Here is a 54,909-nt window from a genome sequence, read left to right as displayed (position 1 = left end):
GCTACGGCGGACTGATCGCGCCGCCGTCGATCCACATCCTGCTGATGTTCGCCTGCACCCCGGCCGACGACTGGATGCGCACGCCCGGCACCGTCAATGCCGGGCAGTCCTGGAGCTACAACATCCCGGCGCGGCCGGGTGATACCATCACGCTGCAGGCCCGCGCGCTCGACAAATTCATCCGCCGCGAGCGGCTGTTCGTGGTGCACGACAACGTGTTCTTCAACCAGCACGGCGAGGTGATCTGTTCCGGCCGCGGCCACACCATCCGGCCGAAATAGGAGTGCGCCGATGACCACCAGCTTCGACATGCTTGCCGCCGGCGACGAAATCGACGGCCCGGAATTCGCGGTCAGCCGGGAATCGATCCGGCTGTTTTGCGACGGCTCGCTCGACTACAACCCGCTGCATCTCGACGACGACTACATGAAGGGCAATTTCGGCAAGACCAATTTCGGCGGCATCATCATGCACGGCATGAACAATTTCGGGCTGATCAGCCGCATGCTGACGGATTGGGCGGATCCCGCCGGCGCGGTGCATCGGCGGCTGGAAACCCGCTGGCTGAAGCCGGTGCGGCCCGGCGATACCATTCGCCCGCAGGGCATCATCACGTCAAAACAGACGACGGAACGCTCGCGCTGGGTTATCATCGAGGTGCTGGTCCGCAATCAGCACGGCGAAAATATCGCCAGCGGCGAGGCGATGGTGGAATTCCCGCACGAGGCGCAGCCTCGCTAAGCGGGCGCGTTCGGAGGGTGGGAATGAAGAAGCTGGTGTGGCTGCTGTTGGCGTTGGTGTTGGCGGGGTTCGGCGGATCGACCGCCGGCGCCGCGGAGCCGTTTGCCGTAAAGTCGATCAAGATCGTGGTGCCGTTCCCGGCCGGCGGCGCCACCGACATCCTCGCCCGCTTCGTCGCCAAATATCTCGGCGACGAACTCGGCGTCACCACGGTGGTGGAGAATCGCGCCGGCGCCTCCGGCACCATCGGCTCGGACGCGGTGGCGAAGTCGGAGCCGGACGGCAGCGTGCTGTTGTTGACCGCGACCCACCACGTCATCAATCCCAGCCTGTACCGCAAGCTGCCTTACGACACCCAGAAGGACTTTTCGCCGATCGCGATGGTGGCCTCGGTCCCGAACGCGCTGATCGTCACCAAGGATTTTCCGGCGCAGAACGTCCAGGAGCTGATCGCGATGGCGAAGAAGGAGCCGGGCAAGTACTCGTTCGGCTCCACCGGGATCGGCGGCGCCAACCATCTCTCCGGCGAAATGTTCAAGCAGATGGCCGGCGTCGACATCGTGCACATCCCCTACAAGGGCGCGGCGCCGGCGATGAACGATCTGATCGGTGGTCACATCCCGATCATGTTCGACGCGCTGACCACGGTGATCCCGGCGTCGCAGGGCGGCGTGATCCGGGTGCTGGCGGTGACCACGCTGACGCGCGCGCCGGCGTTGCCCGAGGTGCCGACGCTGGACGAGTCCGGGCTGAAGGGCTTCGAGTCGATCGGCTGGTTCGGGCTGTACATGCCGCAGGCGCACGACAATCCGGCCTATCAGCGGCTGGTGGCGGCGATGACCAAGATCCTGGCGGCGTCCGACACAAGGCAGAAATTCGCGACGTTGTCGGCCGAGCCGGGCACGCTGACCGGCGCTGCGTTTGCAAGCTTCGTCGACAGCGAAATCAAGAAGTGGAACGGCGTGGTCCGAGCCGCCAACGTGCCGCCGGAGTGAGATAAGTGAGATGCGTTTCGCCGGAGTGAGTTTCGCCTTGCTGGCGTGAGGCTGGGTTTGCTGGAGCGCAGGGGCCGATCTCGCCGCGCGACGCCGCCTTCGCTTGGCGTGGTCAGCGCCTGATTTCAGGAACCCGGCCGCAAGCGGGTGTCGGTGATGAGGCGCTTCGCCCACCACGTCGTGGCCGGGGTTGTCCCGGCCATCCACGCCCACAAGCGACGCCTTGCCCGTTTCCGTGGATGGCCGGGACAAGCCCGGCCATGACGCGGAGAGGTCGTCGATCTCGAAACCACGCTTGCGCAGCCGCAGGGGAAAACGTCGGTTGCGGCGCGTAATTGTGCCGTTCGGATTGACAGTCCGGCGTCGGATGGCTTAGAAACCGGCTGTCTCGGGCGGCACCCCGCCATCGGGATTAAGCCCGTTTTCGCTGCTTTCGGCCTGTCGCACACGGCCTTTCAAACGCTCAGGATTGTCTCATGAAGGTCCGTAACTCGCTGAAGTCGCTGCGCTCCCGCCATCGTGACAACCGCCTGGTGCGCCGCAAGGGCCGCATCTATGTGATCAACAAGGTGCAGCGCCGCTTCAAGGCCCGCCAGGGTTGATCGCCGACGCTTCGCGTCAGCCTCGATTGCTCTTATCCCGACCGATTCGACCGATCACGGCGGTTTGACGCCGCGCGCGCTTGCTTGCCTGGCGCACGCCGCTAGACTTTGCCGATGGCATCGAGACATTCGGCCGCATTCCTGATCCGCCCCGTCCTGCTGGTTGCGGCATTGCTCGCCGCGACGTGGGCGTTGTCGCCTGATCGCGCCCAGGCGCAGCGTCATCCGTCCTCGCCAGAGCTGAAGAAACTGCCCGAGCCGCCGGCCAAGCTGCCCAAGGTCGGCGCCGACCGCGGCCGCGGGCTGGATTTCCTGTTCGGCGCGCTGAAGGCCGCCCCGGACGACGCCAGCGCCAAGCACGTCGAGGCGCGAATCTGGGCGCTGTGGGCGCAGACCTCCAGCGACACCACCGCGCTGCTGATGACCCGCTCCAAGGCCGCGCTCGACGCCGGCAACACCGCGGTGGCGCTGAAGCTGCTCGATTCGGTGGTGAAGCTGCGCCCGGACTATCTCGAGGGCTGGAACCGGCGCGCCACGGTGTATTACCTGCAGAACGATTACGACCGCTCGCTGCACGACATCGAGCAGGTGTTGGTGCGCGAGCCGCGGCATTTCGGGGCGCTGGCCGGGCTCGGCATGATCATGCAGGAGCTCGGCGACGACAAGCGCGCGCTCGACGCCTACCGCAAGGCGCTGGCGGTCAATCCGCACCTCGACAAGGTGCCGGATCTGGTCAAGACCCTGACCGAAAAGGTCGAGGGCCGGGATATCTAGCGCGTCCGCGATTGCTCATTTGCGAACTTGCAAGAGAACGCACGCGAACGAGGTCGCGTGTCCCGGACGCTACGCAGCGCCCTTGCGCTGCGCAGCGAGCCGGGACCGTTCCAAGCGCCGCGTTCCGTAACGGCCCCGGCTCTGCAGCGCACCACGCCGCAAACGCGGCGCAGTGCGCTGCGTCCGGGGCACGTTTTCATGATTTATTCTCCCACCCGGTCCACCAAAGCCGTGACGAACCGCAATCCGGAATGACGAGCCGTTTTGTGTCGAACGCAACAGATCGAAACCTTTGCTGCGCTGCGACGTATTCTCTGGGTGCTGCAATCCTCCCGGACATTGCCGATGATCATCATGCTGACGCTGGCGACGCTGGCGGTTCTCGCGCTGGCCACCCTGGTCGGCACCGCGTGGCTGGAGCGGCGCTATGCGCCGGACGGCGAGATCATCGCGGTCGACGGCGGCGCGCTGCATGTCGTCGACCTCGGGCCGCGCGACGCCGCGGGGCCGGCGATCGTGCTGATCCACGGCGCCAGCGCCAATCTGCGTTCGATGCGGCCGCTCGGCGATCAATTGGCGGCGACCCATCGGGTGATTCTGATCGACCGCCCCGGCCATGGCTTCAGCCCGCGCGTCGAGGACGGCACTTCCTCGCCGACCGCCCAGGCGGCGATGATCGACCAGGCGCTGGGAAAGCTCGGCGTCGACCGCGCCATCATCGTGGTGCATTCGCTGGCCGGCGCGCTCGGCGCGCTGATGCCGCTGAACCATCCCAAGCGGGTCGCCGGGCTGGTGATGCTGGCGCCGGTGACGCATCCATGGGTCGGCGGGGTTGGCAGCTACAACAAGATCATCGCCACGCCGCTGATCGGCCCGCTATTGGCGCATACCATCACGCTGCCGATCGGGCTCGCTCTGGTGACGCCCGGCGCCCGCACCGCGTTCGCGCCGCAGCCGATGCCGGAAAATTTCGTCGAGGCCAGCGCCACGCCGCTGTTGCTGCGGCCGCAGGAGTTCCGCGCCAATGCCATCGATCTGGTCGGCTTGAAGGAGGCGGTGCGCGCGCAGGTGTCGCGCTATCCGCAGATCGCGGTGCCGACCGTGGCGCTGCATGGCGACGCCGACACCATCGCGTCGCTGGAGATCCATTCCCGGCCGTTCGTCGCGGCGGTGCCGCACGCAAAACTCATCGTGCTGCCAAATGTCGGGCATATGGTGCAGTATGCCGCGCCCGGCCTGGTGGTCCGCGAGATCGACGCGATGATCGCCGCGGCGCGGCCGAAAGCGGCGGTTCTGCAATAGTCCCCGGCGCCGAACGCGGCGCCGCATCAACTACCAACTCACTCATCAGGAGAGCGACATGAGCACCACCTACGGATCGGCGAAATGGCAGGGCGGCATCAAGGACGGCAAGGGCGCGATCTCGACCAAGAGCGGCGCGCTGAGTGATTACCCGTACGGCTTCGCCAGCCGCTTCGAAGGCAAGCCCGGCTCCAATCCGGAAGAACTGATCGGCGCCGCGCACGCCGCCTGCTTCACCATGGCGCTGTCGCTGATTCTCGGCGAAGCCAAGCTGACCGCCGAGCAGATGGAGACCAAGGCCGACGTCACGCTGGAGAAGGACGGCGACGGCTTTTCGATCACCGCGGTGCATCTGACGCTGATCGCGAAAATCCCCGGCGCCGACGACGCCACCTTCCAGGATCTCGCCGGCAAGGCCAAGGCCGGCTGCCCGGTGTCGAAGCTGCTCAACACCAAGATCACGCTGGACGCCAAGCTGGGCTGACTCCGCTAACTGATTCCGCGACCAGGGCGGACTTCGAGCATTTTCGGTTGGGATCGAAGCATCCAACCCACATGCAGTCGTCATTCCGGATTGCGAGTTCGAAGAACGAGCAAGTCCGGAATCCATAACCGCTGCGGTGGTTATGGATTCCGGGCTCACTCGCAGCGAAGCTGCTCGTGCCCCGGAATGACGGCCTTGGGATCTTGACGCGCATCAATCCAACTCGAGAAGTCGTTTAGTCCGCCTTGGTTTCGACGGGCAACCGTTCGATCAACGACTCGACCAGTTTGCGGTCGGCCGGCGTTGCCGGATTGTAGACGATCAGGCTGAGGTCGGGCCGACCATCGACCGCGAAGCCGGAAAACTCCAGGCGGATCGGCCCGACGTCCGGATGCAGCAATTGCTTCACGCCGCCGGCGTGGCTCTGCACGTCGCTCTCGCGCCACATCGCGGCGAATTCCGGGCTCGCCTGGCTGAGTTCCTCGACCAAGGCGGCGACCTCGGTGTCGGCGCCGGCGCGCGCCGCGTCGATCCGGAAGCTCGCGACCACGAAGCGCGCCACGGTGTCCCAGTCCAATTGCCGGTCGCGGACGCCGGGATCGCAGAAGATCATTCGCAAGATGTTGCGCCGGTCGGGCGGCAGCTTGCCGTAGTCGGTGAGCACCGCCGCGGCGGCGCGATTCCAGGCCACGACGTCCCAGGTCGGCGTTCTGACGATCGCCGGGCTGAACGTGAGTGTGTCGAGCAGCCGCTGCAGTCGCGGCGTGATCGCGTCAACGCCGCGATAACGCACCTCGGGCGGGCGGCCCAAGCCGATCAGAAACAGGTGCTCGCGCTCCACCGCGGTCAAGGTCAGCGCACGGGCGATGCGGTCGAGCACATCGGCGGAGGGATTGCCGCCGCGGCCTTGCTCCAGCCAAGTGTACCAGGTGGCGCTGATATTGGCGCGCTGCGCCACTTCCTCGCGGCGCAACCCTTGAGTCCGCCGCCGGCCGCCGGCAAAGCCCAGCGCCGCCGGATCGAGCTTGGTGCGGCGGTTCTTCAGATAGCTCCCCAGCGGATTGGCTTCGGGCATCGCCGTGTATCCTGTTAGTCATTATACCGGGATAACGTCACTACTTTAATACGATATCGCAGCTGCTACAAATTCTCACCAAACAAAAGTGGGAGATCAACATGCGCGTATTCGTAACAGGGGCGACCGGATGGGTCGGCTCGGCGGTCGTCGACGAATTGATCGGTCACGGCCATCAGGTGACCGGCCTCAGCCGCTCCAAGGACAAGGCGGCGGCGCTTGCCGCCACCGGCGCCGAGGTGCTGCACGGCACGCTCGACGATCTCGACGTGCTGCGCGACGCCGCCTCCGCTGCCGACGCGGTGATCCACACCGCGTTCAACCACGACTTCAGCAAGTTCGCCGAGAACGCCGCGCAGGATGCCCGCGCCATCGAGGCGCTGGGCGGGGCGCTGTCGGGATCGAGCCGGCCGCTGATCGTGACCTCCGGCGTCGCATTGCTGGCACCGGGCCGGCTCGCGACCGAGGCGGACGTGCCGGAGCGCGGGCCGAACTACCCGCGCCAGTCCGAAGCGACCGCCCGCGCACTGGCCGAGCGCGGGGTGCGGGCGGCCACCGTCCGGCTGGCGCCGTCGGTGCATGGCGAGGGCGACCACGGCTTCATTCCGATCCTGATCGGCATCGCACGCGACAAGGGCGTGTCGGCTTACGTCGGCGAGGGGCTCAACCGCTGGCCCGGCGTGCACCGGCTCGACGCCGCGCGGCTGTATCGGCTGGCGCTGGAGCAGGGCGCCACCGAGGCGGCCTATCACGCGATCGCCGATGAAGGCATCGCGTTCAAGGAGATCGCCGCGGTGATCGGGCGAAGGCTCGGCGTGCCGGTGGAATCCCGCGGGCCGGAGCATTTCGGCTGGTTCGCAGACTTCGCGGCCGCCGACATGCCGGCGTCGAGCGCGCACACCAAGGCGGTGCTGGGCTGGACGCCGAGTGGGCCGGACCTGCTCGCCGACATCGATCAGCCCGGCTACTACGCGGCGCGCTGAGCCTTAGCGCTACGCATCCCCGGGCCCGACATAGGCGATCCGCACCATGTTGGTGGCGCCGGGGGTGCCGAGCGGCACGCCGGCCACGATGATGACGCGCTGGCCGGCTTTGGCGAAGCCGTCGCGGAACGAGATCGAGCCGGCGCGGTCGACCATGTCGTCCTGGTCGTGGGCGTCCTCCGCCACCACGCAATGCACGCCCCACACCACCGACAGCTTGCGGCCGGTGCCGATGTTCGGCGTGATCGCCACCACCGGCGGCTTCGGCCGCTCGCGCGCCACCCGCAGCGCGGTCGAGCCCGAACTGGTCCAGCAGATGATCGCCGACAGATCCAGCGTCTCGGCGATCTGCCGCGCCGCACCCGCGATGGCGTCGCCGGCGGTTTCTTCCGGATCCGGACGCTGCGCGGTGACCACGCCGCGATAGATCGGGTCGCGCTCCACCTCTTCGCCGATCCGGTTCATGGTCGAGACCGCTTCCACCGGAAATTTGCCGGCGGCGGATTCCGCCGACAGCATGATGGCGTCGGCGCCTTCATAGACCGCGGTGGCGACGTCGGAGACTTCGGCGCGGGTCGGCACTGGGCTGGTGATCATCGATTCCAGCATCTGCGTGGCGACCACCACCGGCTTGCCGGCGCGCCGCGCCATCCGGGTCATTTGTTTCTGCAGGCTCGGCACCCGCTCCAGCGGCAGTTCGACGCCGAGATCGCCGCGCGCCACCATCAGCGCGTCGGCGACTTCGAGAATCTCCGGCAGCCGGTCGATCGCCTGCGGCTTTTCGATCTTCGCCATCACGGCGGCGCGGCCGCGGATCATCCGCTTGGCTTCGCTGACGTCCTCGGCGCGCTGCACGAACGACAGCGCGACCCAGTCGATGCCGGTTTCCAGCGCGGCTTCGAGATCGGCGCGGTCCTTCGGCGTCATCGCCGACACCGGCAGGTCGGTGTCGGGCAGGCTGACGCCCTTGCGGTCGCTCATCTTGCCGCCGATCACCACGCGGGTCACCGCGCGCTCAGGCGAGGCTTCCTCGCAGATCAGCCGCACCTTGCCGTCGTCGAGCAGCAGCGCGTCGCCGACCTTCAGCGCCGAAAGAATCTCCGGATGCGGCAGCTGCACCCGGGTGGCGTCGCCGGGCTCCTTGCTTGAGTCGAGCACGAAGGTGGCGCCATTGTTGAGCTGGATGGCGCCGCCGCCGAACATGCCGACCCGCAATTTCGGCCCCTGCAGATCGACCAGGATGCCGATCGGCCGGCCGTAGCTACTCTCGACGCTGCGGATCGCCTTCACCAATTCGCGCATCTTGTCGTGCGAGGTGTGGCTCATGTTGATGCGGAACACGTCGGCGCCGGCTTCGAACAATTTGCGGATCATCGCAACGTCGGAGGACGCCGGACCCAGCGTGGCGAGAATCTTGATTCGTCGAAGGCGTCTCATGGCTTGCTTCCCGGGACAGCATCTGGAGACAGACCAGACGCGCCCGGAGGCGTTCCACCCTGTGAGTTCGGCATTCCCGGGAGCGTCCCTGGACCGGGAGCGCCGGGCATGCCCGGCAGCCGTTGTGTATTCTGTTCGCTGCTTTCGGTGAGCTGCACCGTCCAGGCGCGCTGTTCGCCGGTGTCGACTTCGAAGAAGCCGGTGCGGTCGAAGCCGCGCGCCAGGCAGTTGTCGGTGCCCTTGATGGTGAATTCCTTGTCGCGCGAGCACATGAAAGCCTGTCCCGACCATTCGCCGCCGCGGTCGTAGTCGAGCGCGTAGATGTAATAGAACCGCGCCACCAGCGTGCCGCGCAACAGCGTCTCGCAACTGCGCGACGCCACGTTCCACCAGCCTTCGGTGGTCCAGCCGTCGGCGTCCTTATAGCCCAGCGCGATGCCGACGCGGCTCGAGGTGTTGTTGCAGAGGCGGAAATCCGCCGCCGCGGAGTTGATGGAGAGACCCAACATGGCGAGCGCCAGCGCCGGCATCAGGGCGATGCCGAGGCGGGACTGCGAAAACGAGTGGCGGTGAGAATCTTCTGCGGTCATACGGTCAAGCTATATCAAACCCTCAAGGATTTCGCTTGGCCCGTCGGCTGCTGTCAAGGTCACGGCATCCGGTCGGGCCGCGTCGAAATCGGCCGCGGCAGCTTTAACCCCGCGATATGGCAAAATCTGTGACAACGCCGGCAATGACGTCAATGCCCGGCGGCGGCGTCGGAGCAAACCATGCCGGCGGCGGCCGCGCAACCCGGCCGGAACCCGTGGGCTGCGGCGCGGTGATTCTGCAATCGCGCGGCGCCGCCGGCCGGCAAGCGCTGTGGATCGCTGTGGATGCGTGCGATCACTGTTGACCACCGCGGCCGCACTTTTGAGTGTCGCTTCGCCGCGAGGCGCGATACAAGCGACCCGCAATCCAACAGTCACATCAGGAGTACGAGATGGCCACGTCTGCCGCCGTCAAGGAAGAGCCCGCGACGCAATTCGCGAAGGATCAGCTCAAGGCCATCATCGAGCGCATCGAACGGCTGGAAGAAGAGAAGAAGACGATCTCCGACGACATCCGCGACGTCTACGCCGAGGCCAAGGGCAACGGCTACGACGTCAAGGCGCTGCGCACCATCGTGCGGATGCGCAAGCAGGACGCCAACGAGCGCGCCGAGCAGGAGACCATTTTGGAAACCTACATGCAGGCGCTCGGCATGCTGTGAGGGATCGCGCAGCGATTCCGATCGATTGCAATAAACCGACGCCCGGCGTCATTGTTGTTGCCCGCAGCGCCTCAAGCGCTGCGGGCAAACCTTTGAGTGTCTCACTCCTTACGCGCCACTCTCGTCACGCGCCAATCTTGTCACGCGCAATGTTCGGCTTGCATGAGGTCGGCCGCTCAGCCCTTCACGAACGCCAGCAGGTCGGCATTCAGGACGTCCGGATGGGTCGTCAGCATGCCGTGCGGAAAACCCGGATAGGTCTTCAGCGTGCCGTTCTTCAACAGCTTGACCGACAGCCTCGCTGAATCGTCGATCGGCACGATCTGGTCGTCCTCGCCGTGCAGCACCAGCGTCGGCACGCTGATCGCCTTGAGGTCGTCGGTCTGGTCGGTTTCGGAAAACGCCTTGATGCCGTCGTAATGCGCGTTGGCGGCGCCCATCATGCCCTGCCGCCACCAGTTGTTGACGACGCCCGGCGAGGCTGCTGCGCCCGGCCGGTTGAAGCCGTAGAACGGCCCGCCGGCGACGTCGAGATAGAACTGCGCGCGATTGTCGGCGAGCGCCTTGCGGAAACCGTCGAACACTTCGATCGGCAGCCCGCCGGGATTGGCCGCGGTCTTCAGCATCAAGGGCGGCACCGCGCTGACCAGCACCGCCTTGGCGACGCGGCCCTGCGGTTCGCCGAACTTGGCGACGTAGCGCGCGACTTCGCCGCCGCCGGTCGAATGCCCGATATTGACCGTGTTCTTGAGGTCGAGCGCTTCGGCGACCGCGGAGGCGTCGGCGGCGTAGTGATCCATGTCGTGGCCGCTGTCGACCTGCGCCGAGCGGCCGTGGCCGCGGCGGTCATGCGCGACGACGCGGTAGCCCTGCGCCAGAAAGAACAGCATCTGCGCGTCCCAGTCGTCGGACGACAACGGCCAGCCGTGATGGAATACGATCGGCTGCGCCTGTTTCGGACCCCAATCTTTGTAGTAGATCTCGACGCCGTCATTGGTCTTGATGAATCCGCTGCTCATTCGCTCTTCCCTTCTGGCTTTTCCGTTGGGTCAACTCGTCGTCGCAGCTGGATCATGCCAAATGGCGCGTCGTTCTCCAGGCCAAACTTCACGCACGGCATGGTCCAGCGCTGTGCACCGCACGCCGCATCTTGACGCAATCAGGTCCAACCCATGTGACAGCGCGCTGCACGAGCCGTGCTCCCCACGACCCATTTCTGAGTTGTCGTCCTGAGAGTCCGACTCAAAAAGCGATCAATGGAGTCAGGCATTAAATGCTTCATTGCGGGGAGCTCTTGCGACGAAGCAATCCAGGGCTCCGCGTGAGGCCCCTGGATTGCTTCGCTGTTCGGCCGGCGCTGCGCGCCGCCCTCGGCTCGCAATGACAAACCCCTGGTTTTGCGCGCTACTTTTTCGGTCAGGCTCTGAGGCGCCCGAGCAAAGCGAGGGCCTCGAAGGATGCGGCTGCGAGACGCGCGGCGGGCTCCGCGCCCGCGGCCATCCTTCGAGACACCCGGCTTCGCCCTGCGGGCTTCGCCGGGTTTCTCAGGATGACGGCGGTGGGTGGGGATGGGAGGAGGGGAGTCAGGCGCAGGTGCATCCAGGCGCAGGTGCAGTCAGGCGCAGGTGCATCCAGGCGCGGGGGGAGTTAGGCGGGCGACCGGAACGCCGCCCGCGATAGCTAGCTCAGCGCAGCGCCGCGGTGCGCATGAACGGCGTGGTCGACAGCGGCGCCACCGCGGCGCCGGTGAAGCGCTCGCACTGCATCCCGGACTGCGGATCGTCGGCGAACGCCATCGCCACCGCTGCCTGCGGCTTGCTGAAATGCGCGCGCAGGATGGTGAGGTCGGTGTCGCCGAACACCGTCGAGGTCATGGTCGAGGCGCTCGGCGCGAGGATCATCGCGCGCATCCAGACGTCGTTGTCCTTGACCGCGGCGGCGGCGAGCCGCGACGAGGTGGCGACCACGACTCCGACGCCGCGCTGGCCCTTGGCGACCACCGTGGTGCCGGCGTTGACGCCCATCGCGTGGCGCGCCGGCGCGGCCGGGCGGACGCTGCGCGGCAGCGGCGCGCTGGCGGCGACCACCGAGGCGCGCTCGGCCGGCGGCGGCGCATAGGCCATCGCCTGCATCGCGCCCTCGGAAATCGTCGCGGTGGATTGCGGATCGGCGGCGGCGAGCGCCTGGCGGGCGCTGATCGCGGCGACCTGGGCCGGGGTGGCCTGCTTGGTCGCCGGCATGTCGTCCCAGAAGCCGCGGGCGTTGATGATGTCGGCGGGCGATTGCGGCTTGCTCGGGTCCTGCTTGGCCGCCTCGGCCTTGGCGGCGGCGGGCTTGGCGACCGGCGCCGGCGGCAGGTCGGCGGATGCCATTTGCACCGGGGCCAGCGCGGGCTTGGCGCGCGGCAGCGGCACCGAATCGATGATCTTGACCACGGCGTTCTTGATGTTGCCGGGGGCGGCGGCCATCAGGCCGACCGGGGAGGCGTTGTCGGCGCTGGCCACCACGGTCGGGGCGGCGCCGCCTTCGTCATCCTCGTCGTTGCTGGACTTGCCCTTGCCGAACAGCGAGGCCAGGAAGTTGCTCTTGCCGCTGCCGGCGGCGTCGGACGGGTTGCCGCGCTTCTCGACGTCGGCGAGCGCCAGCTGATAGCCGCGAAGCGGATTGCCGTCGGACGGCACGTGCACGGTGCGGCCGTCGGGGAACACCCGCGCCAGCTGATCGTGGCTCATGCGCGGCCAGTGCCGGATGCTGCCGGTGTCGAGATGCACGAAGGGCGAGCCGGAGGTCGGATAGAAGCCGACGCCGCCGCGCTGCAGCCGCAGCCCCGCAAACCGGATCTGCTCCAGCGGCACGCCGGGAATGTAGAAATCCATGGCGTGGCCGAGCATGTGCTGGCTGGCGCGGGCAACGCCCGAGGAGCGGCGGCGCAGCATGGCGTTGGTGGCGGGCGAGCGGTAGGCGGAGATGATCTGGATCGGCTGCTTGCCGTCGACGTCGCGGTAGACTTCCCAGAGGATGTCGAACAGCCGGCGATCCATCGTGGTCTGGTCCTGGCTGCGCCAGTCGCGGAGGAAGTGGTTGATCTGCTGCAGCGCGGCCTCGTCGTAACGGCCGTTGCGCTTGAAGGTGACGGTGAGGTTCTCGTCGGAATGGGTGTGGTGGAAGGTGAGGGTGCGGCTATCGCCCAGCGCGGTGGCGTCGTGGACGGAGCCCGCGCCGGCGAGAAGCAGCAGCGACGCCATGCCGGCCTGAACAGCGGCGCGGGATGTTGTGAGCGTCAGGAAACGGCGTGCGAATCGAGCCAGCACCTATGAACCCACCCCAAAATGACCAGCGACAAACCTGAACCCCGAAACCCCGTAGCGTGGAGAACAGGATGAATGCGGTCTTAAAGCAGGAGGGTTAATTGAAAACTACGCCCCACCCTCCGTTAGGCTTAACCTAGCCTGTCGAGTGTGGCGAAAAATAGCCCGGTGCCGAAGCGAGGATGGAGGATGGTTAATGCTGGCCGCGGGGCCGCCGGTGTAATCATTGGATTCGCTCGGGTATTCGGATTAACGCGGCGCCGATCGGCGAGCGGCCCGGGCCTCGGCCTCGGGATCGTCCCAGGGCCCTCGTCGCCCGCGATGCGCCTAATGCGCGTGTTTTATTGACGACAATCGTCATGCGGGCGTAGCTTTGCGGAGGGTGGAGAACCGCAAGGAGACGACCAATGGCACACGACGAGCCGGAGATCGCGGCGACGGTGAGCTTCCGTCCCGCGAATCCAAAACTGGACGACAAGGTGATCGGTGATCACAAATCCGGACACCTCGAGCACGAGATCACCGAAAAGCGCGGAGAGGCGCCGGCTTTGTTGCCGCCGGCCCCACGCGGTCCCGCCCCGAAAACCTCGCTGACCTCGCGGCTGCGCGAGAAGCTGGAAAAGGGAGGCTGACCATGTGGCTGCGTTTCGCCAATCACCACGGCAGTCGCGTCTGGGTGGCTGTCGGATATTACAGCCCGAACTGCCGCGACGGCGGTGACTGGGCCAAGAAGGGCTGGTGGAAGATCGAGCCGGGACAGGCTGCCACCGTGCTATGGACCACAAACAAATACTCGACCTTCTATGCCGAGGCCGACAACGGCAGCCACTGGTCCGGCTCTTATCACACGCCGGTGCCGTTGCAGGCATTCGACTGGTGCTGGAACACGTCGTCGACCCAGGCCGACGACGTCGGGATGCGTTTGATCACCGTGACCAACGCCGGCTGGCCCTGGACCGGCACCATCAATCTGAACTGACCGCGACGTGCCGAGGTTTCGGCGAGTGCATCGCCGAAACCTCGAAGGCCTTGGTTACCGGGTAAACACGTTGCGCTGCGGACGGCGGTTGGCCGGCGGCGGTGCGCTCGGCGCGCCGAACAGCCGCTCGAAGAACGATGGTTCGGCATTGCCGGCGCCGTCGTTGAACGCCACGCCCTGCGGAATGTCGGCGCGCGGCCGCGCGTAGCTCGGCTGGGCGTGGGCGACCACGTTCTCCAAATCCTTGCCCTTCGGGTTGCGCAGGATCGCCAGCATCGCGGCGTCGCGGCCGTAGATGTCCTTGCGGACCTGCAGCTTGCCGGCGTCGTCGACGAACGCGGTCTGGTAGGTGAGGTTGACCGGGATCGGGGTGGCGAATTTCAGGTCGATCTCGCTCTTGCCGTACATGCCGCGGATCTTCTCCGGCGTGTAGCGCTCGTTCGGCATCGCGATGCTGAGCAGCGTCGCGGCGTACTGATCCGGGTTCTGCACCCGCATGCAGCCATGGCTGAACGCCCGGGCGTCGCGCGAGAACAGGTTCTTGTCCGGGGTGTCGTGCTGATACACCAGGAATTTGTTCGGGAAGTTGAAGCGGATGCGGCCGAGCGCGTTGCGCTCGCCGGGCGGCTGCGAAATGTGGATCGAGCCGTCGCGGTTGCGCACCAGCTTCAGGCCCATGCGGTCCAACACGCCCGGATCCTGCTGCAGGGCGGGCAGATATTCGTTGTAGATGATCGACGGCGGCACGTTCCAGGTCGGGTTGACGGTGATGTACTTCATCGTCTCGGTCAAAAGCGGCGTGGCGTGATTGCCGGGCTTGCCGACCACCACGCGGGTGGTCCAGACCTGGGCGCCGTGTTGCATCACCTTCAACGTGTAGTCGGGAATGTTGAGGATCACATAGGCGTCGCCGAGCGCCGGCGCGCCGAGCTCGCGCGGCAGCCAGCGCCAGCGCTCCATGTTGACGATCACGGTGTCGATCTGGCGGTCGCTCTTCGGGCTGTTCAGCGCCTTGACGGTGCGCTCGTCGAGCACGCCGGTCTCCTTGAGGTCGGCGCCGTCCTGGAATTTGCGCACCGCTTCGGCGACCTTGGCGTCGTAGCGGGTGCTGTCGGGATTTTCGCTGATGCCGAGCTTGGCGCGCAGTTGCGGCACCCGCGGATCGTCGACCTCGACAGCGGCCTGCTTCTTGCGCGCCGCGGTGTATTTCAGCGTCGGGCCGTCGGCGATCTGGATCGCGCCGGGGCCATCGCCCTGGCCGCGCAGCTCGGCGAGCTTGGCCTTCAATTGCCGATACATCTTGTGCGGCGGGTTATAGCTCGCCAGCGCCGCGGACGGATCCTTGGCGGTGGTGACGTTGGCCAGCACCTCGGCGGGATCGATCGGGTGTTCGGGATACTGGATGTCGCCGGAGACCTGCGACCAATGCATCCGGCCGCTTTGCGCCTGCCGGGCATAGTCCAGCACGCTGGCGGTGAACTTCAGCTCGGCCTCGGCCAAAGCCTCGGGCGAGGTCGCGGCGGCGAAATCCGGCTGCGGATAGTCGGCGGGGTTGAGGCCGTCGGCGGCGGCATCCTTCAGCCGCGCGGCGACGCTGCCGACCACCGGCGTGGCGGCACCGGCTTGGGTCCACAGCGGCGCGAAATCCCGCGCGGTGTAGAACTTCTCGACCGCGGCGCGCTCGCCCTTGCGGTCGAAATAGCGGCTCGACTTGGCGCCGAGCAGCTCGCGCAGCTTGTCGGCGACCGGCTGGTCGGCCGGCGCCACGGCGCTGGCGGTCTTGGCGGGCTCGGCCGACGGCTCGGCGGCCTGCTGCTTGGCGGGCTCGCCGGACAGGCTGTCCTTCGCGATCTCCTTGGCGATCGCATCCTTGGCCGGCTCGACGGCGGGCGCGGTGGCGCTGGCGGCCGGAGCGGCGGGTTCCGGCGCCGCGGCGGGAGCGCTGGTCGCGGCGGCGTCCAGTTTCGGCGCCTCGACGGCGGTGGCCGGCGTGACCGAGGCGGTGGTGTCGGGGGTGTCGATCTTGAAGTCGCCGATCGACGGCGGTGGCAGGTTGGCGGGCTCGGGCATCGGCACGGCGGCATCGATGGCGAGATCCGAAGGGCTGCGCTCCGGGGCGGACTGCGCCAGAGCGGAGCCGGCGGACAGCGTGACGAAGGTCGCCGCGACAGCGATCAGGACGCGGTCGAATCCGCGGCGGCCATTGGAATCATCTCGCATTCATCGCACCCCTTGGGTGAGCTGCCCGTGATGGACAGTTCCTCGCTATTGAACGTTGCTGACAGCCGCGGCGGGCCGCTGTGATTCATCAAGGATTACCACACCCCGCCGAAGCGGCCAGCGCGGCGCAGAGATCCTCACGACAAACTGACAAGAAACTTCGAGACAAGCGTCCCGAGGTTTTTGCCACGCGGCTGTGGCTTTGTCTGTCACCGGCCGGCAACGGTTCAAATGTTCCATGCCGCAGCCTCGCTCGGGCGAAAATCTGCAGCGTTGTCCTCAGCTTGAGGCTTCGGCCGCGGGCACCTCGCGCTCGGTTTTGGCGGCGTCGTCGAGCTTGCGGTACAGCGTGGAGCGGCCGATCTTCAACCTGCGCGCGACCTCGGACATCTGGCCGCGGTAATGCGAAATCGCAAAGCGGATGATCTCGCTCTCCAGCTCGTCGAGCGGGCGGACCTCGCCGTCGGGCGACAGCATCGCCAAGCTGCCGGCGGCGGGCCCCGGCGCGATCGGGATGTCGTGGCCGGCCACGATCTGCGGCGCGGTGGAATGAAACGGCTGTTCGATCAGCAGCGGCTCGCCGGCGAATTCGGCGACGCTCGGCAGCGCGGCGGTCAGCGGGAAGTCGGCGAGCTCGAGATGGCTGCCGTCGCTCATCACCACGGCGCGATACACCGCGTTCTCGAGCTGGCGGACGTTGCCCGGCCAGTCGAGCTGGGCGAGCCGCGCCATGGCTTCGCCGCTGACGCCGGTGATGGTGCGGTTTTCCTCGGCGCAGAACCGCGCCAGAAAGTGCCGCAACAGATGCGGGATGTCCTCGCGGCGGTTGCGCAACGGCGGGATGGTCAGCGGCAAGACGTGCAGCCGGTAGAACAGGTCCTCGCGAAACTGCCCGGCTTTGACCCGGTCGAGCAATTTGCGGTTGGTCGCCGAGATGATGCGGACGTCGACCTTCAGCGGGCGGCGCCCGCCGACCGCCTCGACCGCGCCTTCCTGCAGAGCGCGCAGCAGTTTGACCTGCGCCGCCAGCGGCAATTCCGAGACCTCGTCGAGAAACAGCGTGCCGCCGGAAGCTTCGACGAATTTGCCGGTGTGGCGTTCGGTGGCGCCGGTGAAGGCGCCCTTCTCGTGACCGAACAGGATGGATTCCACCAGATTGTCGGGGATCGCGCCGCAATTCACCGCGACGAACGGCTTGGCGCTGCGCTCGCTGGAGCCGTGGATGGCGCGGGCGATCAGTTCCTTGCCGACGCCGGATTCGCCTTCGATCAACACCGGGATCGCCGAGGTCGCGGCGCGCTTGGCCATCCGCAGCACGTGGCCCATCGCCTCGCTGCGGGTGACCAGATCGGCGAAGGTCAATTTGCCGTCGCGGCTGTGCTTCAGCCGCTGCAATTCGCCCTTCAGCGCGCTGGCGTTGAGCGCGTTGCGCAACGAGATCTGCAACCGCTCGATGCCGACCGGCTTGACGACGAAATCGGCAGCGCCGGCGCGCATCGCCGACACCACATTGTCGATGCCGCCATGCGCGGTCTGCACGATCACCGGGATCGAGAGGCCGGCGTCGCGCATCCGCTCCAGCACGCCCATGCCGTCGAGCCCGGGCATCACCAGGTCGAGCACCACCGCGTCAATCGCCGGCGCGTCATCAGCAGTCAGCGTGGCGATCGCGGCGTCGCCGCTGTCGACCACCAGGGTGTGGTAGCCGCACTTTTGCACCATGTTCTCGACCAGCCTGCGCTGCACAGCATCATCGTCGGCGATCAGAATCGTGGCAGCCATTCTCACTCACACCCCAAGGCGAATTGTCCCGAATTGGGCCACCATGGTCGCGCAAGCGTTAACGCTTGGTAAATTGAATCGCTCAGAACAGCGCGAGCAACCGCGTCACCGCGTCGGGCCAGATTTCCAGCACGCCGCGGTAACACATGTCGAGCGCCACATAGAGAATGATGACGAAGCCCACATAGGCGATCCAGCGATGCTTCTGCAGAAGTTTGGCGATGAAGGAAGCGGCGAGGCCCATCAGGGCGATCGACAGCGCCAGCCCGAACACCAGGATGATCGGGTGCTCGCGCGCGGCACCGGCGACCGCCAGCACGTTGTCGAGCGACATCGAGATGTCGGCGAGCGTGATCTGCCACACCGCCTGGCGAAGCGTTTTGCGCGGCGCGCCGGGGGCGGTGTCGCCATTGATGGCGTCGAGCGCGTCGGCGTCGTGATGCGACTGGCTGCGCAGCTCGCGCCACATCTTCCAGCACACCCACAACAGCAGCACGCCGCCGGCCAGCAGCAGGCCGATGATCTGCAGCAATTGCACGGTGACGCTGGCAAACAGGATGCGCAGCACGGTGGCGGCGACGATGCCGATCAGGATCGCCTTGCCGCGCTGCTCTTTCGGCAGGCCGGCGGCGGCCAGGCCGATCACCACGGCGTTGTCGCCGGCGAGCACCAGGTCGATCATGATGACCTGGGCGAGCGCCGACAGGCCCTCGGGCGTGAAAATCGTCAGGAATTCTTCCATCGGGCCTCTCTGTGAACGTCCTGTCCGACATCACAGTTCGCTTGAACTGCCAGAGGGGCCCGGTCCTAGACGCGCTTGCTCAATCGCGCAGTGCAGCGCGAGTTCCATGTGCCAAGCAAATATCCGCTTGCCGCGGCGGATTCAACGTGAAATCCGCCGGCCGCGTTGCCTTGTCGCAGGGTGTCACTCCGCCGCAACGCTGCCGGCATCACAATGCTGCCGGCGCAGCGCCTTCAAACAGGCGCTTGCCCTGCTATCGTCCCAGCTAGTAGCGTTTGCCTGATTGGACGCGCAATTTTTTGAAAGAGCCCATGGCCAAAGCAGCGACCTCCCGAGCCACCAAGTCCTCCCGCAAACCGGCCGCCGGCACGACTGCGAAGACCCAAAGCCGCAAGCCGCAAGCCAACGCCGCGCCGACCAAGTCGAAGCCGACCAAGTCCAAGCCGACCAAGTCGAAGCCCGGCAAGGCTGCGCCGGGCAAGCCGACGCGGGCCAAGGCCGCTGCGGTCAAGACCGCGTCGCTGCCGGAATGGAATTTGGCCGACCTCTATACGAGCATCGATGCGCCGGAGGTGGCGCGCGATCTCGACAAGATCGACGCCGACTGCATCGCCTTCGAGCACGACTACAAGGGCAAGCTCGCCGAGGAGACCGCCAAGGACAGCGGCGGGGTCTGGCTCGCCGAAGCGGTGCAGCGCTATGAGGCGATCGACGACCTCGCCGGCCGGCTGGCCTCGTATGCGGGCCTCATTCACGCCGGCGACAGCGTCGATCCGAAATTGTCGAAGTTCTACGGCGACGTCTCCGAGCGGCTGACCGCGGCCTCGGTGCATCTGTTGTTCTTCGCGCTCGAACTCAACCGGGTCGACGACGCGGTGATCGAGCGCGCGATGCAGGCTCCCGAACTCGGGCATTACCGGCCGTGGATCGAGGACAGCCGCAAGGACAAGCCGTATCAGCTCGAGGACCGCATCGAGCAGCTGTTCCACGAAAAATCCCAGACCGGCTACGGCGCCTTCAACCGCTTGTTCGACCAGACCATCTCGGCGCTGCGCTTCAAGCTCGGCGGCAAGGAGCTGGCGATCGAGCCGACGCTGACGCTGCTGCAGGACCGCGATCCCAAAAAGCGCAAGGCCGCGGGTCAGGCGCTGGCCAAGACCTTCAAGGCCAACGAGCGCACCTTCGCGCTGATCACCAATACGCTCGCCAAGGACAAGGAAATCTCCGACCGCTGGCGCGGCTTCGAGGACGTCGCCGACGCCCGGCATCTCGCCAACCGCGTCGAGCGCGAGGTGGTCGACGCGCTGGTGGCCTCGGTGCGCGCCGCCTATCCGAAGCTGTCGCATCGCTACTACGCGCTGAAGGCGCGCTGGTTCGGCAAGAAGCAATTGGCGCATTGGGACCGCAACGCGCCGCTGCCGTTCGCCGCCACCGGCACGATCGGCTGGCCCGACGCCAAGGATATGGTGCTGACCGCCTACACGGCGTTCTCGCCGGAGATGGCGAAGATCGCCGAACGGTTCTTCACCGACCGCTGGATCGACGCGCCGGTGCGGCCCGGCAAGGCGCCGGGCGCGTTCTCGCATCCGACCACGCCCTCGGCGCATCCCTATGTGCTGATGAACTACCAGGGCAAGCCGCGCGACGTGATGACGCTCGCCCACGAGCTCGGCCACGGCGTGCACCAGGTGCTCGCCGCCAAGAACGGCGCCTTGATGGCGCCGACGCCGCTGACGCTGGCGGAGACCGCGAGCGTGTTCGGCGAAATGCTGACCTTCAAGCGGCTGTTGGCGCAGACCAGGAGCGCCAAGCAGCGCCAGGCGCTCTTGGCCGGCAAGGTCGAGGACATGATCAATACCGTGGTGCGGCAGATCGCGTTCTACTCGTTCGAGCGCGCGATCCACACCGAACGCCGCAACGGCGAGCTCACCGCCGAGCGGATCGGCGAGCTCTGGCTCAGCGTGCAGAGCGAGAGCTTGGGGCCGGCGATCGACATCAAGCCGGGCTACGAGAATTTTTGGATGTACATCCCGCACTTCATCCATTCGCCGTTCTACGTCTACGCTTACGCCTTTGGGGATTGCCTGGTGAACTCGCTCTACGCGGTTTACGAGCACGCCCAGGACGGCTTCGCCGAGCGCTATCTGGCGATGCTCAGCGCCGGTGGCACCAAGCATTACTCAGAGCTGCTGAAGCCGTTCGGGCTCGACGCCCGCGATCCGACCTTCTGGGACGGCGGGCTGTCGGTGATCGCCGGTATGATCGATGAGTTGGAGGCAATGGGGTAAAGGCTTAGCAAGCGCGACGCCTCGCATCGCGGCTTGAGGTCAACTAACAGTTGAGTCTACCATGGCGCCTGCAGGGGAGGCGGTCATGGATGATCAGGTTGAGCCCAATGCAGACGCCGGCGAACAGCCGTGGCGTGAAAAATTCCACGGCGTGTTCGCCAAGGAAGTCGACGCCATCAACACCCGGCGCGACCCCTCGCGGAAGCTCGCGACGCCGGCCCCCGGCAAGCCCCTCGACGCCGTCGGCCTGGCGTTGTCCGGCGGCGGCATCCGCTCGGCGTCGGTTTGTCTCGGCGTGGTGCAGGCGCTGAACAATCAGGGCCTGTTGTCGCGGATCGACTATCTGTCGACGGTGTCCGGCGGCGGCTATCTCGGCAGTTCGCTGTCGGCGACGCTGACCCGCACCAAATCCTTCGTGTTCGGCGGCGGCCCGACGCCGATCGCGGGCTCGGCCCCCGCGACCGACATCAGCGATACGCCGGCGGTCGGGCATCTGCGCAACTATTCGAACTATCTGATTCCGCGCGGCTTCCGCGACGTGTTGAGCGCGTCGGCGATCATCCTGCGCGGGCTGGTGGCGAATTCGTCCTTCGTGGTGCCGGTGCTGCTCTTTCTGGCCGCGTTCACCGCGTGGACCAACCCGAAGCGCTCCTTGCTCGACAAATCGGATTTCTTCGGCATCGACCTCAGTCGCTATCTGACGCAGAGCTTCGGCCTGACGCTGGTGGTCGGGCTGACGCTGCTCGGATTGTTCCTGCTGTGGGCAATCCTGCGCTCGCTGCCGTGGCTGGCGTCGCGGTTGGGCTGGCTGGACCGCGCCGGCTGGATCTTCCTGGTGCTGTTCGTGGCGATCGCGTTCATGGAATTCCAGCCCTTCGTGATCGAAGGCATGTTCGAAATCGCCGATCACGGCAATGCCAGCGCCAGCGGGCTGGTGTTGGGGCTGTTCACAGGCTGGGTGAAGACGCTGGCCGCCGCCGCGGCGCCGGTCACCGCGCTGGTGGTGGCGTTCCAGCGCCAGATCGGCGCGTTTCTCAACAGCGCCACCGCGGGGTCGAGCCTTGTCGCGCAGGCCGGCGCCAAGGGCATCAAGCTCGCGGTGTGGGTCGCCGGATTGGCGCTGCCGCTGATCATCTGGGTGGCGTATCTCTATCTGAGCTATTGGGCGATCGCCAATGACGGCAAGCGGGTGGCGGAAGAGGTGCGCTGTCCGCAGACCGCGATCTCTGCCACCGTGAAACTCCAGCAGCCCGATGGCGCGTCCACCGCGACGCTGCAGGGCAGCCTGCAACCCGACGACGCCAGCCGCTGCGCCGCGGCGGCGAAGCCCCTCGCGGATCCGTCGTCGCCGCAGGCTTGGGCGCATACGCCGATCTGGCTGATCTGGCTCTCGAAGTTCATTCCCAGCTTGGTGCCGGAGGGCCACCTGATGCCGGCGTTATATGCGGCGGTCGCGGCGCTGGTATTTCTGCTCTCCTGGCCGCTGGCGCCGAACGCCAATTCGCTGCACCGGCTGTACCGCGACCGGCTCGGCCGCGCCTTCCTGTTCGATCCAAGCCAGCGCCCGGGCGCCAAGCCGCGGGCCAACGAGGTGAGCCGCGATCAGGGCCGCGACTTCGCCGAAGTCGACAAGATGCGGCTCAGTGCGCTGTCGGCCGCCGACGCGCCGTATCACCTGATCAACGCCGCGCTCAACATCCAGGGCTCCGACTTCGCCAACCGCCGCGGCCGCAATGCCGATTTCTTCGTGTTCTCGAAACACTGGATCGGCAGCCAGGCCACGCATTACGCGCCGACCGAGCAGCTCGAGGCAGCTTCGCCCGAACTCGATCTCGCCACCGCGATGGCGATCTCCGGTGCCGCGGCGTCGGCGAATATGGGCTCCAAGACCATCCGGCCGCTGACGCCGACGCTGGCGCTGCTTAACATCCGGCTCGGCTATTGGCTGAAGAACCCGAGGTTCTTTGCGCCCGCCGGATCGGGCGCCGCGGCGGCGCAGCCCGGCGGCTGGACGCCGTCGCACCGCACCACGCGCTATCTGTGGTCGGAAATTTCCGGCCGGCTCTACGAGAACAGCGACGAGGTGTACCTGACCGACGGCGGCCACATCGAAAATCTCGGCATCTACGAATTGCTGCGCCGGCAATGCCGGCTGATCATCGCGGTCGACGCCGAGGCCGACAGCGCGATGCATTTTCCCTCGCTGGTGAAGTTGCAGCGCTACGCGCGGATCGATCTCGGGATTCGCATTTATCTGCCGTGGACGCCGATCCAGGCCGCGACGCTGGCATGGATGGCGGTCAACGCCGGCAAGCCGCCGACCCCGCCGCCCGTCGAGCATCCGGGGCCGCATGTCGCGATCGGCATCATCGACTATGGCGGCGGCGAAAGGGGATATCTGCTCTACCTCAAATCATCGCTGAGCGGCGACGAGAACGATTACGTCCGCGATTACGCGAGGCGCTACGCGCAGTTTCCGCACGAGGCGACCAGCGACCAGTTCTTCAGCGAGGAGCAGTTCGAAGTCTATCGCGCGCTCGGCTTCCACATCGCCAACGGCTTGCTGAGCGGCGGCGACGACGTCAGCGTGGCGAGCGACGTCGGCCCGCCGGTGGTGACGAAATTCGGCGATGCCGGAAACAAGACCGTGGCCGAGGTCCGCGCCGCGCTCGGGCTCGGCGTCGCGCCAGCGGCCGGCGCAGGAGCGGGGGCGGGAGCGGGGGCGGGGGCGGCGTCAAAGGCCATGTAAAACATTTGTTGAACGGAGCCTTTAACGGCGTTATACATCTGTATAACGGAGGTGTTGGCCATGAACGAAGCTGCCCGCGATCTCAAAATCGAAAGCACCGCGCTGCAGATCCGCAAGATCGGCAATTCGGTCGGCGTGATTCTGCCGAAAGAGCTGCTCGCACGGCTCAATTTGAAAGAAGGCGACAAGTTCTACCCGGTCGAGCAGCCCGATGGCAGTTTGCGGCTGTCGCCGTTCAATCCGAAACATGCGCGAACGATGGAAATCGCTCGCCAAGTTATGCACGACTATCGCGATACCTTGGCGGCCCTGGCCAAATGAGCGCGCCCGTTGAGCCGCTGTGGCTCGATGTCGACGAAGTCATCGACATGCACGCCGAGCAATTGGCGGTGTTTGGCGGTCCCGAAGGGATTCGTGACCGCGGCCTGCTGGAATCGGCGGTGTTGCGGCCGGTCAATCAATGGCATTACGGCGAAACCGATATGGCGGCGCTGGCGGCGGCCTATGCCTATGGTCTTGCCCGTAACCACGCCTTCGTCGATGGCAACAAGCGCATCGCCTTCCAGGCGATGATGGTATTTCTGCGCGTCAACGATATCGGTTTTGCGCCCGATCCAGGTCAGGCGACCGAGATCATTCTCTCGCTCGCCGCCGGCGAGGTCTCCGAGCAGAGCCTGACGCGCTGGATCCGCGACAATTGGCCGTCCTGAGTCTTTCGCGCCGTGGTTGCTAACGCCTGGCAAAAACCCTGCGCCTCGAAGCCGCCCCACTGACCGGCCGCAGAAATCGCGCGATCCTTTCGTATCGCGAAAACCCTTTGGCGGCTGGGATGTTATCCACGAAATCACTGCCGCGCGCGGCGAATGCGCGCTAGACTTTCGAATGAACCAAAATGGGTTAGGGGATCTGCCGCGGGCGCCGTTGCTCTCGCAATAAGATTGCGCTAATTGCACACACGCTTCTCGAACATTGTCCGGAGAGATCGATGGCTGAGCACCACGACGTCGCCTACACCGCTGCCGACGGCAACGACTATGTCGCCCACGAGCAGACCTATGAAGGCTTCATCAAGCTGGTGAAATACGGCTCCGCAGCCGTCGTCACCGTCGTCGCTCTGATGGCAATCTTCCTGACTTAATTTCGATCGGACTGCGCCGCCAAGCGGCGCGCCCATTGGCTCACTCACGCGCGTGCTCCGCGCGGCGGAGGCTCTATGAAAATTGCTGTTGCGAAAGAACTGGATCCTGCTGAACCGAGGGTCGCGGCGACGCCCGACACGGTGAAGAAGTTCAAGGCGTTGGGGATCGATATCGCGATCGAGCCCGGCGCCGGGATCAAATCCGGACTGCCGGATCAGGAATTCACCGCGGTCGGCGCCACCGTCAGCGCCGACGCGCTGAAGGACGCCGATATCATCATCAAGGTGAAGCGCCCCGAGGCCTCTGAACTGGCGAACTACAAGCGCGGCGCGCTGGTGATCGCCATCATGGACCCCTACGGCAACGAAGCCGCGCTGAAGACCATCGCCGACGCCGGCGTCTCGGCCTTCGCGATGGAGCTGATGCCGCGCATCACCCGCGCGCAGGTGATGGACGTGCTGTCGAGCCAGGCCAACCTCGCGGGCTACCGCGCCGTGATCGAGGCCGCCGAAGCCTTCGGCCGGGCGTTTCCGATGATGATGACCGCGGCCGGCACGATTCCCGCCGCCAAGGTGTTCGTGATGGGCGTCGGCGTCGCCGGCCTGCAGGCGATCGCCACCGCGCGCCGGCTCGGCGCCGTGGTCACCGCGACCGACGTGCGTCCCGCCACCAAGGAGCAGGTCGAAAGTCTCGGCGCCAAATTCCTCGCGGTGGAAGACGAGGAATTCAAGAACGCCCAGACTGCCGGCGGCTACGCCAAGGAAATGTCCAAAGAGTATCAGGCCAAGCAGGCCGCGCTCACCGCCGAGCACATCAAGAAGCAGGACATCATCATCACCACCGCGTTGATCCCCGGCCGTCCCGCGCCGCGTCTGGTCACCGCCGAGATGGTGGCGTCGATGAAGCCCGGTTCGGTGCTGGTTGATCTGGCGATCGAGCGCGGCGGCAACGTCGAAGGCGCGGTGGCCGGTCAGGTCACCGACGTCGGCGGCATCAAGATCGTCGGCTACACCAACGTCGCCGGCCGGGTCGCGGCTTCGGCCTCGAGCCTGTACGCGCGCAACCTGTTCTCCTTCATCGAAACGCTGTTCGACAAGGCGTCGAAGTCGCTCGCGGTGAAGTGGGACGACGAGTTGGTGAAGGCCACCGCGCTGACCAAGGACGGCGCCGTCATTCACCCGAACTTCCAGCCGAAAGCTTAAGGAGAGCCGCCATGGAACATATTGTGCAGGCCGTCGATCCGTTCGTGTTTCGGCTGTCGATTTTCGTTCTCGCCGTGTTCGTCGGCTATTTCGTGGTGTGGTCGGTGACGCCCGCGCTGCATACCCCGCTGATGAGCGTGACCAACGCGATCTCTTCGGTGATCGTGGTCGGCGCCTTGCTCGCGGTCGGCGTGGCGATGGTCGGCGAGGGCGGTGTGTGGGCGCGCGGCTTCGGCTTCGTCGCGCTGATCTTTGCCTCGGTGAATATTTTCGGCGGCTTCCTTGTCACCCAGCGGATGCTGGCGATGTACAAGAAAAAGCAGAAGTGAGTAGGAAAATTCGATGAACGCCAACCTTTCCGCGCTTCTGTATCTGATCGCTGGCGCGCTGTTCATTCTGTCGCTGCGCGGGCTGTCGTCGCCCGCCTCCAGCCGCCAGGGCAACTTCCTCGGCATGACCGGCATGGCGATCGCGGTCGCCACCACGCTGGCCGGCCATCCTCCCGCCGACCTGCTCGGCTGGGGCCTCGTCATCCTCGGCATCGCGATCGGCGGCAGCATTGGCGCGGTGATCGCCAAGAAGGTGCCGATGACCTCGATGCCCGAACTGGTCGCCGCCTTCCACTCGCTGGTCGGCATGGCCGCGGTGCTGGTCGCCGCCGGCGCGTTCTACGCGCCCGCCGCGTTCGACATCGGCACCCCGGGCAACATCCATGGCGCCAGCCTGGTCGAAATGTCGCTCGGCGTCGCGATCGGCGCCCTGACCTTCACCGGCTCGGTGATCGCGTTCCTGAAGCTCTCCGGCAAGATGAGCGGCGCGCCGATCATTCTGCCCGCCCGCCACATGGTCAACATCGTGCTCGGCGTGGTGATGTTCGCCGCGATCGTCTATCTGGTGATCACCGGCAGCGAGACCGCGTTCTGGGTCATCACCGGCATAGCGCTCTTGCTCGGCGCCCTGCTGATCATCCCGATCGGCGGCGCCGACATGCCGGTCGTGATCTCGATGCTGAACTCTTACTCGGGTTGGGCTGCGGCCGGCATCGGCTTCACGCTGGGCAATTCGGCCTTGATCATCACCGGCGCGCTGGTCGGCTCGTCGGGTGCGATCCTGTCCTACATCATGTGCCACGCGATGAACCGCTCCTTCATCTCGGTGATCCTCGGCGGCTTCGGCGGCGAGACCGCCGCGGCCGGCGGCGGCGCCGGCGGCGAAGTGCGCCCGGTCAAGCTCGGCTCGGCCGACGACGCGGCCTTCATCATGAAGAACGCCCAGAAGGTCATCATCGTGCCGGGCTACGGCATGGCGGTGGCGCAGGCCCAGCACGCGCTGCGCGAAATGGCCGACACGCTGAAGAAGGAAGGCGTCGAGGTGAAGTACGCGATTCACCCGGTCGCCGGCCGTATGCCGGGCCACATGAACGTGCTGCTCGCCGAAGCCAACGTGCCCTACGACGAGGTGTTCGAGCTCGAGGACATCAACTCGGAATTCGCGCAGGCCGACGTGGCCTTCGTGATCGGCGCCAACGACGTCACCAACCCGGCCGCCGAGGACGACAAGACCTCGCCGATCTACGGCATGCCGGTGTTGCAGGTCTGGAAGGCCGGCACCGTGATGTTCATCAAGCGGTCGCTCGCGTCCGGCTACGCCGGCATCGACAACCCGTTGTTCTATCGGGACAACACCATGATGCTGCTCGGTGACGCCAAGAAGATGACCGAGAACATCGTCAAGGGCATGTGAGGCGAGGCGACGTTAGGCTTTGCTTAACCAGCCGCGCTTGATGTCATGAACAAGGAATGGCACCGCTTGCATCCCATGCCGCCGAAGGCGACACGGGAGCAGCGGGTGGAGTGGCACGCAGCCCATGCGATCGCGTGCGCCTGCCGGGATGTGCCTGAGAGCCTGAAACGTGACGTCGAAAAGCGAAGTGAGCGCGACCGCGCGTAGCGGACACCCGACCGCCACGCCGGCGCACCACGCCCGCGCCGGAATGCCGGCGTCGGCCTGGGTGTTTCCGTTGTTGGCGGCGGCGCTGTTCGCCGCCACCTCGATCTTTCATTTGGACTTTGCTCCGACGTTGTTCGGCTTCGGCTTTGCCGCGGTGCTGCTGGTGGTGCTGTTCGGCACCGTGTTCGCCGCGGTTTACCACGCCGAAGCGCTGGCGCACCGCCTCGGCGAGCCCTACGGCACGCTGCTCTTGACGCTGGCGGTGACGCTGATCGAGGTATCGCTGATCACCACCATGATGCTCGGCGACAAGGTGGTGCCGACGCTGGCCCGCGACACCGTGTTCGCGGTGGTGATGATCGTCTGCAACGGCCTGGTGGGTCTGTGCATCCTGATCGGGGGCTTGCGCTTCAAGGAGCAGGAATTCCACATCTCCGGCGTCAGCCTCTACCTCAGCGTGCTGATCGTGCTGTCGACCATCATCCTGATCCTGCCGAATTACACCTTCGCCGATCCCGGCCCGTTCTATTCGGCGGCGCAGCTCGCCTTCGTCAGCCTCACCACCGTGGTGCTGTACGTGCTGTTCCTCTACACCCAGACCTTCCGGCACCGCGATTATTTCGTCGACGAGCACGTCGCGGCGGCGCCGGCCGCAGCCGGCGCGGCGGCAGGCAGCCTGGCGCTCAGCCTGGTGCTGCTGGCGGTGGCCTTGCTCGGCGTGGTGCTGCTGGCTGAAAAATTCTCCCATGTGGTCGAGACCGCGACCGAATGGATGGGGGCGCCGGTGGCGTTCGCCGGCCTCGTGGTCGCCGGGCTGATCCTGCTGCCGGAGAGCCTCGCGGCGATCGGGGCGACGCGGCGCAACGACCTGCAGAAGGGCATCAACCTGTCGCTCGGCTCGTCGCTGGCGACCATCGGCCTGACCATTCCGGCGGTCTCCACGGTGGCGCTCGTGCTCGACAAGCGGCTGGTGCTCGGTCTGGAATCCCAGGAGGCGGTGCTGCTGGTGCTGACCTTCTTCGTCAGCATGCTGACCTTCGGCACCGGCCGCACCAACATCCTGTTCGGGCTGGTCCACCTCGTGGTGTTCGCGGTGTTCGTCTTCCTGGTGTTCATTCCGTAGATCATTCATACCGCGATGATGGTTCTTCGCAGCGTCATCCGGCGCTAGTGTCGGTCATGCATGATGCTGTCCGAATCCCGTGTCGGGCGCGTGCCGCAGAGGACGGACCGATGACGATCAGCGCAGAATCCCAGGTTCAGATCGACAATGCCGAAGTCCGCGTCACGCAGTGGCGGCTGCCGCGGGGCGGCGCCACCGGGCATCATCGCCACGAGATGGATTACGTCATCGTGCCGGTGATCGCCGGCGAGATGACCATCGTGGCGCCGGACGGCAGCCGATCGAAGGCGCAATTGCAGGCCGGCCAATCCTATTTTCGCAAGGCCGGGGTCGAACATGACGTTCTTAACGAAACGTATATCGACATCGTGTTTCTTGAGGTCGAACTGAAGCCTTGACCGTGCGGCGTCGCATCGCGGCCGACCACTCTCAAGGCTGAGATCGACGAACTCCATCGCATGGCAGCGTCGCGTCACATTGCCATTGATCGGTCGCAGTTGATCCCTCAATCAGCCTCAAAGTTCCCGCATCAAAACCTCGCTGGGAGAGGGCGGTAATGCTCAAATACATAGGTAATATCTTTCACACCATTCTGCCGTCGGTACTCGCCACGGTGCTCGGTGCCTACATCGTCAATCACTACATCAACAAACCCGATGCACCGCCTGCTGCCGCGGTGTCGGCGATCGATTCGAAGAAGGCTGACGAGACCGCTGCGCCCGCCAAGGCTGCGAAGGTCGATGCCAAGAGCGCCAGCCTGGGGGATTCCGATGCCCCGGTCACCCTGAAGAGCAAGCCCAGCACCGACAAGGCCGAGCGCAGCGGCGCCGACAAGGCCGACAAGGCCGCCGCCGACAAGGCTGCCGCCGACAAGGCGGAGAAAGCCGAGAAGATCGAGCGCACCGGCCGCACGCATCAGCCGATGCTGCACGACCGCGCCGTGGCCAAGACCGCGCCTGCACCGGCTCCCGCGCCGACGCCGGCGCCCGCCGCCGTCGCCGCGGTGACCGCGACCCCGCCGGTCGAGCCGACCACCAAGGAAGAGCGCCGCGACGCCAACGATCTGGCCCGCGCCGCTATCGAACGGCTGCGCAACTCCAACGAGGCGGCGCGCGCCGCCGAGCCGCTGCCGCGCGCGCCGGAGCCGGCGAAGCAGCCCGATCCGCCCTACGTCGCCTCGGTGCCGCCGGCGCCCGCAATGCCGAGCCAGCCGCCGGCTCCCGCAAGCCTGACGCCGCCGCCGGCCGCCGTCACGCCGCCGGTCGCCGCCAGCAATCCGGTGGAGCCGCTGAACCGCCCGGTGACCATCCTGCCGCCGCCGACGCCGGCCTACGCGCAGGCTTCGAACCCGCACGATCCGCAGCGCCCGACGCCGCCGGCCGACATTCCGGAATCGTCCGACGCCCGCGCCGACGCCGGCCGTTCGGTCGGCGACGACATGTTCTCGGCGGCGAAGTCGGTGTTCCACGCGGTGGTCCCGCGGTAGCTGTTCGACGGGAAGCGTCGTTATTGCCGGGGAGCTTGGCCTCCGGCTGAGAGCGACGCACTCCCGTCGCCCGGATCGCATCCTGGCAATATCACCGCAATAGACTCACTTGAAAAGTTGATCGGAACGCCTGCCGCGAGCGCAGCTTCACCTCTCCCCGCTTGCGGGGAGAGGTCGACCCGGCGAGCGCAGCGAAGCCGGGTCGGGTGAGGGGGCGTCTCGGCATAACGCGGCGCCCCCTCACCCGACGCGACAAGCTTCGCTTGCCGCGCCACCCTCTCCCCGCAAGCGGGGCGAGGGGACGGACGCCGCGGCGCTGATCTCAACTTCGGCCACGGTCAGTCGGGACCCCAAGCCTACAAGCGCCAGATCCCACACACGATCCCGCACACATGATCCCACACCCGCATGATCCCGCACGCACGATCCCACGCGCACAAACGTCGACGCGGGCCGTGAGGCCCGCGTCGACGCAGTCTGAACTGAAATTCAATAAGGCTTAGCGCGGGCCACGCGGGCCGGCGCTGGCGCCAGCGCCCGGACCGCGGCGATCGCCGCCGGCGCCGGCGCCGAACACCGGCTTCGGCTTCATCGGCAACAGACCTTCGCGCTGCAGCTTCTTGCGGGCGAGCTTGCGCGCACGGCGCACGGCTTCCGCCTTTTCGCGGGCCTTCTTCTCAGAGGGCTTCTCGTAATGACCGCGGAGCTTCATCTCGCGGAAGATGCCCTCGCGCTGCATCTTCTTCTTCAGCGCCTTGAGAGCTTGATCGACGTTATTATCGCGAACGAGAACCTGCACGCGGCATCCTCTTTCATTAATCGGATTGGAATTCTGAGAAAGCGAAGGGCCGACAAAGGCCATGCCCTCAACCTTAAGGGCGCGGATGTATCAGATCAAAACAGCAAAGTCCACCTTAGAAGCGCAATCTTTCGTGGACTGTGCACCGCCGCGGCGCCCGCAAATCAGGATTTCTCGGGCTCCACCACGGTGACATGCCCCATCTTGCGGCCCGGCCGGGCGTTGCGTTTGCCGTACAGATGCACGGTGGCGCCGGGCTGCGACAGCCATTTGGCGTAGTCGTGGATTTCGTCGCCGATCAGGTTGGTCATGGTGACGGCGCCGTAGCGGACGGGCTGCGCCAGCGGCCAGCCGGCCACCGCGCGGATGTGCTGCTCGAATTGCGACACGGAGGCGCCGTCCAGCGTCCAGTGCCCGGAATTATGCACCCGCGGCGCGACCTCGTTGACCAGCAGCACCGGGCCGTCGGGGCCGGGCGCCACGAACAGTTCCACCGCCAGCACCCCGACATAGCCGAGCGCATTGGCGATGGTTTCGGCGATGCCGCAGGCCCGCGCCGCCAGCTCCTCGGAGATCGCCGCCGGCACGCGCGACACGTTCAGGATGTGATTGCGGTGCTGGTTCTCGGTGACGTCGTAGCACACCACCTGGCCGTCATAGCCACGCGCGGCGATCACCGAGATTTCCCGCTCGAACGGCACGAATGCCTCGAGGATCGCCGCGCGGGTGTCGAGTTCGGCCCACACCGCGTCGAGGTCACAGCCTTCGCGGATGATCGCCTGGCCCTTGCCGTCATAGCCGAAGCGGCGGGTCTTGATCACCGCCGGCAGGCCGATCCGCGCCACCGCGTCGCGCAGCGTCTGTAGCGAGCTGACGTCCGCATAGGCGGCGGTCGGGATGCCGAGCCGGGTGACGAAATCCTTCTCCATCAGCCGGTCCTGGGTCAGCTCCAGGATCTTGGGATCCGGCACCACCGGCCGGCGCGACGCCAGGATCGCCGCCACCGAGGAGGGGATGTTCTCGAACTCATAGGTGATGACGTCGACGTCGTTGGCGAACAGTTCCAGCGCCTCGACCTCGGCATATTCGGCGCAGGTGGCGTATTGCACGACGTCGAACGCCGGCGAATCCGGGTCCGGCGAGAACACTTGGCACTTCAGCCCGAGCCGCGCCGCGGCCAGCGCCAGCATCCGGCCGAGCTGGCCGCCGCCGAGAATTCCGATGGTGTCGCCGGGCTTCAGCGTGACGCGTTGCAACCCACTCACGCCAAGTCCTCCGGCTGCTCACGAATCGACGCGGTTTGCTCCGCCCGCCAGGCCGCAAGCCGCGCGGCAAGCGCCGCGTCGTTCAGCGCCAGAATGCTGGCGGCGAGCAGCGCCGCGTTGATCGCGCCGGCCTTGCCGATCGCCAGCGTGCCGACCGGGATGCCGGCCGGCATCTGCACGATCGAATACAGCGAATCCACGCCCGACAGCGACTTCGATTCCATTGGAACGCCGAGCACCGGCAGCTCGGTCAGCGCCGCGGCCATGCCGGGCAGGTGCGCGGCGCCGCCGGCGCCGGCGATCACGATGCTGTAGCCGGCCGCCTTGGCGCCCTTGGCGAACGCATACAGCCGGTCCGGCGTGCGGTGCGCAGACACGATATGGGCCTTGTGCAGAACGCCCAGCGCCGACAGCGTGTCGGCGGCATGGCGCATGGTCTCCCAGTCGGACTGGCTTCCCATGATGATCGCGACGGGGTAGGTCATTCAATCGATTCTTTCGAGAATCCAAAAAGATAGCTGGAAATTACCGGGCCGGGGTGGCGGCTGGCAAGGGGCCCGGAATGGACTATCCTTTCTTGGTCAATAGCGGCAAGTCTTGATTCCATGCGCAAGAAATCCAGCGACCCGGATGCTCGAAAAGCCGGCAGCCGCCGCCAGCCCACAAAAACGGCAAACCCGGCCGACGCCGGCTTGGCGGCGCGGCTGAAGGCCGCGCAGCTGGAAAACCGTCGCCTCAAGGCGCAGCTCGCCGCGGCGCAGGCCCGGCTCGACGAGCTGCGGGCCTCCGCCGACACCGACTTCCTGCTCGACATCCTCAACCGCCGCGGCTTCGAACGGGAACTGGGGCGCGCGATCGCCTATATCGAGCGCTACCACGCCAGCGGCGCGCTGATCATGCTGGACGTCGATCACCTGAAGCCGATCAACGACAGCTTCGGCCATGCCGCCGGCGACGAAGTGCTCAAGGCGGTGGTCGCGGTGCTGCTGCGCCATGTCCGGGCGTCCGACGTCGTGGCGCGGCTCGGCGGCGACGAATTCGTGCTGCTGTTGTGGAATCTCACCGAGGCCGACGCCAAGGCCAAAGCCGAGGCGCTGGAAGCCGCGGTCGACGGCCTGCGCTTCGCGTTTGCCGGCCGCGCCGCCGGCACCGGGATTTCGGCCGGCGTCGCCACGCTGGGGCCGGGCACCGACGCCCGCGACGCGCTGGCCGCCGCCGACCGCGCGATGTATGCGCGCAAGGCGATCCGGCATCGGCAGCGCGCCGATGCGCCCGCTGTGCTTACGCGATGATGTCCGGGGTGATCTGATCTTCGATGAAGGCGATGCGGTCGCGCAGGCTGAGCTTGCGTTTCTTCAGCCGCTGCAGCCGCAACAGATCGGGCGCGGGCGAATGGTGCAAGGCATCGATCGCCGCGTCGAGATCGCGGTGTTCCTGTTGCAGCTTTGCGAGCTCGGCGCCGAGTTCGCGCTCATCTTCGTCGGTCATGATTTCGATTGACTTGAAATCGCGAAGCGTCGCGAGAGGACTGTGGATCGGAGGGAATATCGCCTTTGCGGGCCGAGGTAGCAAGTCGCAAGCCCGCTGCGACTATTCGTCTTGGTCGAATAGTTTTTGCAACCGCGACCTCGTGGAACACCGAGGCCGACTAACCCTGTCGGGCAAGCGTTATGTCTCATTTTGCACTTAGGTAAGGGGGCGAACATTCACAATTCGTTGCAGGCGATCGACAAATACTAAGCCGCCGGTTTCGAATACCTATCGACAGCTCCAACAGGTCATGTAAGCTTCATGATCCGGATCACGTCTGAGGTTCAATCGCACCCAGGAGGTTTGGTATGGCTCTTCAAGCGCATCTCGTTGAATTGGAACGTAAACATCAGGTTTTGGAGACCGAACTGCACGACGCTCTTGTTCATCTTTCCACCGACGACCTGCGAATTGTTGAATTGAAGCGCCGTAAATTGATGGTCCGAGACCAGATCGCGCGCCTGCGGCAAAGTGTCGACACGCTGCACTAGAGTAGAAATCTCGTACAACTAAGAGTCCGGCGGACACCGCCAGCGGACCTATCGCGCAAGTGATCTGATCTGTGATCCGCAGCATCACTTGCGCGACCTCGCATCGGGCAAGCCAAAAGCGCCGCCTCGACATCTTGTCGCCGGGCCTGGCAGCTTTCACCGACGACACTTTTCCAACGCGGCTCGCGCACTTCCCTTTCATAACTCAAACTCTTCAGAATTCACGCGGCCTCAGCCGTACTGGTGGCGAGATCGCCGACCAGGTCGGCGATCGCCAGGCACGAGGTCAGCCCCGGCGATTCGATGCCGAACAGATTGACCAGCCCGGCGACGCCGTGCTGCGCGGCGCCCTGAATCATAAAGTCCTGCACCGCCACCGCGCGCGGCACGATCTTCGGCCGGATGCCGGAATAGCCGGGCATCAGCGCGCCGTCCGGCAGCCCCGGCCAATAGCGGCGGATCGCCGGATAGAACCGTTCGGCGCGCGCCGGATCGACGCGATAGTCGATGCTGTCGATCCATTCCACGTCCGGACCGAACCTGGCCTGGCCGGCGAGATCCAACGTCAGATGCACGCCAAGCCCGCCGGGCTCCGGCACCGGATAGATCAGCCGGCTGAACGGCGCCCGCGCGCCGCAGCTGAAGTAATTGCCCTTGGCGTAATAGGCCGGCGGGATGCGGTCGATCGGCATCGCATCGATGTTGCGCGCCACCGTGCAGGCGGCAAGTCCGGCGGCGTTGATCAGCAGCCGGCATTGCAGCGTCATCGCGGCGTCGCCGCCGACGTCGAGTTCGAAGCCGTCGGCGATCACCCGGGCGCGCAACAGCGGCGCATGAAACGCCAGCGCCGCGCCGGCGTCTTCGGCGTCGCCGCGCAGCGAAAGCATCAGCGCGTGGCTGTCGATGATGCCGGTCGACGGCGACAACAGCGCGGCGGCACACTGCAGCGCCGGCTCCAGCGCGCGCGCCGCATCGGCGTCCAGCGCCTGCATGTCGTCGACGCCGTTGCATTCGGCGTGGGCGCGGATCGATTGCAGCTTGTCGACTTCCGCCGCCGCGGTGGCGACGATCAGCTTGCCGCAGGCGCGGTGCGGCACGCCGTGGTCGCGGCAGTAATCGTAAAGCGCGCGGCGGCCGCTGACGCACAGCCGCGCCATCAGGCTGCCCGACGGATAATAGATTCCGGCGTGAATCACCTCGCTGTTGCGCGACGAGGTGACAGTGCCGATGGTTTCGGCGGCTTCCAGCACGATCACCTCGAGCCCGGCGCGCGCCAGGCGCCGCGCGATCGCGAGTCCCACCACCCCGGCGCCGACCACGACGCATTCCACACTGTCCATTGGCAGTCCATCAAGCCAGACGTTGCGCATTGCCGCGCTCGCCGAGTGCCCGCGCCGCTCCCGCAGCGCCTCATTTCAAGGCAATCGGCAAGCGGTTAGCAATGCATTAACCACGTCACGGCAATCAGCTGAATTTATGCCCTCTGATACGGTTGTATCATCGCACGTTTACGCGATTCACACTCGTTCCGCGTAATTCTCCAGGCGTAAATACCCGGGTGGTTTATGGCTGGCAACAATTGGAAGGTGGGCGGCCTATCTCGACTCGCTGCGTCGATTGGTGGCTGTCTCGTGATGACTGCTCCGACCTCCAGTCCGGCGATGGCGGCGCCGGAATTCAGTCCGGCGAGCTATATCGGATCGTTCGATCCCCAGATCATCTGGGAGTTGCTGATCGGCGGGCTGATCGCGGTGTCGTTCCTGGCCTCGATCGCGATCTGGGCGATGTCGAGCGTGCGCCGGATCCGCAGCGCGCATCATCGCCGCGGCGTGTTCGTCGCAACCGCGCTGAACAGCCTCAACCAGGGCATCGTCATGGTCGACGCCCGCGGCCGGGTGATGTTCCTCAACGACCGCTATCTGCAGATCTACGGGCTGAAGCGCTCGGACGTCGCCGCGATCGTCACCGGCGATCAGCTGCTCGACCTGCGCCGCAGCCGCGGCATGCTGGATCTCGCCACCGACGAATTCTATCGCACCGCCTCGACGCCGACCGGACACATCGCCGATCTGCCCGACGGCCGCTCGATCCAGGTGAAGTTCTCGCGGCTCGCCAATGGCGGCTCGATCGCCACCCACGAGGATTGCACCACGCAGTTGCAGATGTCCCGGGAGCTCGCAACCGCCAAGCAGTTCCTTGAGTCGGTGATCGACAACATCCCGGTCTGCGTCGCGGCGAAGTCGATGGAGGACGGCCGCTACATCCTCGCCAACCGCGCCTTCGAACATTTCTCCGGGATGCCGCGCGAGCGCATACTCGGCAGGCGCACCAGCGAATTGTTTTCCGCCGCCACCGCCGACACCATCAGCGAAGCCGATCGCGCCGCGCTGGCCTCGCCGGAGCCGTTGCGCGCCGAATTGACGGTCGAGGTCGGCGGCGGCCCCGACCGCGTCATCGACACCAGGCGCGTGGTGGCCTGCGACGACAAGAACCGGCCGGAATTCCTGATCGCGCTGTTCGAGGACGTCACCGAGCGGCGCTCGCTGTCGCGCGAACTGGTCAGCACCAAGAAATTCCTCGAGCTGGTGGTCGACAACGTGCCGATCTCGCTGACCGTGCAGTGCGCGCAGGACGGCCGCTATCTGTTCGCCAATCGCGGCGCCGAGACGATCCTGAACCGCCGCCGCGAGGACGCCATCGGGCTGTCGGCGCTGGACATCTTCAATCCCAAGGAAGCTAAGCTGATCGCCGAGCGCGACGCCAACGCGGTGCGCCGCGGCGAACTGATGACCGAAGAGCACCCGATCAGCACCAAGGACGGGTTGCGGCTGTTCCTCACCCGCCGCGTCACCGTGGTCGACGGCGAGGGCGCGCCGCAATATCTGATCAAGACCCACGAGGACATCACCGACCGGCGGCAGACCGAAGCGCGGATGGCGCATATGGCCTACCACGACGCGCTGACCGATCTGCCGAACCGCGCCGCGTTCCTGCAGGCGCTGGCGCAGATGATCGAGGCTTGCCGCGACACCCCCGAGGAATTCGCCGTGCTGTCGGTCGATCTCGACGGGCTCAAGGAGATCAACGACGTGTTCGGCCACGCCATCGGCGACAAGCTGTTGGTCGAGGTCGCGCGCTGCATCCAGCTGTCGTCGCGCGGCGGCGTGGTGTCGCGGCTCAGCGGCGACGAATTCGGGCTGATCATCGACGGGCCGCAGCCGGCGGCGGCGCTGGATCTGGCCGACGAGCTCGCCAAGGCGGTGGCCGGCGGCTTCCTGATCGACGGCAAGCAGGTGCGGATCGGCGTCACCACCGGCGTCGCGGTGTTTCCGGCCAACGGCGCCGACGCCGCCTCGCTGCTCTCCAATGCCGGCGCGGCGCTGTTTCGCGCCAAGGCGAAACTGCGCGGCTCGGTCAGCCTGTACGAACCCGAGATGGATCGGCAGATCCGCGACCGCCGCGTGCTGCATCAGGACCTGTCCGCCGCGATCAAGAACGGCGAGTTGTCGCTGCACTACCAGCCGCAGGCCAACGGCTGCAGCCGGGTCGGCAGCGAGGATTTCGTCGGCTTCGAGGCGCTGGCGCGCTGGTTTCATCCGACCCGCGGCTTCGTGCCGCCGAGCGACTTCATTCCGCTCGCCGAAGAGAGCGGGCTGATCGTCGAAATGGGCGAATGGATTTTGCGCGAGGCCTGCCAGGAGGCCGCCTCCTGGAGCAAGCCGCTGCAGATCGCGGTCAATTTGTCGCCGGCGCAATTTCTCAACAGCGATCTGGTGAGCGCGGTGCATGGCATCCTGCTGGAAACCGGATTGAAGCCGAGCCGGCTGGAATTGGAAATCACCGAGGGCGTGCTGATCGAGGATTTCGACCGCGGGCTGTCGCTGCTGCGCCGGCTGACCGGGCTCGGGGTGCGGATCTCGATGGACGATTTCGGCTCCGGCTACTCGTCGCTGACCTATCTGCAGGCGTTCCCGTTCGACAAGATCAAGATCGACCGCGCCTTCGTCATGAACCTCGGCCACAACCCGCAATCCGCGGCGATCGTCCGCGCGGTGATCGGGCTCGGCCACGGGCTCGGCGTGTCGATCGTCGCCGAGGGCGTCGAGACCCAGCAGCAGCTCGACTTCCTGGTCGCCGAAGGCTGCGACGCCGTGCAGGGCTATTTCATCGGCAAGCCGGCGCCGATCGAGCAATATGCCCGGCTGGTCGGGCTCAGCGGCCCGCGGCTGGCGATTTCGCGCGCCAGCTGACGGCGCGCCCTCGCGGCGCGTTCAGCACAAAGCTGTGGCTGCGCCGGCGCAAAGGTTGAGCCGTCCGCGATCCGTGGCTAGCCTAGGCGCCGGGGGTTGGCTGTTGCGATGACGGATCACCATGCCACGACCGACGCAGCTCTAGCGGCGTCCCAGGCGCCGCTGCTGCGGATCGAAGCGGTCGAGAAAAAATTCGGCGGCTTCAAAGCGGTCGACGGGCTGTCGCTCGACATCAAGGCCGGCGAGTTTTTCGCGCTGCTCGGCCCGTCGGGCTGCGGCAAGACCACGCTGTTGCGGATGCTGGCCGGCTTCGAGACGCCGGACCGCGGCCGCATCCTGCTCGACGGCGAGGACGTTGCTTCCGTGTTGCCGCATCGGCGCCCGGTCAACATGATGTTCCAGAACTACGCGCTGTTTCCGCACCTCACCGTCAAGGCCAACATCGCCTTCGGGCTGAAACGAGCCGGGCTGAAGCGCGCCGAGGTCAAGGCGCGGATCGCCGAAATGCTGGCGCTGGTGCGCCTCGAGGGGCTCGCGCATCGCCGCCCCGATCAGCTCTCCGGCGGCCAGCAGCAGCGCGTCGCCTTGGCCCGCGCGCTGGCGCTAAGGCCGAAGTTGCTGCTGCTCGATGAGCCGCTGGCGGCGCTCGACAAGAAGCTGCGGGAAAGCACCCAGCGCGAACTGATCGAGCTGCAACGGCGGCTCGGCACTACTTTCGTGATCGTCACCCACGACCAGGACGAGGCGATGACGGTCGCCGACCGCATCGGCGTGATGTCGGCGGGCCGGCTCGAACAGGTGGCGGCGCCGCGGCAGCTCTACGAGGCGCCGGCGTCGCGCTGGGTCGCCGAGTTCGTCGGCGACGTCAACATCCTCGACGGCACCGTGGCCGAGCAGGACCCGCATCGGCTGACCGTGACCACACAGGATGCGGCGACGCTGAGCGTGGCGCCGCCGCGGCAGAAGGTGGACATCAACAGCGCGGTCAGCGTGGCGATCCGCCCGGAAAAGATCCGGCTGTCGCGCCGCGGCCCGGTCGCTGATGCCGCCGCCGGGCTCAACCGGCGGGACGGCGTGGTCAGCGATCTCAGCTATCTCGGCGGGCTGACCAGCTACACGGTGAAGCTCGACGCCGGCGCGACGTTGCGCGCTACGCTCGCCAATGTGGCCCGCGTCGAGGTCGACGATTTTTCCCGCGGCCAGCACGTGGTGGCGTGGTTTTCGCCCGACGATTGCGTGGTGTTGCCGCGATGAGCGCGCGGCGGATGTTCACCCGTCCGGCGCGGCTGGCGTCGATCGCGCCGTTGCTCTGGATGCTGCTGTTCTTCCTGGTGCCGTTCGGCTTCGTGGTGAAAATCAGTTTGTCGCAGGCGGCGATCGCGCAGCCGCCCTATCTGCCGCTGTTCGATCTCGGCGCCGGCTGGGAGGCGCTGCAGGCGGCGTTCGCCGCGTTGTCGCTGGACAATTTCAAGCTGCTGTTCGCCGACGATCTGTATTGGCGCTCCTACCTGCGCAGCCTGGCGGTCGCCGCCGCCGCGACCGCGCTGCTGCTCATGATCGGCTATCCGATCGCCTACGCGATGGCGCGGCTGCCGCGGCGCTGGCAGGCCTTGGCGATGATGCTGGTGATCATCCCGTTCTGGACCTCGTTCCTGATCCGGATCTATGCCTGGATCAACATCCTGCAGCATGACGGGCTGCTCAACCAGATACTGCTGGGGCTGCATCTGGTGTCGGCGCCGGTGGTGTGGCTGTCGACCGATTCCGCGATGATGCTCGGCCTGGTGTATTCCTATCTGCCCTTCATGATCCTGCCGCTCTACGCGACGCTTTCGAAGATCCCGCCGTCGCTGCTGGAGGCCGCGCAAGACCTCGGCGCCTCGCCGCGCCGCGCATTCTGGCTGGTGACCTGGCCGCTGTCGCTGCCCGGCATCGGCGCCGGCGTGCTGCTGTGCTTCATCCCGATCGTCGGCGAATTCGTGATTCCGGATCTGCTCGCGGGCTCGGACTCGATGATGATCGGGCAGACGCTGTGGCTGGAGTTCTTCACCAACAAGGACTGGCCGGTGGCTTCGGCTTTGGCGGTGTTGCTGCTGGCGCTCTTGCTGCTGCCGCTGCTCGCCTATGAGCGGCTGCAGCGCCGGCAATTGGAAGGCGGGCGGTGATGGGGCGCGTGCGACTCTCCCGCTTCAACATCGCCTCGCTCGCCTTCGGGCTGGCGTTTCTCTATCTGCCGATCGTGATCCTGGTGATCTACTCGTTCAACGGCTCGCGGCTGGTGACGGTGTGGGGCGGCTGGTCGACGCGCTGGTACGCCGAATTCTTCAACGACCAGGCGATGCTGGCGGCGGCGTGGATGAGTTTTCGCGTGGCGCTGGCTTCTGCGACCGCGGCGACGGTGATCGGCACGCTGGCCGCGGTGGCGTTGGCGCGCGGCGGGCATTTCCGCGGCCGCACGCTGTTCTCCGGCATGCTCTATGCGCCGCTGGTGATGCCGGAAGTGATCACCGGGCTGTCGCTGCTGTTGCTGTTCGTGGCGCTCAATGCCGAGCGCGGCTTCTGGACCGTGACCATCGCCCACACCACGCTGACGATGTGCTTCGTCGCGGTGGTGGTGCAGTCGCGGCTGGGCGCGCTCGACCGCAGCCTGGAGGAAGCTGCGATGGACCTCGGCTGCACGCCGCTGCGCGCCTTCGTCGCTGTGACGCTGCCGCTGATTGCGCCTGCGATCGCGGCGGGCTGGATGCTCGCCTTCACGCTGTCGCTCGACGATCTGGTGATCGCCAGCTTCACCACCGGACCGGGCTCGGCGACGCTGCCGATTCGGATCTATTCCGAGGTGCGGCTCGGCGTGAAGCCGGAGATCAACGCGATCTGCACGCTGATCATCGCCGCGGTCACGCTGCTGATCATCGTCGCCTCGCTGGCGTCGAAGCTGTCCAATGCCAGGGCCGACAGCGCCGCGCCGATGTGAGACGGTTGCGCGGCTTTGGCGGTGGCCCGACCCCGACAGTCCGCTACCGCCTCGCTCTGCGCCACTGCACAACGATGTTCGCGACCGCGTAACCAGAGATCAGAAGCAAAAGCACAGCGATGACAAAATTGTCGGAGAGGTAGGCCACCGCGGCAAAGCCCGCGAAGGCCATGATCGCTAGCGCCGAGGAAACCGCAAAGCGCCGCCGGATTTCCAGGGGTATCGTCCGATCGAACAGCACGTATTGCATGAAGTATCGCGACGAAAGCTCATCTGCGAATGAGGGCGGAAAGTATCTGCGCGCGCTCATTTCTGCGCGCACCCCCACCCATGCCGACACCAGAAACAATGCGCCGCTGAACACGGCCAGAAAGCCCTTCATGATGCGAATCTCCGGGTTCGCTCGTAGCATCCCCTGAGATGCACAGGTCCCAGCACGGCAACGCTCAGTTCGGCTTCGGCTCGGCTTCGGCCGGCGGCGTGATCGCCGCGTCCGGCTCGGCCTTCTTCTGCCCGGTGAAGCGCTCCAGCACCGAGCGCACCGCGTCGCGGGTCTTGCGGTCCTTGACGGCGTCGAGCAGCGGTGCCGAGGCCGGCGAGCGGCGGATCAGGCTCTCCGGATCGGGGAAGATCAACGGATCGTCCCACGGCCCCTGCACCACGAAGGGCAGGTCGAAGCCGGGCGGGGCGCCGGCCACCGAGGCCAGGCTGGCGGTGCCCTTGAGGTCGAATTCGCGCGCCGGCACCGAGGCGGTGCCGGTCAGCGAGATCCGCGCCGCCGGTCCCTCGATGCGGATGTCCTCGGCGGTGGCGACGCCGTCGTGAAACCGCAGCCCGATATTCAGCGTGTCGAACGGCGTCTGGCCGCTGCGGAAATTGCCGCCGCCGGACAGCGGACGCCGCTCCAGCCGCTTCAGCAACTGCTCGACGTTGAAGCCGGTGATCGCGCCGTCGTGCCCGGTGAGACTCGCGGTGCCGTCGAGCGATTGCGCCAGCCCGAACGGGCTCGATCCGGAGGCCTCCAGCGCGACGGTGAGATTGCCGCGGCCCGACAGCTTGCGCACTCCGAACAGGTCGCTGGCGCAGGCCATCAGGTCGACGTCGACGAATTGAAACTGCGCCTTGACGTCGGCAACGGTGTCCGACCGCGAGATGCCGAACGAGCCCTTGGCGATGCCGCCGTAGATCTGCGCTTCGCCGATGCTGAGCGCCAGCGTGCCGCCGCGCAGATTGGCGCCGAGCGCGGTGCGCCCCAGCGTCGAGGAGCCGATCGTCAGCTTGGCCGCCGACATCCGCATGTCGAGATCGATCGGATTGACGGCGCCGAGGTCGAACAATTGCCGATTCCAGTCGCGCGCGCCGGAGGCCAGCAGCCGGATCGTCGAGAGGTACGGCGTGAAGTCGAGCGCGCCGGCGGCCAGCGTCGCCTGCAGCGACTGCCGGCCGTTATTGGCGTAGGTGATGACGCCCTCGGCGACGTTCTTGTCGAGCTCGATGTTGACGTTGGTCAGCGCCACCTGGGGGCCGACCACGCTGGCGCGGGCCTTCAACGCGAACGGGCCGAAGCCGCCGACGCCGGGCGGCTCCTGGCCGGCCCAGCGCAGCGCGTTGCGCAGCGAGGCGGCGTCGGCGCTCAGCGTGCCTTCCAGCATCAGGCTGGCGCGATTGGCGATGGCGCCGTCGAAGGCCAGCTTCAACGGGGCGCCGGCGATGCGGACTTTCAGCCCGGAGCGCTCGCCGGACAGCGCGGCGAGAAAGTCGTTGACGCTGATGCTGCCGTCGAGCCGTTCGCCGCGCCAGTCGAACTGCCCGGTGGCCGCGAAGGTGCGCGAGATCGACGGCCAGGCCAGCGACAGGTCGATCTTGCCGATGGTCTCGGCGGCGTGGCTGGCCGCGTCGAGATAGCTGATCTCGCCGTCCTCGAGGCGGATCTCGGAAAACGACATCGGGTTGTCGGCGCCGGGACGCATGGTGTGGGTCAGGGTGTCGATGAACGGCGTCCAGTTGCTGGAGCCGTCGGCGGCGCGGTCGATCCGGATGTTCGGCCGCGACAGCACGATGTCGGCGATCTCGAACCGCCGCAGCAACAGCGGCAGCAGCCGCAGATTGCCGGTCAGCACCGCAGCGCGCAGCGCCGGGCCGTCGGTGCCGGGGCTTTTCAGGTCGACGTCGTGGAACGAGACGTGGCTGGCCGGGAACACCGAGACCTCGATGTCGCCGTTGACCACCATCTCCAGGCCGCTGACCGCCCGGATCTGCGCCTCCACCGCATCGCGCAGCGCCTCGCGGTCGAGCAGGCCCGAGGTCGCGAACAGCGCGACGAGGGCCAGGCCGAGCAGGACCGCGACCGACATCCCCAAGCGTCTGATTCCTTGGGCCATCGCCAGTGACATATCCGGTTGAAGGTGAGCAAGACGGGCAGGCGCGGGGGCCTCGGCCGAGGCCGCCAACTTGATGGGTTTTCTTGACGCTTTCAAGGCCGTGCGGCCCGCCATCCACGCCGATGTCGCAATTGACGGGTCAAGACAATTTCGCTTATTAGTCGCAACATAAGAGGTTAATGCGTCTTCGTTTCATCGCCTCGGCTGCCTGCAACTCGCCTTTCTAAGGATACCAGGACACCTGTCGTTCAGCGTGGTCTGGTTCGGAACGTGGCTTGAGACCGTCCGTTTTGGGCACCAGGCGCGGTTCTGCACCGCCACGCGGGCAACCTTCGCCCTCTGCCCTCTGCCTTCTCCTGCATCAGGTCTTAGCAACATGAACAAGGTCTACCCCGACGCCCACGCGGCCCTCGACGGCCTCCTCAAAGACGGCATCATGATCATGTCCGGCGGCTTCGGCCTGTGCGGCATCGCCGAATGGCTGTCCGACGCGATCCGCGATTCCGGCGTGAAGAACCTCACCGTGGTCTCCAACAATGCCGGCGTCGACGGCGTCGGCCTCAGCCGGCTCCTCGAAACGCGCCAGATCAAGAAGATGATCTCGTCCTATGTCGGCGAGAACAAGCTGTTCGCGCAGCAGTTCCTGGCCGGCGAGCTGGAATTGGAATTCGCCCCGCAGGGCACTTTGGCCGAGCGGATCCGCGCCGGCGGCGCCGGCATTCCCGCCTTCTACACCAAGACCGGGGTCGGCACGCTGATCGCCGAGGGCAAGGAAGAGAAGGAATTCGACGGCGAGAAATACATCATGGAGCGCGGGCTGTTCGGCGATATCGCCATCGTCCACGCCTGGAAGGGCGATACCGCGGGCAATCTCGTCTACCGCAAGACCGCGCGCAACTTCAACCCGATGATGGCCACCGCCGCCAAGGTCACCGTCGCCGAGGTCGAGCAGCTGGTGCCGGAGGGCGAGATCGATCCCGACCACATCCATACGCCGGGCATCTTCGTGCAGCGCATCGTCGAGGTCGGCAGCGCCAAGAAGCACATCGAGCAACGCACCACCCGTAAGCGCACCGACCCGGCCGTCCCCGCCGGATGTGGAGAAGAAGTCTGATGGCCTGGACTCGTGAACAGATGGCGGCGCGTGCCGCCCGTGAATTGCGCGACGGTTTCTACGTCAATCTCGGCATCGGGATTCCGACGCTGGTGTCGAACTACATCCCCGAAGGCGTCGACGTGGTGCTGCAGAGCGAGAACGGCATGCTCGGCATGGGGCCGTTCCCCTATGAGGGCGAAGAAGATCCCGACCTGATCAACGCCGGCAAGCAGACCGTCACCGAACTGCCGTCGACCAGCTACTTCTCCAGCGCGGACTCTTTCGGCATGGTGCGCGGCGGCCATATCGACCTGTCGATCCTGGGCGCGATGCAGGTGGCGCAGAACGGCGACCTCGCCAACTGGATGATCCCCGGCAAGATGGTCAAGGGCATGGGCGGCGCGATGGACCTGGTCGCCGGCGTCAAGCGCGTCGTGGTGGTGATGGAGCATTCCGCCAAGGACGGCCCCAAGCTGCTGAAGCGCTGCAACCTGCCGCTGACCGGCGAGCGCGTGGTCGACATGGTGGTCACTGATTTGGCGGTGTTCACCATCGACAAGCACGGCAACGACGGCATGGCGCTGATCGAACTCGCCGACGGCGTGACGCTCGACGACGTCAAGGCCAATACCGAGGCCGACTATCGCGTGGCGCTGCAGAACGCGTGAGGCGGTGGTCTGCGGGGGGGGGGGGGGCCGGCTTCCCGGTGCCCTCATCCTGGGGAGCCCGCCGCATGTTGCATAGCAAGACGTACGCCCACGCGGCCGAACGCGTGACGCAGAGGGAGGGTGGCCGCGATGCCGACGCTCCGCCGTGCCGGGACCGACGACGCCGACTTCATCGTCGGGGCCATTCTGGCTGCGCAGCGCGGCCATCGGTCGCGCGGCTGGTTCGACATCGCGCTCAATTGGCCTGAACCGCGCTGCCGCGCTTTGCTGCGCGCGATCGCCACCCATCCCATCACATCCTGCTGGCATGTCTCGCTTTTCTGGATCGCCGAGGTAGAAGGCACGCCGGCCGCGGCGCTGTGTGCGCTGCCCTCGGCGGGCGTCGGCGCCGCGACCCGCGCCGTGCTGCAACAGGCGCTGCGCGATGCCGAGATCGAGCCGGCCGAACAATCCGCGATCGACCAGCGCGGCGCCTATCTCAGGTCGTGCTGGATGCCGGGCGATGACGCCAATTGGTTCATCGAACACGTGGCGACATTGCCCAGCTATCGCGGTCAGGGACTGATGCAGGCGCTGCTGGCGCAGGCGCTGGAGGAGGGCGCTGCGGCCGGCCACCGCCGCGCCTCGATCACCTTCTACATTGGAAATGCTGCCGCCGAGCGCTGCTACGCCAAGGCGGGCTTCGTCGCTGTCGAAGAAAAACGGCATCCGGAGTTCGAGAGATCGACCGGCGCAACCGGCTTTCGGCGCGTCGAGCGCGCGATCTGAATTCCGACGCGGCGCCGCGTTGTGGCGAGGCTAACAAACAGCGAGGGGGCTCACACCGCTCGGTCGGAAAATCGGGTCAGCCAGATCACCGGCGGAATGCTGGCGGCGACGATGATCAGCGCGGCCAGTGCGCCGTCCTCGAAACTGCCGCGGCTGGCATATTGGTAGATCGAGGTCGCCAGCGTGTCGACGTTGAGCGGGCGCAGCAGCAGCGTCGCCGGCAACTCCTTCAGGCAATCGACGAACACCACGATCGCAGCACCTGTCAGCGCCGGGCGTAGCAGCGGCAGATCGATCCGCCACAGCGCGGTAAGCCGCGACGCGCCGGCGGCGCGGGCGGTGTCGTCATAATCCTTCGGAATCCGCGCCAGGCCGGCTTTCAACAGCCCGGTCGGCACCGCCAGAAACCGGATCACATAGGCCGCCACCACGGCGCCGCCGGAGCCGATCAGCAACAGCCCCGGCGACGGCGCGCCGAGCGCGGCCGCCAGCGCGATCAGCGCGTTGTCGAACCACAGCAGCGGCGTTAGCAAGCCCAATGCCAGCACCAGCCCGGGCAGCGCGTAGCCGGTCTGCGCCACCGCCACCGCGGCTGAGGCGGCTGCGCCGGAGCGCCAGCGCTGCGCTAGCACCACGATCAGCCCGAGCAACAGCGCCAGCAGCGTCGCGAGCAACGCCAGCGTCACCGAATGCAGCGCGTCGCGCCATAGCGCAAGATCGACGCCGGCGATCGCGCCGCGGCGCAGGCTGAGGGCGAGCAGGTAGCAGGCCGGCAGCACGAAGCCGAGCAGCGGCGGCAGCAGGCAGGCGGCAAACGCCAGCGCCGCTCGGCCGCCTTTGAGCGGGGTGCGCGGCCGCAGCCGCGGGGCTTCGGCGGAGAATTCCACGCTGACGTTGCGCCGGCCGATGCGCTCCATCGCGATCAGCAACGCCACCATGCCGAGCGCGACCAGCGCCAGCTGCGCGGCGCCGGCGAGGCTGCCGCGATTGAGCCAAGTGTCGAAGATCGCCACCGTCATGGTGCGGACGCCGAGATATTCGCTGGCGCCGATATCGTTCAGCGTCTCCAGCGCCACCAGCGCGACGCCGACCGCCAGCGCCGGCCGCGCGGTCGGCAGCGTGACCCGGCACAGGATGGTCCAGCGCCCGGCGCCGAGGGTTCGCGCGGCTTCGGAAAGCTCGGCGGTCTGCGCCTGCAGCACGCTGCGCGCGGACAGATAGACGTAAGGGTACAGCACCAGGCCGATCACCAGCACCGCGCCCGGCAGCGAGCGCAGGTTGGGCAACAGTTGCACGGCGTCGGCCTGCGGCAGCAGCGCCGCCAGCGCGTGATGCGCCAGACCGAGCGGCTCGAACAGGTCGACATAGACATAGGCGGACAGATAGGTCGGAATCGCCAGCGGCAACGGCATCAGCCACAGCAGCCACGCGCGGCCGGCAAAGTCATGCGCGCTGATCAGCCACGCCGCGCCGGCGCCGAGCAACAGCGCAGTGGCGCCGACGCCGATCAGCAGCAGCGCGGTGTCGGCGAGCGCCCGCGGCAGCACATAGGCGACGAGATGCGGCCACACCTCGGGCGCCGGCTGCAGCGCAGTCAGCGCGATGCCGAGCACCGGCGTCGCGACGAGCAGTGCGGTAAACAGGGCGATGACGAGGGCAATGCGTCCGATGCGCGATCGACCGGAAGAAGTCCTCATGGTGAGGAGGCGGGCAGCGCCGTCTCGAACCATGAGGACTTGCCCCGTGGCCTCATCCTTCGAGACGCCCAGCTTCGCCCTTCGGGCTTCGCCGGGCTCCTTAGGATGAGGTAGCCGTGCGCGTGGCGAAGGTGTGGCGACGTTCAGTTGTCGAACCCGACCTTGTCGACCAGCGTCGAGGCGGTCTTGCGCTGCGCCGCGATCTTGGCGATCGGCATCGGATCGGCGGTCAGCCGTCCATAGCCCGCGATGGTCGGATTGAGCGCCACGCCGGGGCGGATCGGATATTCGTAGTTGGCGTCGGCATAGATCTGCTGCGCCTTGTCGCCGGCCAGCCATTCGATCAGCTTCAGCGCGTTGGCCTTGTTCGGCGCGTGCTTGGCGAGCAGCACGCCGGACAGATTGACGTGGGTGCCGCCGCCCTCGAAGGTCGGCAGGATCACGCGGGTGGCCTCCGCCCACGGCTTCTTGTCGGGATCGCCGTTCATCATCAGCGCCCAGTAGTAGGTGTTGCCGATGCCGAGGTCGCATTTGCCGGCGGCGACGTCGCGCGCGGTCTCGCGGTCGCCGCCCGACGGCTTCTGCGCCAGATTGGCCTTCAGGCCGCGCAGCCATTGCTCGGCCTTTTCTTCGCCGTGCCGCGCCGTATAGGCCGCAAACAGCGCGTTGTTGTAGATGTGCTGGCCGGAACGGATGCAGATCTTGCCCTTCCATTTCGGATCGGCGAGTTCCTCGTAGGTGATGGCCTGCTGCTTGACGCGATCCTTCGACGCATAGATCACCCGCGCCCGCATCGAGATCCCGGCCCAGTGGCCGTTGGGGTCGCGATATTGCGGCGGCACGATCTCGTCGATCACTTCGGACTTGATCGGCTGGCTGACGCCGGCGGCGACCGCGTCGTCGATGCGGCCGATGTCGACCGTCAGCAGCACGTCGGCGGGGCTGCCGGCGCCCTCGGCCTTGATGCGCTGCTCGAGGCCGGAGGACGCCGAGATCACGTTGACGGCGATGCCGCTGTCCTTGGTGAAGGCGTCGAACAACGGCTGCACCAGCTTGGTCTCGCGATAGGTGTAGACGTTGACCTGTTCGGCCGCGGCAGCGGCGTGCAGCGGGAAAAGGGCGGCGGCGACGGCGAGGGCGGCGGCGCGGATAGCGATCATGCGAGGCTCCAACATGGGCTACGATGCGTTCAGTCAGTAGCAAAGCGCGGCGCATCGCAGCAGCGACGCAACGTCGCGATTAGAGCGATTCCAGGCCGCGGCGGCGCTCGGGCAACCGGCCGGAACATTGCGCGGCGACAACGAAGGCGGTGCGGCGCGCGCTTAGACATCCGGCCATGGAGCCCGCCATGACGTTATGCGATGACCTGCCGGTCGACGACTTGATGCGGCGCTGGCCGGCGACGATCCGGACGTTTCTGGATTTCAGAATGCAATGCTGCGGCTGCCCGATCGCCGCGTTCCACACCATGAAAGACGCCTGCCGCGAGCACGGCGTCGATCGCGCCGCGTTCCGCGCGGCGCTGGAGGGCGCGATCGCGGGCTAGGCTTTCGCCGGCGGCTCGACGCCGTGCGGGTCCTGCTCGGACAGCAGCACCAGCCCGTGCGGATCGCGCAGCACGATGCGCTGCCGGCCGCTCTCGATCAGGCCGCGGCTCTCCCAGCTCGACAGCAGCCGGCTCACCGTATGCAGCGTCGAGCCGGTCATCTGCGCGATGTCCTGGCGGCTGATCGGAAACGCGATCTCGACGCCGTTGTCGACCTTGCGGCCGGACTGCTTGGCGAGCCGCAGCAGCGCGTGGGCGATGCGCTGCTCGACCTGCTGGGTCGACATCTCGACCACCCGCGTATGGCTCTCCTGCAGCCGCGTGCCGACGGTGCGCAGCGTGTTGGAGGCGAGTTGCGGAAAGCGCTCGACCAGGCGCGGCCAGCTCGACGCCGGCCAACTCAGCACGATGGAATCCTCGACCGCGGTCGCGGTCGCCGGATAGCGCTGCAACCCGATCGCCATCGCCACGCCAAAAGTTTCGCCGGGGCTGACATAGCGCACCACCACCTGCTCGCCGCCCGCGGTGGTCTTGCTGGCGCGGACGTGGCCGTGCAGCAGCACGTAGAACGACAGCGCCTCGTCGCCCTGGCGAAACACCGCGGCGTTCTTGGCGACGCGCGCCGAGCGGGCGTCGCTCAGCACGGCGTCGAGCTCGGCCGTGTCCAGCCCCGCGAACAACGGCAGCTGCGCAACCAGGGAACTGTCGACCGTGGACATGCCGGCTCCTTGGAACCTGTCGATCGGAGGTGATGGAGGCCGCATGCGATGGCAACGGCTGGAGCTTTGGTGGTGTCTCCAATAGCACAACGACTGTGATCGCATAGAGCCGGCCGTGCCGACGCTCACTCCGAACCGCCGCCGGTTTTATCGCGCGAGCGGTTCGGAAAGATTGCGCGGCCGCTCTTGACACACGCGCCGAATGAAGATTATATTCCTATCACCTCATCCCATCGAGGGGCGTGTCCTGGGACGCTTGGAGATGCGGGGTGGGGCGGTGGCGCCTGCGGGCGGGGGCAGACGTTGCCTCGCGCACTCGGGACGCTTCGGGTCGCCGTCCGGCTCCACTAGGAGAGTCTGCCACTTGCTGGTTGGCTGGACGCGGTGCAGGTGAACGGCGCGAAATCGCCGGGATCGGCGGTGCGGAGTGCATCGCGCCTGCACCCGGAAGCACGGCCCCGACGCGAAAAATCGCCACGGTGGAGCGTCGAAAGGCGTTTCCGCGGCCTCTGTCGTCCGGCGCTCCGGATTGCAAGCTGCGGCCACTACTTGAAGGCGCGCCTTTCGGCGCTCCGCCTCCCTCGTTGGGGAGGCCCCCTGAGCCGGCCATTCCCGCAAAGCTCTTTGCGGGCAACGTCGCCTCACGTCCGATCGCCGCGCTGATCAGCAGAAAGTCTGCTTCAGTATCGCCTCAGGCCAGCGTGATGTCGGTCGAGGGAAAGTCGTTGCCCTTGCACAGCAAGGGAGCATCCATGGCTTTCGCCAGACCGTAGGCGAAGCAGTCGCCGTAGTTCAGCGCCGCGCGATGTCCGGTCCCTTTGCCGAAGCGCAGATGCGCCGAGCGTGCGAGCTGCGCCTGGTCGGCAGTGACTGGCTCGATCCGAATGCCGGCCGCGGCGATGAAGTCGTCCAGCCAGCGTTCGGCCTTGGCGGGCGCAACGTCCTTGAGCCCGCGCAGCACGATCGAGGTTTCGACCAGATTGGCGGCGGACATCATCGGCTGGTCGTCTTCGGCGATGCGTCGCGCAAACTGCGCGGCGTCTTCTTCCTGCCGGAAGATCGCAATCACCGTCGAACTATCGAGCACGATCACGTCGGCAGCCCGTGCTCGTCACAGCCCAGGATGTCCTCGGCGCTTCGTCCGCTGTCGGGGAGCGACGCGTAGCGGCGTCCGATCTTCATCAGCTGCTCCGCCACCTGATCAGTCTGTCGTCGCCGACGCTCGCGGACGAGTTGCTCGCGTAACGCGGCGGTAACGGCGGTGGTCAGGCTCTCGCCGGTGAGCGCCGCCAATTCGGTCGCCAGCCGATGCGCTTCGTCGTTCTTGATGTTGAGGTGCATGGTACAACCTCTCGCCAGGGTAGAAAGTTAGCGAGTGTCTACCGGCGTTTCAAGAGCGGCATTTGCGGTCGCCTCACGCCTTCTCCATCGCCTCGGAAAAGATCACCTCGATCAGCGTGCCGGAATGCGGCGCGGTCTTGATGTGGAATTGGGCGCGGTTGGCTTCCACCAGCGCCTTGGTCAGCGACAGGCTGACGCCCGGCGCTTCGGTGCTGCGGTCGCTCGGCGCCGCGGTGCGGAACGGCTGCATCGCAGCAGCCAGTTCGTGCTCGTTGAGCCGGCTGCCGGTGTCGCGCACGCGTAGCACGACGTCGCCGAAATCCGACAGCGCGGTGGAGACGATCACCTGGCCGCCGGCATTGGCGAGATGGATCGAGGTGCCGATCAGGTTCAGCGTGATCTGCCGCAGCGCCTGCGCGTCGGCCACCACGTTCGGCAATTGATGCGCCAGCGAGGTGCGGATGATGATGCGCTCGCGGTTGGCCTGCGGCTGCATCACGCCGACGCATTGCTCGACCAGCTCGTTGAGATTCTGCGGCGTGAAGGCGAGTTCGAGCTTGCCGGTCTCGATCCGCGACAGATCCAACAGATCGTTGACGATGGCGATGACGCGCTCGCCGGAGGCGCGGATGTCCTTCATGTATTCGACGTAGCGCTCGTTGCCGAGCGTGCCGAAGCGCTCGTCCACCATCACTTCGGCGAAGCCGAGAATGGCGTTCAGCGGCGCGCGGATCTCGTGGCTGAGCCGCGCCAGCACGTCGGCCTTGGCGTGCGCGGCGCGATCGGCCTGGCGGCGCGCCTGGATCAACTCCGACTCGGTCTTCTTGACCTGCGACAGATCGCGGAACACGGCGAAGAAATTCGGGCCGTCATGACGGGTACGGCCGATGATCGTCGACAGCGGGATCAGTCCGCCTTCGCGCACCCGGCCGAGCACTTCGCGGCCGTGGTCGAGCAGGCTTGCGGCGCCGGCGGCTTTGATGGCGTCGAGATAGTCGCGCATCACGCGCTGGCTCTCCGGCGCGAACAGATCGATCAGATTGCATTGCACGAGGTCGTCGCCGGCATAGCCGAACAGCGCTTCGGCGCTGCGGTTGCAGACGTGCAGCTGCCCCTCGGCGTCGAACATCACGATGCCTTCGGCGGTGGTGTCGAGGATGGCGCCGAGCTCTTCGGCATTCGCAGCGCCGACCGGCGACGGCAGGCTGGGATCGATCGCCGGCGCCTCGGTGAACGGCTCGGCGTCGTCGTCGGCCGGCGCGGCTTCGGCCGGCGCGGCTTCGGCGGCGGTCTCCGAGAAGATCAGCGCCAGCGCGGACTGGCCTTGCCAGGTGATGGTGAACAGCCGGCCCGAGGCCGGTTGCAGCGGCGGCTGGTCGGCGCTGAGCTGCGCCGGGGCGATGGTGATCGGCGTGCCGGCGGCCAAGTTCTCGGCGCTCTCAAGGCCGGATTCGACATACAGCACGTCGAGGCCGCCGGCCTGTTCCAGCGCCGCGACGCTGTCGAAGCCGGTGCGGTCGAGGAAGGCGCGGTTGGCATAGAGCAGGCGGTCGAGCCGATAGATCAGCACGCCGACCGGCATCAGATCGAGCAGCAGCGTGTCGGGCGGCAGGTCGCTGCGCGCCGGCTGCGGGGCGGGCGATTGATCAGGCGCGGTGTCGGCGGGCGATGGCGGTTCGGCGTCCGGCGCCACAACGTGCTCGGCTGCAATTTCGTCGGACGCGGCGTCCTCGGATGCGGCGTCCTCGGATGCGACCGTGTCGTCGGCGACGTCCTGCGGTGCGACGTCGTCGGATTCAGCGGCTGCGGTCGGCGCATCGGCCTTGGCGGGGTCGCCGATCAATCCGGGAGCTTCGCTTTCCAGCCGCGCCGACAATTGCCGCGCCAGCTCGTTGAAGGCGTTGTTTTCGACCGGGGTCAGCGCCGGCGATCGCGGATCGTTCGCCGGCCTGAACGGCAGGACATTTTTGGGCGTATCCACAGCGGTTTCCGGATCTGTTGAGGAAGGCACATCAGCCGGCTGGGGCTGATCGGTGAGGTCGGCGTTGTCGTTTGCGGTGTCGGGCGCCGCGGCTGCGTCGATCGGCGCGGTCGCGGCGGACGGCGGCTGCGCCGGAAGCGTATCGTCGCTGCGCCGCGCCTGGGCAAGCCGGTTCAGCCCCTCGATATCACGGCAGACGCCGAAGCCGCGGAAGCCGCGGAAATTGCCGTCGCGATCCTGCACCGGCAATCCCGACATTTCGACGGCGAGGCGCTGCTCCGGCGCATCGACCGGCCATTGCAGCACGATGCCGCTGAAGGTGCTGCGGGTGGCGATCGCGGCGGCGAAGCGGCCGTCGGGGTCGAGCCCGAACAATTCGGCGATCTCGCGCCACAGCCGGCCGAAGCCGGCGGCGGTACGCGGTCCGATCAGCCGGCTGAATTCGTCGGAGATGATGCAAAAGTGGCCCTCGGCGTCGACTTGCCAGGTGAAGCGCAGCGGATGCCGCCGCGGCTGCAACGTGTCCTCGAACCAGGGCGGCGACAGTTCGGCGTGTGCGGGCGGTTCGGGTTCGGTCGAGGACGCGGCTTCGAGCGCAGGCGGCTCATCGGTGGCCGCGGGCGCTTCGGCGGCAACGGCTTCGGCAGGCGCAGCCGTGACGTCTTCAGCGGCCGCATCAATGGTCGCTTCGGCTGCCGTCGCTTCATCAGCTTGCTCAGCCGGACTGTCAGGCGATTGCTCGGCGGCTGCATCAGGCGGCGCGGCGTCGTTCCAGGACGGCGCGGACCCT

General features: G+C 66.6%; 53 protein-coding genes (2 of these 53 cut by a window edge). 32 read left to right on the top strand and 21 right to left on the bottom strand.

Features of this window, described 5'->3' with window-relative positions:
- The 7 genes from HNR60_RS11035 to HNR60_RS11005 form a co-directional block, all read left to right on the top strand.
- Window positions 1-281: the 3' portion of an FAS1-like dehydratase domain-containing protein gene (locus tag HNR60_RS11035; protein ID WP_184257335.1), read on the top strand. The gene continues 193 nt to the left of window position 1, outside the view; the window shows 281 of its 474 coding nt (coding positions 194-474); its start codon lies beyond the left edge, outside the window; it ends in the stop codon at window positions 279-281.
- Between the two features lie 10 nt (window positions 282-291).
- A complete protein-coding gene (locus HNR60_RS11030; RefSeq protein ID WP_184257332.1) occupies window positions 292-741 on the top strand; it encodes a MaoC family dehydratase in 450 nt (149 codons plus the stop codon).
- Window positions 742-764: 23 nt separating this feature from the next.
- The gene (locus HNR60_RS11025) at window positions 765-1,736 is read left to right on the top strand and encodes a tripartite tricarboxylate transporter substrate binding protein (RefSeq protein ID WP_184257330.1); all 972 of its coding nucleotides are present in this window, start codon (window positions 765-767) and stop codon (window positions 1,734-1,736) included.
- 476 nt (window positions 1,737-2,212) lie between these two features.
- Window positions 2,213-2,338, top strand: coding sequence for a type B 50S ribosomal protein L36 (gene ykgO, locus HNR60_RS11020; protein WP_011501819.1), 126 nt, complete (start codon window positions 2,213-2,215; stop codon window positions 2,336-2,338).
- A gap of 114 nt (window positions 2,339-2,452) precedes the next feature.
- Window positions 2,453-3,112 carry a tetratricopeptide repeat protein gene (locus tag HNR60_RS11015; RefSeq protein WP_184257328.1) on the top strand — a complete coding sequence of 220 codons (660 nt, stop codon included), beginning with the start codon at window positions 2,453-2,455 and terminating at the stop codon, window positions 3,110-3,112.
- A 345-nt stretch (window positions 3,113-3,457) separates the two neighbouring features.
- Entirely contained in the window at window positions 3,458-4,414 is a 957-nt protein-coding gene (locus tag HNR60_RS11010; RefSeq protein WP_184257326.1) for an alpha/beta fold hydrolase, read from the top strand.
- A gap of 58 nt (window positions 4,415-4,472) precedes the next feature.
- Window positions 4,473-4,898, top strand: a complete 426-nt coding sequence (locus tag HNR60_RS11005) for an OsmC family protein (protein ID WP_184257324.1) — start codon at window positions 4,473-4,475, stop codon at window positions 4,896-4,898.
- Window positions 4,899-5,133: 235 nt separating this feature from the next.
- Here the strand turns inward: HNR60_RS11005 and HNR60_RS11000 are convergent, their stop codons facing one another.
- Window positions 5,134-5,973: a helix-turn-helix transcriptional regulator gene (locus HNR60_RS11000; protein WP_184257322.1), complete on the bottom strand. Its 840-nt coding sequence runs from the start codon at window positions 5,971-5,973 to the stop codon at window positions 5,134-5,136.
- Between the two features lie 101 nt (window positions 5,974-6,074).
- On the opposite strand from HNR60_RS11000, the gene HNR60_RS10995 reads away from it, so the two are divergent.
- The gene (locus HNR60_RS10995; protein ID WP_184257320.1) at window positions 6,075-6,956 is read left to right on the top strand and encodes an SDR family oxidoreductase; all 882 of its coding nucleotides are present in this window, start codon (window positions 6,075-6,077) and stop codon (window positions 6,954-6,956) included.
- Window positions 6,957-6,965: 9 nt separating this feature from the next.
- On the opposite strand, the gene pyk is transcribed toward HNR60_RS10995, so the two are convergent.
- Together pyk and HNR60_RS10985 are read right to left on the bottom strand one after the other, a co-directional pair.
- Entirely contained in the window at window positions 6,966-8,393 is a 1,428-nt protein-coding gene (gene pyk / locus HNR60_RS10990; protein ID WP_184257318.1) for a pyruvate kinase, read from the bottom strand.
- Complete coding sequence (locus tag HNR60_RS10985; protein WP_184257317.1) at window positions 8,390-8,983, bottom strand: DUF1036 domain-containing protein; 594 nt, start codon at window positions 8,981-8,983, stop codon at window positions 8,390-8,392. The genes pyk and HNR60_RS10985 overlap by 4 nt, the downstream gene beginning before the upstream one ends.
- A 392-nt stretch (window positions 8,984-9,375) precedes the next feature.
- On the opposite strand from HNR60_RS10985, the gene HNR60_RS10980 reads away from it, so the two are divergent.
- The gene (locus HNR60_RS10980; RefSeq protein ID WP_011474386.1) at window positions 9,376-9,645 is read left to right on the top strand and encodes a DUF2312 domain-containing protein; all 270 of its coding nucleotides are present in this window, start codon (window positions 9,376-9,378) and stop codon (window positions 9,643-9,645) included.
- Window positions 9,646-9,821: 176 nt separating this feature from the next.
- Here the strand turns inward: HNR60_RS10980 and HNR60_RS10975 are convergent, their stop codons facing one another.
- A complete protein-coding gene (locus HNR60_RS10975; RefSeq protein ID WP_184257315.1) occupies window positions 9,822-10,664 on the bottom strand; it encodes an alpha/beta fold hydrolase in 843 nt (280 codons plus the stop codon).
- Window positions 10,665-11,330: 666 nt separating this feature from the next.
- On the bottom strand, window positions 11,331-12,956 hold the full coding sequence (locus tag HNR60_RS10970) for a peptidoglycan L,D-endopeptidase MepK (protein ID WP_184257314.1): 1,626 nt from the start codon (window positions 12,954-12,956) through the stop codon (window positions 11,331-11,333).
- 404 nt (window positions 12,957-13,360) lie between these two features.
- Between HNR60_RS10970 and HNR60_RS10965 the strand changes: the two genes are divergently transcribed.
- Together HNR60_RS10965 and HNR60_RS10960 are read left to right on the top strand one after the other, a co-directional pair.
- A complete protein-coding gene (locus tag HNR60_RS10965) occupies window positions 13,361-13,585 on the top strand; it encodes a hypothetical protein (protein WP_184257312.1) in 225 nt (74 codons plus the stop codon).
- 2 nt (window positions 13,586-13,587) lie between these two features.
- Window positions 13,588-13,932, top strand: coding sequence for a DUF1036 domain-containing protein (locus HNR60_RS10960; RefSeq protein WP_184257310.1), 345 nt, complete (start codon window positions 13,588-13,590; stop codon window positions 13,930-13,932).
- Between the two features lie 54 nt (window positions 13,933-13,986).
- Here HNR60_RS10960 and HNR60_RS10955 read toward each other — a convergent pair whose 3' ends face one another.
- The 3 genes from HNR60_RS10955 to HNR60_RS10945 form a co-directional block, all read right to left on the bottom strand.
- Window positions 13,987-16,152, bottom strand: a complete 2,166-nt coding sequence (locus HNR60_RS10955; protein WP_184257308.1) for a L,D-transpeptidase family protein — start codon at window positions 16,150-16,152, stop codon at window positions 13,987-13,989.
- Window positions 16,153-16,431: 279 nt separating this feature from the next.
- Entirely contained in the window at window positions 16,432-17,934 is a 1,503-nt protein-coding gene (locus HNR60_RS10950) for a sigma-54-dependent transcriptional regulator (protein WP_184257306.1), read from the bottom strand.
- An 82-nt stretch (window positions 17,935-18,016) separates the two neighbouring features.
- Entirely contained in the window at window positions 18,017-18,676 is a 660-nt protein-coding gene (locus HNR60_RS10945) for a TerC family protein (RefSeq protein WP_184257304.1), read from the bottom strand.
- 311 nt (window positions 18,677-18,987) lie between these two features.
- On the opposite strand from HNR60_RS10945, the gene HNR60_RS10940 reads away from it, so the two are divergent.
- The 11 genes from HNR60_RS10940 to HNR60_RS10890 all read left to right on the top strand — a co-directional run bounded on the left by HNR60_RS10940 (window position 18,988) and on the right by HNR60_RS10890 (window position 30,613).
- On the top strand, window positions 18,988-20,964 hold the full coding sequence (locus tag HNR60_RS10940) for a M3 family oligoendopeptidase (RefSeq protein ID WP_184257302.1): 1,977 nt from the start codon (window positions 18,988-18,990) through the stop codon (window positions 20,962-20,964).
- 85 nt (window positions 20,965-21,049) lie between these two features.
- Window positions 21,050-23,713 (top strand): patatin-like phospholipase domain-containing protein, encoded by a 2,664-nt coding sequence (locus HNR60_RS10935; RefSeq protein WP_184257300.1) that lies wholly within the window; start codon window positions 21,050-21,052, stop codon window positions 23,711-23,713.
- 60 nt (window positions 23,714-23,773) lie between these two features.
- Window positions 23,774-24,034 carry an AbrB/MazE/SpoVT family DNA-binding domain-containing protein gene (locus HNR60_RS10930; protein ID WP_184257298.1) on the top strand — a complete coding sequence of 87 codons (261 nt, stop codon included), beginning with the start codon at window positions 23,774-23,776 and terminating at the stop codon, window positions 24,032-24,034.
- Window positions 24,031-24,423 carry a type II toxin-antitoxin system death-on-curing family toxin gene (locus HNR60_RS10925; RefSeq protein ID WP_184257296.1) on the top strand — a complete coding sequence of 131 codons (393 nt, stop codon included), beginning with the start codon at window positions 24,031-24,033 and terminating at the stop codon, window positions 24,421-24,423. The genes HNR60_RS10930 and HNR60_RS10925 overlap by 4 nt, the downstream gene beginning before the upstream one ends.
- A 275-nt stretch (window positions 24,424-24,698) precedes the next feature.
- Window positions 24,699-24,851: an aa3-type cytochrome c oxidase subunit IV gene (locus HNR60_RS10920; RefSeq protein WP_184257294.1), complete on the top strand. Its 153-nt coding sequence runs from the start codon at window positions 24,699-24,701 to the stop codon at window positions 24,849-24,851.
- Between the two features lie 75 nt (window positions 24,852-24,926).
- Complete coding sequence (locus HNR60_RS10915; RefSeq protein ID WP_184257292.1) at window positions 24,927-26,054, top strand: Re/Si-specific NAD(P)(+) transhydrogenase subunit alpha; 1,128 nt, start codon at window positions 24,927-24,929, stop codon at window positions 26,052-26,054.
- Window positions 26,055-26,065: 11 nt separating this feature from the next.
- The gene (locus HNR60_RS10910; RefSeq protein ID WP_011474374.1) at window positions 26,066-26,383 is read left to right on the top strand and encodes a proton-translocating transhydrogenase family protein; all 318 of its coding nucleotides are present in this window, start codon (window positions 26,066-26,068) and stop codon (window positions 26,381-26,383) included.
- A gap of 13 nt (window positions 26,384-26,396) precedes the next feature.
- Entirely contained in the window at window positions 26,397-27,797 is a 1,401-nt protein-coding gene (locus HNR60_RS10905; protein WP_184257290.1) for an NAD(P)(+) transhydrogenase (Re/Si-specific) subunit beta, read from the top strand.
- 250 nt (window positions 27,798-28,047) lie between these two features.
- Window positions 28,048-29,127, top strand: a complete 1,080-nt coding sequence (locus HNR60_RS10900) for a calcium:cation antiporter (protein ID WP_184257391.1) — start codon at window positions 28,048-28,050, stop codon at window positions 29,125-29,127.
- 110 nt (window positions 29,128-29,237) lie between these two features.
- Window positions 29,238-29,525 (top strand): cupin domain-containing protein, encoded by a 288-nt coding sequence (locus HNR60_RS10895; RefSeq protein ID WP_184257287.1) that lies wholly within the window; start codon window positions 29,238-29,240, stop codon window positions 29,523-29,525.
- Between the two features lie 158 nt (window positions 29,526-29,683).
- Window positions 29,684-30,613: a hypothetical protein gene (locus HNR60_RS10890; protein WP_184257285.1), complete on the top strand. Its 930-nt coding sequence runs from the start codon at window positions 29,684-29,686 to the stop codon at window positions 30,611-30,613.
- A gap of 499 nt (window positions 30,614-31,112) precedes the next feature.
- Here the strand turns inward: HNR60_RS10890 and rpsU are convergent, their stop codons facing one another.
- The 3 genes from rpsU to purE all read right to left on the bottom strand — a co-directional run bounded on the left by rpsU (window position 31,113) and on the right by purE (window position 33,162).
- The gene (gene rpsU, locus HNR60_RS10885) at window positions 31,113-31,412 is read right to left on the bottom strand and encodes a 30S ribosomal protein S21 (RefSeq protein WP_184257283.1); all 300 of its coding nucleotides are present in this window, start codon (window positions 31,410-31,412) and stop codon (window positions 31,113-31,115) included.
- Between the two features lie 164 nt (window positions 31,413-31,576).
- The gene (locus HNR60_RS10880) at window positions 31,577-32,677 is read right to left on the bottom strand and encodes a 5-(carboxyamino)imidazole ribonucleotide synthase (protein WP_184257281.1); all 1,101 of its coding nucleotides are present in this window, start codon (window positions 32,675-32,677) and stop codon (window positions 31,577-31,579) included.
- Window positions 32,674-33,162, bottom strand: coding sequence for a 5-(carboxyamino)imidazole ribonucleotide mutase (gene purE / locus HNR60_RS10875; RefSeq protein WP_184257279.1), 489 nt, complete (start codon window positions 33,160-33,162; stop codon window positions 32,674-32,676). Before purE ends, HNR60_RS10880 begins: the two co-directional genes overlap by 4 nt.
- 120 nt (window positions 33,163-33,282) lie before the next feature.
- Between purE and HNR60_RS10870 the strand changes: the two genes are divergently transcribed.
- On the top strand, window positions 33,283-33,969 hold the full coding sequence (locus HNR60_RS10870) for a GGDEF domain-containing protein (protein WP_184257277.1): 687 nt from the start codon (window positions 33,283-33,285) through the stop codon (window positions 33,967-33,969).
- Here the strand turns inward: HNR60_RS10870 and HNR60_RS10865 are convergent.
- Entirely contained in the window at window positions 33,959-34,165 is a 207-nt protein-coding gene (locus tag HNR60_RS10865) for a YdcH family protein (RefSeq protein ID WP_011474365.1), read from the bottom strand. The two genes, HNR60_RS10870 and HNR60_RS10865, sit on opposite strands and share 11 nt — an antisense overlap.
- 350 nt (window positions 34,166-34,515) lie before the next feature.
- Here HNR60_RS10865 and HNR60_RS10860 point away from each other — a divergent pair, with 350 nt between their 5' ends.
- Window positions 34,516-34,698, top strand: coding sequence for a YdcH family protein (locus HNR60_RS10860; protein ID WP_184257275.1), 183 nt, complete (start codon window positions 34,516-34,518; stop codon window positions 34,696-34,698).
- A gap of 221 nt (window positions 34,699-34,919) precedes the next feature.
- Here the strand turns inward: HNR60_RS10860 and HNR60_RS10855 are convergent, their stop codons facing one another.
- Complete coding sequence (locus HNR60_RS10855) at window positions 34,920-36,038, bottom strand: NAD(P)/FAD-dependent oxidoreductase (RefSeq protein WP_184257273.1); 1,119 nt, start codon at window positions 36,036-36,038, stop codon at window positions 34,920-34,922.
- A gap of 225 nt (window positions 36,039-36,263) precedes the next feature.
- Here HNR60_RS10855 and HNR60_RS10850 point away from each other — a divergent pair, with 225 nt between their 5' ends.
- The 4 genes from HNR60_RS10850 (at window position 36,264) to HNR60_RS10835 (ending at window position 41,922) form a co-directional block, all read left to right on the top strand.
- Window positions 36,264-38,948 (top strand): sensor domain-containing protein, encoded by a 2,685-nt coding sequence (locus HNR60_RS10850; protein WP_184257271.1) that lies wholly within the window; start codon window positions 36,264-36,266, stop codon window positions 38,946-38,948.
- A 108-nt stretch (window positions 38,949-39,056) separates the two neighbouring features.
- Window positions 39,057-40,202, top strand: coding sequence for an ABC transporter ATP-binding protein (locus HNR60_RS10845; protein WP_184257269.1), 1,146 nt, complete (start codon window positions 39,057-39,059; stop codon window positions 40,200-40,202).
- Entirely contained in the window at window positions 40,199-41,113 is a 915-nt protein-coding gene (locus HNR60_RS10840; protein ID WP_184257267.1) for an ABC transporter permease, read from the top strand. Before HNR60_RS10845 ends, HNR60_RS10840 begins: the two co-directional genes overlap by 4 nt.
- Entirely contained in the window at window positions 41,113-41,922 is an 810-nt protein-coding gene (locus tag HNR60_RS10835) for an ABC transporter permease (protein ID WP_184257265.1), read from the top strand. Before HNR60_RS10840 ends, HNR60_RS10835 begins: the two co-directional genes overlap by 1 nt.
- A 43-nt stretch (window positions 41,923-41,965) precedes the next feature.
- On the opposite strand, the gene HNR60_RS10830 is transcribed toward HNR60_RS10835, so the two are convergent.
- Both HNR60_RS10830 and HNR60_RS10825 read right to left on the bottom strand, forming a co-directional pair.
- Window positions 41,966-42,304, bottom strand: coding sequence for a hypothetical protein (locus HNR60_RS10830; protein ID WP_246432900.1), 339 nt, complete (start codon window positions 42,302-42,304; stop codon window positions 41,966-41,968).
- Between the two features lie 64 nt (window positions 42,305-42,368).
- The gene (locus tag HNR60_RS10825; RefSeq protein WP_184257263.1) at window positions 42,369-44,303 is read right to left on the bottom strand and encodes an AsmA family protein; all 1,935 of its coding nucleotides are present in this window, start codon (window positions 44,301-44,303) and stop codon (window positions 42,369-42,371) included.
- A 376-nt stretch (window positions 44,304-44,679) separates the two neighbouring features.
- On the opposite strand from HNR60_RS10825, the gene HNR60_RS10820 reads away from it, so the two are divergent.
- The 3 genes from HNR60_RS10820 to HNR60_RS10810 all read left to right on the top strand — a co-directional run bounded on the left by HNR60_RS10820 (window position 44,680) and on the right by HNR60_RS10810 (window position 46,835).
- Window positions 44,680-45,417, top strand: a complete 738-nt coding sequence (locus tag HNR60_RS10820; protein WP_184257261.1) for a CoA transferase subunit A — start codon at window positions 44,680-44,682, stop codon at window positions 45,415-45,417.
- Window positions 45,417-46,067: a 3-oxoacid CoA-transferase subunit B gene (locus HNR60_RS10815; protein WP_184257259.1), complete on the top strand. Its 651-nt coding sequence runs from the start codon at window positions 45,417-45,419 to the stop codon at window positions 46,065-46,067. The genes HNR60_RS10820 and HNR60_RS10815 overlap by 1 nt, the downstream gene beginning before the upstream one ends.
- A 129-nt stretch (window positions 46,068-46,196) precedes the next feature.
- Window positions 46,197-46,835 (top strand): GNAT family N-acetyltransferase, encoded by a 639-nt coding sequence (locus HNR60_RS10810; protein WP_184257257.1) that lies wholly within the window; start codon window positions 46,197-46,199, stop codon window positions 46,833-46,835.
- A gap of 50 nt (window positions 46,836-46,885) precedes the next feature.
- On the opposite strand, the gene HNR60_RS10805 is transcribed toward HNR60_RS10810, so the two are convergent.
- Window positions 46,886-48,532, bottom strand: coding sequence for an ABC transporter permease (locus tag HNR60_RS10805; protein WP_184257255.1), 1,647 nt, complete (start codon window positions 48,530-48,532; stop codon window positions 46,886-46,888).
- 143 nt (window positions 48,533-48,675) lie between these two features.
- Window positions 48,676-49,692, bottom strand: a complete 1,017-nt coding sequence (locus tag HNR60_RS10800; protein ID WP_184257253.1) for an extracellular solute-binding protein — start codon at window positions 49,690-49,692, stop codon at window positions 48,676-48,678.
- Between the two features lie 188 nt (window positions 49,693-49,880).
- On the opposite strand from HNR60_RS10800, the gene HNR60_RS10795 reads away from it, so the two are divergent.
- Entirely contained in the window at window positions 49,881-50,078 is a 198-nt protein-coding gene (locus HNR60_RS10795; protein ID WP_184257251.1) for a DUF1858 domain-containing protein, read from the top strand.
- On the opposite strand, the gene HNR60_RS10790 is transcribed toward HNR60_RS10795, so the two are convergent.
- The 4 genes from HNR60_RS10790 to HNR60_RS10775 form a co-directional block, all read right to left on the bottom strand.
- Window positions 50,075-50,797: a Crp/Fnr family transcriptional regulator gene (locus tag HNR60_RS10790; RefSeq protein WP_184257250.1), complete on the bottom strand. Its 723-nt coding sequence runs from the start codon at window positions 50,795-50,797 to the stop codon at window positions 50,075-50,077. The genes HNR60_RS10795 and HNR60_RS10790 overlap by 4 nt on opposite strands.
- Before the next feature lie 691 nt (window positions 50,798-51,488).
- A complete protein-coding gene (locus HNR60_RS10785) occupies window positions 51,489-51,890 on the bottom strand; it encodes a PIN domain-containing protein (RefSeq protein WP_184257248.1) in 402 nt (133 codons plus the stop codon).
- Complete coding sequence (locus HNR60_RS10780) at window positions 51,887-52,138, bottom strand: type II toxin-antitoxin system VapB family antitoxin (protein WP_184257246.1); 252 nt, start codon at window positions 52,136-52,138, stop codon at window positions 51,887-51,889. The genes HNR60_RS10785 and HNR60_RS10780 overlap by 4 nt, the downstream gene beginning before the upstream one ends.
- Before the next feature lie 73 nt (window positions 52,139-52,211).
- Window positions 52,212-54,909: the 3' portion of a PAS domain-containing sensor histidine kinase gene (locus HNR60_RS10775; protein ID WP_184257244.1), read on the bottom strand. Its footprint extends 764 nt past the window's final position; the window shows 2,698 of its 3,462 coding nt (coding positions 765-3,462); its start codon lies beyond the right edge, outside the window — the gene reads right to left on this strand; its stop codon occupies window positions 52,212-52,214.

Origin of the sequence: Rhodopseudomonas rhenobacensis (assembly GCF_014203125.1) — a bacterium.
Lineage (GTDB): Bacteria > Pseudomonadota > Alphaproteobacteria > Rhizobiales > Xanthobacteraceae > Rhodopseudomonas_A > Rhodopseudomonas_A rhenobacensis.
Note: the sequence above shows the minus strand (reverse complement) of the source record. Positions and strands in the feature narration are given on the sequence as shown.

Excerpts from the sequence above, each read along its gene's own strand:
- HNR60_RS10975 (WP_184257315.1), bottom strand. The coding sequence starts at position 10,664 with ATGAGCAGCGGATTCATCAAGACCAATGACGGCGTCGAGATCTACTAC.
- HNR60_RS11010 (WP_184257326.1), top strand. The coding sequence starts at position 3,458 with ATGATCATCATGCTGACGCTGGCGACGCTGGCGGTTCTCGCGCTGGCC.
- HNR60_RS10940 (WP_184257302.1), top strand. The coding sequence starts at position 18,988 with ATGGCCAAAGCAGCGACCTCCCGAGCCACCAAGTCCTCCCGCAAACCG.
- HNR60_RS10980 (WP_011474386.1), top strand. The coding sequence starts at position 9,376 with ATGGCCACGTCTGCCGCCGTCAAGGAAGAGCCCGCGACGCAATTCGCG.
- HNR60_RS10895 (WP_184257287.1), top strand. The coding sequence starts at position 29,238 with ATGACGATCAGCGCAGAATCCCAGGTTCAGATCGACAATGCCGAAGTC.
- purE (WP_184257279.1), bottom strand. The coding sequence starts at position 33,162 with ATGACCTACCCCGTCGCGATCATCATGGGAAGCCAGTCCGACTGGGAG.
- ykgO (WP_011501819.1), top strand. The coding sequence starts at position 2,213 with ATGAAGGTCCGTAACTCGCTGAAGTCGCTGCGCTCCCGCCATCGTGAC.
- HNR60_RS10840 (WP_184257267.1), top strand. The coding sequence starts at position 40,199 with ATGAGCGCGCGGCGGATGTTCACCCGTCCGGCGCGGCTGGCGTCGATC.
- HNR60_RS10900 (WP_184257391.1), top strand. The coding sequence starts at position 28,048 with ATGCCGGCGTCGGCCTGGGTGTTTCCGTTGTTGGCGGCGGCGCTGTTC.
- HNR60_RS10835 (WP_184257265.1), top strand. The coding sequence starts at position 41,113 with ATGGGGCGCGTGCGACTCTCCCGCTTCAACATCGCCTCGCTCGCCTTC.
- HNR60_RS11015 (WP_184257328.1), top strand. The coding sequence starts at position 2,453 with ATGGCATCGAGACATTCGGCCGCATTCCTGATCCGCCCCGTCCTGCTG.
- HNR60_RS10960 (WP_184257310.1), top strand. The coding sequence starts at position 13,588 with ATGTGGCTGCGTTTCGCCAATCACCACGGCAGTCGCGTCTGGGTGGCT.
- HNR60_RS11030 (WP_184257332.1), top strand. The coding sequence starts at position 292 with ATGACCACCAGCTTCGACATGCTTGCCGCCGGCGACGAAATCGACGGC.
- HNR60_RS10825 (WP_184257263.1), bottom strand. The coding sequence starts at position 44,303 with ATGGCCCAAGGAATCAGACGCTTGGGGATGTCGGTCGCGGTCCTGCTC.
- HNR60_RS10805 (WP_184257255.1), bottom strand. The coding sequence starts at position 48,532 with ATGAGGACTTCTTCCGGTCGATCGCGCATCGGACGCATTGCCCTCGTC.
- HNR60_RS10910 (WP_011474374.1), top strand. The coding sequence starts at position 26,066 with ATGGAACATATTGTGCAGGCCGTCGATCCGTTCGTGTTTCGGCTGTCG.
- HNR60_RS10800 (WP_184257253.1), bottom strand. The coding sequence starts at position 49,692 with ATGATCGCTATCCGCGCCGCCGCCCTCGCCGTCGCCGCCGCCCTTTTC.
- HNR60_RS10850 (WP_184257271.1), top strand. The coding sequence starts at position 36,264 with ATGGCTGGCAACAATTGGAAGGTGGGCGGCCTATCTCGACTCGCTGCG.
- HNR60_RS10955 (WP_184257308.1), bottom strand. The coding sequence starts at position 16,152 with ATGCGAGATGATTCCAATGGCCGCCGCGGATTCGACCGCGTCCTGATC.
- HNR60_RS10935 (WP_184257300.1), top strand. The coding sequence starts at position 21,050 with ATGGATGATCAGGTTGAGCCCAATGCAGACGCCGGCGAACAGCCGTGG.
- HNR60_RS10965 (WP_184257312.1), top strand. The coding sequence starts at position 13,361 with ATGGCACACGACGAGCCGGAGATCGCGGCGACGGTGAGCTTCCGTCCC.
- HNR60_RS10810 (WP_184257257.1), top strand. The coding sequence starts at position 46,197 with ATGCCGACGCTCCGCCGTGCCGGGACCGACGACGCCGACTTCATCGTC.
- HNR60_RS10915 (WP_184257292.1), top strand. The coding sequence starts at position 24,927 with ATGAAAATTGCTGTTGCGAAAGAACTGGATCCTGCTGAACCGAGGGTC.
- HNR60_RS10845 (WP_184257269.1), top strand. The coding sequence starts at position 39,057 with ATGACGGATCACCATGCCACGACCGACGCAGCTCTAGCGGCGTCCCAG.
- HNR60_RS10795 (WP_184257251.1), top strand. The coding sequence starts at position 49,881 with ATGACGTTATGCGATGACCTGCCGGTCGACGACTTGATGCGGCGCTGG.
- HNR60_RS10945 (WP_184257304.1), bottom strand. The coding sequence starts at position 18,676 with ATGGAAGAATTCCTGACGATTTTCACGCCCGAGGGCCTGTCGGCGCTC.
- HNR60_RS10905 (WP_184257290.1), top strand. The coding sequence starts at position 26,397 with ATGAACGCCAACCTTTCCGCGCTTCTGTATCTGATCGCTGGCGCGCTG.
- HNR60_RS10815 (WP_184257259.1), top strand. The coding sequence starts at position 45,417 with ATGGCCTGGACTCGTGAACAGATGGCGGCGCGTGCCGCCCGTGAATTG.
- HNR60_RS10925 (WP_184257296.1), top strand. The coding sequence starts at position 24,031 with ATGAGCGCGCCCGTTGAGCCGCTGTGGCTCGATGTCGACGAAGTCATC.
- HNR60_RS11000 (WP_184257322.1), bottom strand. The coding sequence starts at position 5,973 with ATGCCCGAAGCCAATCCGCTGGGGAGCTATCTGAAGAACCGCCGCACC.
- pyk (WP_184257318.1), bottom strand. The coding sequence starts at position 8,393 with ATGAGACGCCTTCGACGAATCAAGATTCTCGCCACGCTGGGTCCGGCG.
- HNR60_RS10995 (WP_184257320.1), top strand. The coding sequence starts at position 6,075 with ATGCGCGTATTCGTAACAGGGGCGACCGGATGGGTCGGCTCGGCGGTC.
- HNR60_RS10890 (WP_184257285.1), top strand. The coding sequence starts at position 29,684 with ATGCTCAAATACATAGGTAATATCTTTCACACCATTCTGCCGTCGGTA.
- HNR60_RS10780 (WP_184257246.1), bottom strand. The coding sequence starts at position 52,138 with ATGCACCTCAACATCAAGAACGACGAAGCGCATCGGCTGGCGACCGAA.
- HNR60_RS10860 (WP_184257275.1), top strand. The coding sequence starts at position 34,516 with ATGGCTCTTCAAGCGCATCTCGTTGAATTGGAACGTAAACATCAGGTT.
- HNR60_RS10930 (WP_184257298.1), top strand. The coding sequence starts at position 23,774 with ATGAACGAAGCTGCCCGCGATCTCAAAATCGAAAGCACCGCGCTGCAG.
- HNR60_RS10855 (WP_184257273.1), bottom strand. The coding sequence starts at position 36,038 with ATGGACAGTGTGGAATGCGTCGTGGTCGGCGCCGGGGTGGTGGGACTC.
- HNR60_RS10985 (WP_184257317.1), bottom strand. The coding sequence starts at position 8,983 with ATGACCGCAGAAGATTCTCACCGCCACTCGTTTTCGCAGTCCCGCCTC.
- HNR60_RS10870 (WP_184257277.1), top strand. The coding sequence starts at position 33,283 with ATGCGCAAGAAATCCAGCGACCCGGATGCTCGAAAAGCCGGCAGCCGC.
- HNR60_RS11005 (WP_184257324.1), top strand. The coding sequence starts at position 4,473 with ATGAGCACCACCTACGGATCGGCGAAATGGCAGGGCGGCATCAAGGAC.
- HNR60_RS10865 (WP_011474365.1), bottom strand. The coding sequence starts at position 34,165 with ATGACCGACGAAGATGAGCGCGAACTCGGCGCCGAGCTCGCAAAGCTG.
- HNR60_RS10920 (WP_184257294.1), top strand. The coding sequence starts at position 24,699 with ATGGCTGAGCACCACGACGTCGCCTACACCGCTGCCGACGGCAACGAC.
- HNR60_RS10830 (WP_246432900.1), bottom strand. The coding sequence starts at position 42,304 with ATGAAGGGCTTTCTGGCCGTGTTCAGCGGCGCATTGTTTCTGGTGTCG.
- HNR60_RS10950 (WP_184257306.1), bottom strand. The coding sequence starts at position 17,934 with ATGGCTGCCACGATTCTGATCGCCGACGATGATGCTGTGCAGCGCAGG.
- HNR60_RS11025 (WP_184257330.1), top strand. The coding sequence starts at position 765 with ATGAAGAAGCTGGTGTGGCTGCTGTTGGCGTTGGTGTTGGCGGGGTTC.
- HNR60_RS10820 (WP_184257261.1), top strand. The coding sequence starts at position 44,680 with ATGAACAAGGTCTACCCCGACGCCCACGCGGCCCTCGACGGCCTCCTC.
- HNR60_RS10790 (WP_184257250.1), bottom strand. The coding sequence starts at position 50,797 with ATGTCCACGGTCGACAGTTCCCTGGTTGCGCAGCTGCCGTTGTTCGCG.